Source organism: Pseudomonas sp. SC11 (genome assembly GCF_047039205.1).
GTDB lineage: Bacteria > Pseudomonadota > Gammaproteobacteria > Pseudomonadales > Pseudomonadaceae > Aquipseudomonas > Aquipseudomonas boreofloridensis.
On the sequence record NZ_CP178183.1, the window covers coordinates 5,410,203 to 5,466,628 of the forward strand.

General features: G+C 61.8%; 53 protein-coding genes (2 of these 53 cut by a window edge). 27 read left to right on the forward strand and 26 right to left on the reverse strand.

Features of this window, described 5'->3' with window-relative positions; all coding sequences use genetic code 11:
* The 3 genes from ACK2SD_RS24015 to ACK2SD_RS24025 all read left to right on the forward strand — a co-directional run.
* On the forward strand, window positions 1–605 hold the 3' portion of the coding sequence (locus ACK2SD_RS24015; protein ID WP_412461008.1) for an AraC family transcriptional regulator. The gene continues 388 nt to the left of window position 1, outside the view; 605 of the gene's 993 nt are visible here — the last part of the coding sequence; its start codon lies beyond the left edge, outside the window; it ends in the stop codon at window positions 603–605.
* Between the two features lie 155 nt (window positions 606–760).
* Entirely contained in the window at window positions 761–1,801 is a 1,041-nt protein-coding gene (locus ACK2SD_RS24020) for a histone deacetylase family protein (RefSeq protein WP_412461009.1), read from the forward strand.
* A gap of 2 nt (window positions 1,802–1,803) precedes the next feature.
* Complete coding sequence (locus ACK2SD_RS24025; protein ID WP_412461010.1) at window positions 1,804–2,907, forward strand: polyamine ABC transporter substrate-binding protein; 1,104 nt, start codon at window positions 1,804–1,806, stop codon at window positions 2,905–2,907.
* Window positions 2,908–2,926: 19 nt separating this feature from the next.
* On the opposite strand, the gene ACK2SD_RS24030 is transcribed toward ACK2SD_RS24025, so the two are convergent.
* The gene (locus ACK2SD_RS24030; RefSeq protein WP_412461011.1) at window positions 2,927–4,453 is read right to left on the reverse strand and encodes a PLP-dependent aminotransferase family protein; all 1,527 of its coding nucleotides are present in this window, start codon (window positions 4,451–4,453) and stop codon (window positions 2,927–2,929) included.
* A gap of 91 nt (window positions 4,454–4,544) precedes the next feature.
* Between ACK2SD_RS24030 and ACK2SD_RS24035 the strand changes: the two genes are divergently transcribed.
* Genes ACK2SD_RS24035 through ACK2SD_RS24045 form a run of 3 tightly spaced genes read left to right on the forward strand, consistent with a single transcriptional unit; the run spans window position 4,545 to window position 6,334 of the window.
* A complete protein-coding gene (locus tag ACK2SD_RS24035; protein WP_412461012.1) occupies window positions 4,545–5,174 on the forward strand; it encodes an FMN-binding negative transcriptional regulator in 630 nt (209 codons plus the stop codon).
* A gap of 12 nt (window positions 5,175–5,186) precedes the next feature.
* On the forward strand, window positions 5,187–5,633 hold the full coding sequence (locus ACK2SD_RS24040) for a GNAT family N-acetyltransferase (RefSeq protein WP_039582407.1): 447 nt from the start codon (window positions 5,187–5,189) through the stop codon (window positions 5,631–5,633).
* 5 nt (window positions 5,634–5,638) lie between these two features.
* Window positions 5,639–6,334 carry a GNAT family N-acetyltransferase gene (locus tag ACK2SD_RS24045; RefSeq protein ID WP_412461013.1) on the forward strand — a complete coding sequence of 232 codons (696 nt, stop codon included), beginning with the start codon at window positions 5,639–5,641 and terminating at the stop codon, window positions 6,332–6,334.
* Between the two features lie 132 nt (window positions 6,335–6,466).
* Here ACK2SD_RS24045 and oadA read toward each other — a convergent pair whose 3' ends face one another.
* Complete coding sequence (gene oadA, locus ACK2SD_RS24050) at window positions 6,467–8,275, reverse strand: sodium-extruding oxaloacetate decarboxylase subunit alpha (protein ID WP_412461014.1); 1,809 nt, start codon at window positions 8,273–8,275, stop codon at window positions 6,467–6,469.
* Between the two features lie 97 nt (window positions 8,276–8,372).
* Window positions 8,373–9,788 (reverse strand): acetyl-CoA carboxylase biotin carboxylase subunit, encoded by a 1,416-nt coding sequence (locus ACK2SD_RS24055; RefSeq protein WP_412461015.1) that lies wholly within the window; start codon window positions 9,786–9,788, stop codon window positions 8,373–8,375.
* Window positions 9,789–9,978: 190 nt separating this feature from the next.
* Here ACK2SD_RS24055 and ACK2SD_RS24060 point away from each other — a divergent pair, with 190 nt between their 5' ends.
* Window positions 9,979–10,941 carry a LysR family transcriptional regulator gene (locus ACK2SD_RS24060; protein ID WP_029612231.1) on the forward strand — a complete coding sequence of 321 codons (963 nt, stop codon included), beginning with the start codon at window positions 9,979–9,981 and terminating at the stop codon, window positions 10,939–10,941.
* On the opposite strand, the gene ACK2SD_RS24065 is transcribed toward ACK2SD_RS24060, so the two are convergent.
* Window positions 10,883–11,101, reverse strand: a complete 219-nt coding sequence (locus ACK2SD_RS24065; protein ID WP_029612230.1) for a PA3496 family putative envelope integrity protein — start codon at window positions 11,099–11,101, stop codon at window positions 10,883–10,885. The genes ACK2SD_RS24060 and ACK2SD_RS24065 overlap by 59 nt on opposite strands.
* 104 nt (window positions 11,102–11,205) lie before the next feature.
* Window positions 11,206–12,072, reverse strand: a complete 867-nt coding sequence (gene hexR / locus ACK2SD_RS24070; RefSeq protein ID WP_039582397.1) for a transcriptional regulator HexR — start codon at window positions 12,070–12,072, stop codon at window positions 11,206–11,208.
* A gap of 105 nt (window positions 12,073–12,177) precedes the next feature.
* On the opposite strand from hexR, the gene zwf reads away from it, so the two are divergent.
* Together zwf and ACK2SD_RS24080 are read left to right on the forward strand one after the other, a co-directional pair.
* A complete protein-coding gene (zwf, locus tag ACK2SD_RS24075; protein ID WP_342650059.1) occupies window positions 12,178–13,620 on the forward strand; it encodes a glucose-6-phosphate dehydrogenase in 1,443 nt (480 codons plus the stop codon).
* Window positions 13,621–13,711: 91 nt separating this feature from the next.
* Window positions 13,712–14,008, forward strand: coding sequence for a hypothetical protein (locus ACK2SD_RS24080; protein WP_295483254.1), 297 nt, complete (start codon window positions 13,712–13,714; stop codon window positions 14,006–14,008).
* A 36-nt stretch (window positions 14,009–14,044) separates the two neighbouring features.
* On the opposite strand, the gene ACK2SD_RS24085 is transcribed toward ACK2SD_RS24080, so the two are convergent.
* Complete coding sequence (locus ACK2SD_RS24085; RefSeq protein ID WP_412461016.1) at window positions 14,045–16,555, reverse strand: putative bifunctional diguanylate cyclase/phosphodiesterase; 2,511 nt, start codon at window positions 16,553–16,555, stop codon at window positions 14,045–14,047.
* A 204-nt stretch (window positions 16,556–16,759) separates the two neighbouring features.
* Here ACK2SD_RS24085 and uvrD point away from each other — a divergent pair, with 204 nt between their 5' ends.
* The 3 genes from uvrD (at window position 16,760) to ACK2SD_RS24100 (ending at window position 20,495) form a co-directional block, all read left to right on the forward strand.
* A complete protein-coding gene (gene uvrD, locus ACK2SD_RS24090) occupies window positions 16,760–18,943 on the forward strand; it encodes a DNA helicase II (RefSeq protein ID WP_412461017.1) in 2,184 nt (727 codons plus the stop codon).
* Between the two features lie 182 nt (window positions 18,944–19,125).
* Window positions 19,126–19,974: a Tim44 domain-containing protein gene (locus ACK2SD_RS24095; RefSeq protein ID WP_317871762.1), complete on the forward strand. Its 849-nt coding sequence runs from the start codon at window positions 19,126–19,128 to the stop codon at window positions 19,972–19,974.
* A gap of 113 nt (window positions 19,975–20,087) precedes the next feature.
* Window positions 20,088–20,495, forward strand: a complete 408-nt coding sequence (locus ACK2SD_RS24100) for an SMI1/KNR4 family protein (protein ID WP_039582386.1) — start codon at window positions 20,088–20,090, stop codon at window positions 20,493–20,495.
* A gap of 76 nt (window positions 20,496–20,571) precedes the next feature.
* Here the strand turns inward: ACK2SD_RS24100 and ACK2SD_RS24105 are convergent, their stop codons facing one another.
* Window positions 20,572–22,332, reverse strand: a complete 1,761-nt coding sequence (locus tag ACK2SD_RS24105) for a cation:proton antiporter (RefSeq protein WP_029612223.1) — start codon at window positions 22,330–22,332, stop codon at window positions 20,572–20,574.
* A gap of 340 nt (window positions 22,333–22,672) precedes the next feature.
* On the opposite strand from ACK2SD_RS24105, the gene ACK2SD_RS24110 reads away from it, so the two are divergent.
* The gene (locus ACK2SD_RS24110; protein ID WP_029612221.1) at window positions 22,673–23,152 is read left to right on the forward strand and encodes an acyl-CoA thioesterase; all 480 of its coding nucleotides are present in this window, start codon (window positions 22,673–22,675) and stop codon (window positions 23,150–23,152) included.
* Window position 23,153: 1 nt separating this feature from the next.
* Here ACK2SD_RS24110 and pdxY read toward each other — a convergent pair whose 3' ends face one another.
* Window positions 23,154–24,026, reverse strand: coding sequence for a pyridoxal kinase PdxY (pdxY, locus tag ACK2SD_RS24115; RefSeq protein ID WP_412461018.1), 873 nt, complete (start codon window positions 24,024–24,026; stop codon window positions 23,154–23,156).
* A gap of 120 nt (window positions 24,027–24,146) precedes the next feature.
* Between pdxY and ACK2SD_RS24120 the strand changes: the two genes are divergently transcribed.
* Window positions 24,147–24,539, forward strand: a complete 393-nt coding sequence (locus ACK2SD_RS24120; RefSeq protein ID WP_029612218.1) for a DUF3301 domain-containing protein — start codon at window positions 24,147–24,149, stop codon at window positions 24,537–24,539.
* Here ACK2SD_RS24120 and ACK2SD_RS24125 read toward each other — a convergent pair whose 3' ends face one another.
* From ACK2SD_RS24125 to zigA, 3 genes are all read right to left on the reverse strand, one after another.
* Window positions 24,540–25,514 carry a CobW family GTP-binding protein gene (locus ACK2SD_RS24125; RefSeq protein ID WP_412461019.1) on the reverse strand — a complete coding sequence of 325 codons (975 nt, stop codon included), beginning with the start codon at window positions 25,512–25,514 and terminating at the stop codon, window positions 24,540–24,542.
* Between the two features lie 68 nt (window positions 25,515–25,582).
* Window positions 25,583–26,212 carry a DUF1826 domain-containing protein gene (locus ACK2SD_RS24130; protein ID WP_412461020.1) on the reverse strand — a complete coding sequence of 210 codons (630 nt, stop codon included), beginning with the start codon at window positions 26,210–26,212 and terminating at the stop codon, window positions 25,583–25,585.
* Window positions 26,212–27,420, reverse strand: coding sequence for a zinc metallochaperone GTPase ZigA (gene zigA, locus ACK2SD_RS24135; protein ID WP_304483120.1), 1,209 nt, complete (start codon window positions 27,418–27,420; stop codon window positions 26,212–26,214). Before zigA ends, ACK2SD_RS24130 begins: the two co-directional genes overlap by 1 nt.
* Window positions 27,421–27,532: 112 nt before the next feature.
* Between zigA and ACK2SD_RS24140 the strand changes: the two genes are divergently transcribed.
* Together ACK2SD_RS24140 and folE2 are read left to right on the forward strand one after the other, a co-directional pair.
* A complete protein-coding gene (locus tag ACK2SD_RS24140; protein WP_029612214.1) occupies window positions 27,533–27,916 on the forward strand; it encodes a hypothetical protein in 384 nt (127 codons plus the stop codon).
* A gap of 25 nt (window positions 27,917–27,941) precedes the next feature.
* Window positions 27,942–28,829: a GTP cyclohydrolase FolE2 gene (gene folE2 / locus ACK2SD_RS24145; protein WP_412461021.1), complete on the forward strand. Its 888-nt coding sequence runs from the start codon at window positions 27,942–27,944 to the stop codon at window positions 28,827–28,829.
* 4 nt (window positions 28,830–28,833) lie between these two features.
* On the opposite strand, the gene ACK2SD_RS24150 is transcribed toward folE2, so the two are convergent.
* Window positions 28,834–29,364, reverse strand: a complete 531-nt coding sequence (locus ACK2SD_RS24150; protein ID WP_029612211.1) for a DUF3617 domain-containing protein — start codon at window positions 29,362–29,364, stop codon at window positions 28,834–28,836.
* A gap of 129 nt (window positions 29,365–29,493) precedes the next feature.
* Between ACK2SD_RS24150 and cls the strand changes: the two genes are divergently transcribed.
* Window positions 29,494–30,933 carry a cardiolipin synthase gene (gene cls, locus ACK2SD_RS24155; RefSeq protein ID WP_412462364.1) on the forward strand — a complete coding sequence of 480 codons (1,440 nt, stop codon included), beginning with the start codon at window positions 29,494–29,496 and terminating at the stop codon, window positions 30,931–30,933.
* Between the two features lie 43 nt (window positions 30,934–30,976).
* Here cls and cfaB read toward each other — a convergent pair whose 3' ends face one another.
* From cfaB to hcnA, 4 genes are all read right to left on the reverse strand, one after another.
* Entirely contained in the window at window positions 30,977–32,161 is a 1,185-nt protein-coding gene (gene cfaB, locus ACK2SD_RS24160) for a C17 cyclopropane fatty acid synthase CfaB (RefSeq protein WP_412461022.1), read from the reverse strand.
* A 147-nt stretch (window positions 32,162–32,308) separates the two neighbouring features.
* Window positions 32,309–33,559, reverse strand: coding sequence for a cyanide-forming glycine dehydrogenase subunit HcnC (hcnC, locus tag ACK2SD_RS24165; protein ID WP_412461023.1), 1,251 nt, complete (start codon window positions 33,557–33,559; stop codon window positions 32,309–32,311).
* Between the two features lie 2 nt (window positions 33,560–33,561).
* On the reverse strand, window positions 33,562–34,956 hold the full coding sequence (gene hcnB / locus ACK2SD_RS24170; protein WP_317871756.1) for a cyanide-forming glycine dehydrogenase subunit HcnB: 1,395 nt from the start codon (window positions 34,954–34,956) through the stop codon (window positions 33,562–33,564).
* Complete coding sequence (gene hcnA, locus ACK2SD_RS24175) at window positions 34,953–35,267, reverse strand: cyanide-forming glycine dehydrogenase subunit HcnA (RefSeq protein ID WP_029612206.1); 315 nt, start codon at window positions 35,265–35,267, stop codon at window positions 34,953–34,955. Before hcnA ends, hcnB begins: the two co-directional genes overlap by 4 nt.
* 379 nt (window positions 35,268–35,646) lie before the next feature.
* Between hcnA and ACK2SD_RS24180 the strand changes: the two genes are divergently transcribed.
* On the forward strand, window positions 35,647–37,023 hold the full coding sequence (locus ACK2SD_RS24180; RefSeq protein ID WP_412461024.1) for an amino acid permease: 1,377 nt from the start codon (window positions 35,647–35,649) through the stop codon (window positions 37,021–37,023).
* 39 nt (window positions 37,024–37,062) lie between these two features.
* Here ACK2SD_RS24180 and ACK2SD_RS24185 read toward each other — a convergent pair whose 3' ends face one another.
* The 3 genes from ACK2SD_RS24185 to ACK2SD_RS24195 form a co-directional block, all read right to left on the reverse strand.
* Window positions 37,063–38,097 carry a methionine synthase gene (locus ACK2SD_RS24185; protein ID WP_304483107.1) on the reverse strand — a complete coding sequence of 345 codons (1,035 nt, stop codon included), beginning with the start codon at window positions 38,095–38,097 and terminating at the stop codon, window positions 37,063–37,065.
* 26 nt (window positions 38,098–38,123) lie between these two features.
* Window positions 38,124–39,107, reverse strand: a complete 984-nt coding sequence (locus ACK2SD_RS24190; RefSeq protein ID WP_412461025.1) for a DUF1852 domain-containing protein — start codon at window positions 39,105–39,107, stop codon at window positions 38,124–38,126.
* A 202-nt stretch (window positions 39,108–39,309) separates the two neighbouring features.
* Window positions 39,310–40,806, reverse strand: a complete 1,497-nt coding sequence (locus tag ACK2SD_RS24195) for an MFS transporter (protein ID WP_412461026.1) — start codon at window positions 40,804–40,806, stop codon at window positions 39,310–39,312.
* A 442-nt stretch (window positions 40,807–41,248) separates the two neighbouring features.
* Here ACK2SD_RS24195 and ACK2SD_RS24200 point away from each other — a divergent pair, with 442 nt between their 5' ends.
* The 7 genes from ACK2SD_RS24200 to ACK2SD_RS24230 all read left to right on the forward strand — a co-directional run bounded on the left by ACK2SD_RS24200 (window position 41,249) and on the right by ACK2SD_RS24230 (window position 46,709).
* The gene (locus ACK2SD_RS24200) at window positions 41,249–41,410 is read left to right on the forward strand and encodes a hypothetical protein (RefSeq protein WP_412461027.1); all 162 of its coding nucleotides are present in this window, start codon (window positions 41,249–41,251) and stop codon (window positions 41,408–41,410) included.
* Between the two features lie 224 nt (window positions 41,411–41,634).
* Window positions 41,635–42,753 (forward strand): JmjC domain-containing protein, encoded by a 1,119-nt coding sequence (locus ACK2SD_RS24205; protein WP_412461028.1) that lies wholly within the window; start codon window positions 41,635–41,637, stop codon window positions 42,751–42,753.
* A gap of 21 nt (window positions 42,754–42,774) precedes the next feature.
* Window positions 42,775–43,626 (forward strand): DUF3865 domain-containing protein, encoded by an 852-nt coding sequence (locus tag ACK2SD_RS24210; protein WP_412461029.1) that lies wholly within the window; start codon window positions 42,775–42,777, stop codon window positions 43,624–43,626.
* A gap of 4 nt (window positions 43,627–43,630) precedes the next feature.
* Window positions 43,631–44,017, forward strand: coding sequence for a GFA family protein (locus ACK2SD_RS24215; RefSeq protein WP_412461030.1), 387 nt, complete (start codon window positions 43,631–43,633; stop codon window positions 44,015–44,017).
* Window positions 44,018–44,058: 41 nt separating this feature from the next.
* Window positions 44,059–44,952, forward strand: a complete 894-nt coding sequence (locus ACK2SD_RS24220; protein ID WP_412461031.1) for an amino acid--tRNA ligase-related protein — start codon at window positions 44,059–44,061, stop codon at window positions 44,950–44,952.
* Between the two features lie 22 nt (window positions 44,953–44,974).
* Window positions 44,975–45,631, forward strand: coding sequence for a LysE family translocator (locus ACK2SD_RS24225; RefSeq protein WP_412461032.1), 657 nt, complete (start codon window positions 44,975–44,977; stop codon window positions 45,629–45,631).
* A 19-nt stretch (window positions 45,632–45,650) separates the two neighbouring features.
* The gene (locus tag ACK2SD_RS24230) at window positions 45,651–46,709 is read left to right on the forward strand and encodes an extracellular solute-binding protein (protein ID WP_412461033.1); all 1,059 of its coding nucleotides are present in this window, start codon (window positions 45,651–45,653) and stop codon (window positions 46,707–46,709) included.
* Window positions 46,710–46,749: 40 nt separating this feature from the next.
* Here ACK2SD_RS24230 and ACK2SD_RS24235 read toward each other — a convergent pair whose 3' ends face one another.
* On the reverse strand, window positions 46,750–47,640 hold the full coding sequence (locus tag ACK2SD_RS24235) for an AraC family transcriptional regulator N-terminal domain-containing protein (RefSeq protein WP_412461034.1): 891 nt from the start codon (window positions 47,638–47,640) through the stop codon (window positions 46,750–46,752).
* A 143-nt stretch (window positions 47,641–47,783) separates the two neighbouring features.
* On the opposite strand from ACK2SD_RS24235, the gene ACK2SD_RS24240 reads away from it, so the two are divergent.
* Window positions 47,784–48,884 (forward strand): aldo/keto reductase, encoded by a 1,101-nt coding sequence (locus ACK2SD_RS24240; protein WP_412461035.1) that lies wholly within the window; start codon window positions 47,784–47,786, stop codon window positions 48,882–48,884.
* Window positions 48,881–49,405, forward strand: coding sequence for a nuclear transport factor 2 family protein (locus ACK2SD_RS24245; protein WP_412461036.1), 525 nt, complete (start codon window positions 48,881–48,883; stop codon window positions 49,403–49,405). Before ACK2SD_RS24240 ends, ACK2SD_RS24245 begins: the two co-directional genes overlap by 4 nt.
* A 158-nt stretch (window positions 49,406–49,563) precedes the next feature.
* Here ACK2SD_RS24245 and glmS read toward each other — a convergent pair whose 3' ends face one another.
* The 6 genes from glmS to atpG all read right to left on the reverse strand — a co-directional run.
* Entirely contained in the window at window positions 49,564–51,399 is a 1,836-nt protein-coding gene (gene glmS / locus ACK2SD_RS24250) for a glutamine--fructose-6-phosphate transaminase (isomerizing) (protein ID WP_412461037.1), read from the reverse strand.
* Window positions 51,400–51,401: 2 nt separating this feature from the next.
* Complete coding sequence (locus ACK2SD_RS24255; protein ID WP_412461038.1) at window positions 51,402–52,178, reverse strand: DeoR/GlpR family DNA-binding transcription regulator; 777 nt, start codon at window positions 52,176–52,178, stop codon at window positions 51,402–51,404.
* A 160-nt stretch (window positions 52,179–52,338) separates the two neighbouring features.
* Window positions 52,339–53,706 (reverse strand): bifunctional UDP-N-acetylglucosamine diphosphorylase/glucosamine-1-phosphate N-acetyltransferase GlmU, encoded by a 1,368-nt coding sequence (gene glmU / locus ACK2SD_RS24260; protein ID WP_412461039.1) that lies wholly within the window; start codon window positions 53,704–53,706, stop codon window positions 52,339–52,341.
* A 121-nt stretch (window positions 53,707–53,827) separates the two neighbouring features.
* Window positions 53,828–54,247 (reverse strand): F0F1 ATP synthase subunit epsilon, encoded by a 420-nt coding sequence (locus ACK2SD_RS24265; RefSeq protein ID WP_023532701.1) that lies wholly within the window; start codon window positions 54,245–54,247, stop codon window positions 53,828–53,830.
* A 44-nt stretch (window positions 54,248–54,291) separates the two neighbouring features.
* Complete coding sequence (atpD, locus tag ACK2SD_RS24270) at window positions 54,292–55,668, reverse strand: F0F1 ATP synthase subunit beta (protein WP_317872224.1); 1,377 nt, start codon at window positions 55,666–55,668, stop codon at window positions 54,292–54,294.
* 27 nt (window positions 55,669–55,695) lie between these two features.
* Window positions 55,696–56,426: the 3' portion of a F0F1 ATP synthase subunit gamma gene (gene atpG, locus ACK2SD_RS24275; protein ID WP_029612178.1), read on the reverse strand. Its footprint extends 130 nt past the window's final position; 731 of the gene's 861 nt are visible here — the last part of the coding sequence; the start codon falls outside the window, past its right edge; the stop codon is at window positions 55,696–55,698.

Consider the following 56,426-nt stretch of genomic DNA (forward strand, 5'->3'; position numbering starts at 1 on the left):
AGCCGCCAGCCTTGGCAGCGTTCAACGCCGAATTCTGCATGGTGTCGCTCAAGGTCATCTGCGATGACCTGCTCGGCCGGCCTCTGCCCCTGCTGGCCGCCCGCTTCGAACACGCGCGCCCGGCTTATCACTCGCTCTATGCCGGTGCATTCCAGTGCCCCCTGGAATTCCGCGCGCAAGACAACGCCGTCGCCTTCGAACGGCGCTGGCTCGACATGCCCTTGCCACTCGCCGACCCCATTACCCACAAGGCCATGGCCGAACGGTGCCGCCGCCTGAACCTGGAGTTCACCGGACGCCAGGCCTGGCTCGGGCGCATCCGCCAGTTGCTGCTCAAGCAACTCGACGCGGCGCCTGGGCTAGAGGGCCTGGCGCAGCAGATGAACTGCTCCTCGCGTACCCTGCGCCGCCACTTGCAGGCGCTGGGCAGCAGTTACCAGCAGTTGCTCGACGAACTGCGTTTCGAGCGCGCCAAACAGCTGTTGGCCGAGGATCACATGCCCATCTACCGCATCGCCGAGACCCTCGGTTTCAGCGAGACGGCCAGCTTCCGGCATGCCTTCCAGCGCTGGAGCGGCGTAGCGCCCAGTCATTTTCGCGGCTGATCCAAACCGCTGGACGCGGCCTGAATGATCCCCCACGGCCCCGATCCGGCCATCGACAGTGGCCACATCGATCCCCTTTTGGCCGTTTGCGACGTTCACCCCCTCTGGCTTGCCCACCACAATGAATTCACGCCAGTCCCTGCGGAGAACAACAAATGCTGACGATCTATTCCGACGATCACCGCCTGCACCACGGCCGCTGCGAGCTGATCGACGGCAAGCTGATGCCATGCTTCGAGATGCCATCACGCGCCGATCATGTACTCGACCGCGTCAAGCAGCGCGAATTGGGTCCGATCCAGGCGCCCACCGACTTCGGCCGTGAACCCCTGCTGCGCGTCCACAGCGCCGCCTACCTGGACTTCTTCGAAGGTGCCTGGGCCCGCTGGGCGACGATGAACCAGGAGGGCGACCTGCTGCCCTTCACCTGGCCGGCACGCACCTTGCGCCCCATCAAGCCACGCGGCCTGCATGGCGAACTGGGCTACTACAGCTTCGACGGCGGCGCGCCCATCACCGCCGGCACCTGGCAGGCCGCCTACAGCGCAGCCCAAGTGGCTCTGACGGCTCAGGCCGCCATCCACAACGGCGCTCACTCGGCCTTCGCCCTGTGCCGTCCGCCAGGGCACCATGCCGCCGCCGAGGTGATGGGCGGCTACTGCTACCTGAACAACGCCGCCATCGCTGCCCAGGCTTTCCTCGATCAGGGCAAGGGCAAGGTCGCCATCCTCGATGTGGACTACCACCATGGCAACGGCACCCAAGACATCTTCTATGCCCGCAACGACGTATTCTTCGCCTCGATCCACGGCGATCCGACCGATGAATTCCCGTTCTTCCTGGGCTATGCCGACGAAACCGGCGAAGGCGCCGGCGAGGGCTGCAACGTCAACTATCCCTTGCCAGCGGGCAGCGACTGGACGGCCTGGAGCGCGGCACTGGAAGACGCCTGCCAGCGCATCGCCGCTTTCGACGCCGAGGTCATCGTGGTGTCGCTGGGCGTGGACACCTTCAAGGACGACCCGATTTCCCAGTTCAAGCTGGACAGCCCGGACTACCTGGCCATGGGCGAGCGCATCGCTCGGCTCGGCAAGCCGACGCTGTTCGTGATGGAAGGTGGCTACGCCGTCGAGGAAATCGGTATCAACGCGGTCAACGTGCTGGAAGGTTTCCAGCGCGTCCAGACAGGAGCCTGATCATGCGTCCATTCAAGCGTCTGCTTGCCCCACTCATCGCTGTCGGCCTGCTGGCCGGCGGTGCTGCGGCCCATGCCGAACAGCGCACCCTGCGCGTGTACAACTGGTTCGACTACATCACGCCGCAGACTCTGGTGGACTTCCAGAAGGATGCCCAGGTCAAGCTGATCTACGACATTTTCGACACCAACGAAGCACTGGAAGCCAAGCTGCTGACCGGCAACTCCGGGTATGACGTGGTGGTGCCGTCCAATGTGTTCCTCGCCAAGCAGATCGAAGCCGGGGTGTTCCAGCCGCTGGACCGCAGCAAGCTGCCGAACTGGCACCACCTGGACCCGGCGCTGATGAAGCTGATCGAGGCCAACGATCCCGGCAACCGCTTCGCGGTCCCTTACATGTACGGCACCATCCTGATCGGCTTCAACCCAGCCAAGGTCAAGGCTGCGCTCGGCGACAACGCGCCTGTGGACAGCTGGGACCTGATCTTCAAGGAAGAAAATATCGCCAAGCTCAAGCAATGCGGCGTGGCGTTGCTCGATTCCCCCTCGGAGATCCTGCCGCTGGCGCTGCAGTACCTGGGCCTGCCGCCCAACAGCGATAATCCGGCCGATTACAAGAAGGCCGAGGCGCTGCTGCTGAAGATTCGTCCGTACGTCACCTACTTCCACTCGTCCAAGTACATGGCCGACATCGCCAATGGCGATATCTGCGTGGCCGTGGGTTACTCCGGCAGCTTCTCCCAGGCAGCCAACCGCGCTCGTGAAGCCAAGAACGGTGTGGTGGTGGACATGCGCCTGCCCAAGGAAGGCGCGCCAATCTGGTTCGACATGCTGGCGATTCCGAAAAACGCGGCAAACCCGGAAGATGCCCACACCTTCATCAACTACCTGCTGCGGCCTGAGGTGATCGCGCCGATCAGCGACTTCGTCGGTTACCCGAACCCGAACAAGGACGCTACCGACAAGGTCAGCCCGGACATTCGCAACAACCCGAACCTGTACCCAACGGCCGAGGCGATGACCAAGCTGTACACCCTCAAGCCGCTGAGCCGAGAGGCAGAGCGGGCACGCACCCGCGCCTGGACGCGGATCAAGTCGGGAACCTGAGTCGTACCTCTGCCGGTGGCTAGCGCCAGGCCTTGCGTAACCGCAGCAAGGCCTCGGCGATCTCCGGCTCGGGAACCGCGGCGAAACCCAGCACCAGACCCGCGCACTTATCCACAGGCGCTTCGCCGTTCTCAAGCCAGTACGGGCTAAGCGCCTGCACTTCCACCCCCACCGCCTCGGCCTGCGCCACCAGTTGCGTTTCCCGGGCAACGTTATCCACATCCACCTTCACATGCAGGCCTGCCGCCACTTCCGGCATGGTGCCCAACCCCGAAACATCCTTGGGCCAGCCCGCCTTGAGCACGTCGCGACGGGCCAGGGCCGCCCGGCGCATGCGTCGAATGTGACGCTGAAAGTGTCCCTGAGCCATGAATTGCGCCATCACACACTGAGTACCGACCTCGGAGTGTCGCACTGCCAGCGCGCGTGCCTGGCTGAACGGCTCGACCAGTCGCGGCGGCAGTACCAGGTAGCCCAAGCGCATGGCCGGAAAGGCGATCTTGCCGAAGGTGCCGACGTAGATCACCCGCTGCTGCCTGTCCAGCGCCGCCAGCGGGGCCAACGGCGCGCCACTGTAGCGGTACTCGCCGTCGTAGTCGTCCTCGACGATCCAGCCGTCGTGGCGCTCGGCCCAGGCCAGCAACGCCAGGCGCCGCGCCAGGCTCAGGGTGACGCCGGTCGGGTACTGGTGCGCGGGCGTCACATAGACCAATCGACAATCAGGCCAATCCGCCAGCCGCTCGCATTCCAGCCCCTGCTCGTCCACCGGCACGCCGCGCAGCGAAGCACCGGCCAGGGCGAACGCATGCCGAGCCGCACGATAGCCTGGGTTTTCCACAGCCACTTCATCGCCCGGCTGCAACAGCAGCTGTGCACAAAGGCTGATGGCCTGCTGCGCACCACTGGTGATCACAATTTGTTCAGCGGTGCACGACAGCCCGCGTGAGCGACGCATGTAGGCGGCGATCAGTTCACGCAGCAGTGGCTCGCCCGCCGGATCACCATAGCCGAGCACAGCGGGATCGGGATTTCGCCAGAAACCCGCCTGTAGCTTGGCCCAGACCTCGAACGGAAACAGATCGACTGCCGGCATGCCCAGTCGAAATGCCCGCGGTGCATCGGTTCGGGGCAGTGAAAGATGATGGCTGGCAAGGCGCTCGAGCGGCGCAGTGGAACGCGTCGAGCTGGATAAATGCTCAGTATCAGAAGACGAAAATGTGGATAAACCTGTTGATAACCCCAGGGATAACCTTGTTGATAACTGTGTGGACAGTTTTTCCAGCCGACTCACATACGTGCCATCGCCGACTCGGCTTTCAATGAAGCCTTCGGCATACAGTTGATCGTAGGCACGCACCACGCTGTTGCGCGACAGCGCCAGCATCGACGCCAGGTCACGGGTGGCCGGCAGGCGCGTACCACTGCTCAGGTGGCCGTCCAGCACCCTTGCGCGTAGCGCCTGATACAGCTGCTGGCTGAGCCCCCGGCGCCGGTCCAAAACGATTCCAGCTGGGTCGAAAGACGATACGAGTGCGCGCTCAGTCATGAAATTGGACCTATGAAAATAGACTTCAATGGCTCTTACACCAGACCAATAGCCTGCCTAGGATGGTCCCCATTGAACAAGGACTTTCATCATGCACATCGCCAAACCCTTCCAGGATCACGACCTTCAGCGTCTGCACCAGCACATGCAGAGCGCCCGCCTCGCCACCTTGATCAGCCACGGCGACCACGGCCTGCTGGCCACTCACCTGCCGGTACTGCTGGACACCGATGAGGGCGAGTTCGGCACGGTCTACGGCCACCTGGCGCGAGCCAATCGCCAGTGGCAGGACCTGCAGCGCGGCGGCGAGGCGCTGCTGGTGTTTGCAGGTGCGGATGCCTACGTCAGCCCCAGCTATTACCCGAGCAAGCACGACGATCCCAAGGTGGTGCCGACCTGGAACTACGTGGCGGTGCATGCCTACGGTGCGGTCGATGTCATGCACGACGCCGAGTCGCTGCTGCAGATCGTCAGCCGCCTGACCGACCTGCACGAGCAGGGCCGCAGCGAGCCCTGGGCAGTGGCCGATGCGCCAGCCGACTACATCGACGGCATGCTGCGCGCCATCGTCGGCATCCGCCTGCCGATCGCCCGCCTACAGGGCGCGCGCAAGCTCAGCCAGAACCGCAGCGCGGCGGACATCCAGGGCGTTCACGCTGGCCTGGCCGACAGCCGCGACCCACTCGACCAATCACTTGCCGCGCAGATGCGCTCGCTCTAAAGGAGAATGCCCATGTCCACCGTCACGCTGCGGCCTGTCCGCGCCGAAGATCACGCCGCCTGGCTGCCGCTGTGGCAGGCCTACCTGCGCTTCTACGAAACCACCCTGGCCGAGGAGGTCAGCGCCAACAGTTGGCAGCGGCTGCTCGACCCCAGCGAACCCACCCATTCGACACTGGCCTGGGTCGATGGCAAGGCGGTGGGCATGGTCAACTTCATCTACCATCGTTCCAACTGGAGCATCGAGAACGCCTGCTACTTGCAGGATCTGTACGTCGACCCACAACAGCGCGGCCTGGGCATCGGTCGTCAGTTGATCGAGCATGTCTGTGCCACGGCCAAGGCCGCCGGCTGCATCAAGGTGCACTGGCTGACCCACGAAACCAACGCCACAGCCATCGGCCTTTACCAACAGGTGGCCGAACGGCCAGGCTTCATCCAATTCCGCAAAGGGTTGTAAGCGCCATGACTGACGCACTGAACTGGACACCTGCCAGGACTCCCAATGCTGCGCCCCTGGAGGGGCGCTTCATCCGCCTGGAAAAACTCGACCCGGCGCGCCACGGCGACGACCTCTGGGAAGTCCTGCAAGGTCCGGACGCCGACCCCGCTCTGTGGGACTATCTGCCCTATGGCCCCTTCACCGAGCGCGCCGCCTTCGACCGCTGGCTGCAGGGCCATGCCGCCAGTGCAGATCCGCTGTTCTACAGCGTGATCGACAAAAACAGCGATCAGGCCCAAGGCCTGCTCAGCTACATGTCGATGGTGCCCGACCACGGTCGCTTCGAACTCGGCCACATCGCCTTCGGCGCCGCGATGCAGCGCACGCCCAAGGGCACCGAAGCGGTGTACCTGCTGGGCAAACTTGGATTCGAACTGGGCAATCGCCGGCTGGAATGGAAGTGCAACGACGCCAACGCCCGCTCCAAGCGCGCCGCGCAGCGCTTCGGTTTCGTCTTCGAGGGAGTGTTCCGGCAACACATGGTGGTGAAGGGCCGTAACCGCGATACGGCGTGGTATGCGATCACCGACGGGCAATGGCCGCAGGTGGCAGCCGGTTTCGAGCGCTGGTTGGCGGCCGAGAACCAGCGGCCGGAAGGTCAGGTGCGAACGCTGGAAGACTGCCGACGGGCAAGCGACGGCGCTGGCAGCGCTACCTGATCAGGCTTGCGCGCCTGACCAGACCCATCTGCAAATCACTTCCTACACCTCCATCTGCACTAAAACGCACCGCAAAAAAAGGGGAGCCTTCGCTCCCCATGAGGTAACCGCTTCACCCTCGAGCGCTGCGTATCAGCCCTCGATTTCGATCAGGATCTCACCCGGCGTGACCCGGTCGCCTTTGGCGACATGGATGGCCACGACCTTACCGGCGATGGCCGCCTGCACTTCGGTCTCCATCTTCATGGCCTCGGTGATCAGCACCGCCTGCCCGGCCTTGACCACATCGCCCTCCTTGACCAGCACATCGACGATGTTGCCCGGCATGGTGGTGCTGACATGGCCCGGCGCGCTGGCCTGCTTGCGCTTGCTGCTGCCGCCGCTGACGAAGTCGTTGAGTGGTTCGAACACCACTTCTTCCGGCATGCCATCGATCGACAGGTAGAAATGGCGCTTGCCTTCGGCCTTGACCCCGACACCGGTGATGTCCACGCGGTAGGTCTCGCCGTGCACGTCGATGACGAACTCGGTCGGCACCCCCTCACCGCCCACCGAGGCGGCGGCGCCGGCTTCGGGAATCGGCAGCAGCACTTCGGGCTTGAGCGTGCCGGCTTGGCGTTCCTCGAGGAACTTGCGACCGATGTCCGGGAACATGGCGAAGGTCAGCACGTCCTCTTCGCTGTGCGCCAGGCTGCCGATCTCGGCGCGCAGCTTGGCCATTTCCGGCTTGAGCAGGTCGGCCGGACGCACATCGATCACGTCTTCGCTGCCAATCGCCTGGCGCCGCAGTTGCTCATCGACCACACCTGGGGCCTTGCCGTAGCCGCCCTGCAGGTACAGTTTCACTTCGTTGGTGATGGTCTTGTAGCGCTCGCCGGCAAGCACGTTGAAGAACGCCTGAGTGCCAACGATCTGCGAGGTCGGCGTGACCAGTGGCGGGAAGCCGAGGTCTTCGCGCACCCGTGGGATTTCCGCCAGCACCTCGTTCATGCGGTTGAGCGCGCCCTGCTCCTTGAGCTGGTTGGCCAGGTTGGAAATCATCCCGCCCGGTACCTGGTTGACCTGCACGCGGGTGTCCACGGCGGTGAACTCGCTCTCGAACTGGTGGTACTTCTTGCGCACGGCATAGAAGTACAGGCCAATTTCCTGCAACAGTTCCAGATCCAGACCGGTGTCGAACTCGCTGCCCTTGAGCGCTGCGACCATCGATTCGGTGCCGGGATGGCTGGTGCCCCAGGCGAAGCTGGAGATGGCCGTGTCGATGTGATCCGCGCCATTTTCCACGGCCTTGAGCTGACACATGGCGGCCAGGCCGGCGGTGTCGTGGGAGTGGATGAACACCGGCAGCGACTGCTCGGCCTTCAGGGCCTTGACCAGTTCGCCGGTCGCGAACGGCGTCAGCAGGCCGGCCATGTCCTTGATCGCCACCGAGTCGCACCCCATGGCTTCCATCTGCTGGGCCTGCTTCACGAAGGCGTCGATGGTGTGCACCGGGCTGGTGGTGTAGGCGATGGTGCCTTGCGCGTGCTTGCCAGCCGCCTTCACCGCTTCGATGGCCACGCGCAGGTTACGCACGTCGTTCATGGCATCGAAAATACGGAAGACGTCGATGCCGTTGACTGCCGCCTTGGCCACGAACGCCTTGACCACGTCGTCGCTGTAGTGGCGGTAGCCCAGCAGGTTCTGCCCGCGCAGCAGCATCTGCAAGCGCGTGTTGGGCAGGGCTGCGCGCAACTGGCGCAGGCGCTCCCATGGGTCTTCCTTGAGGAAGCGCACACAGGCATCGAAGGTGGCGCCACCCCAGACTTCCAACGACCAGTAGCCCACTTTGTCGAGCTTGTCGCAGATCGGCAGCATGTCTTCGGTGCGCATGCGCGTGGCCAGCAGAGACTGGTGGGCATCACGCAGGATCGTGTCGGTTACATGGATTTTCTTGGACATTGTTATCTCCTTTTAGCGGCAAGCGTGTAGCGGTAAGCCGCAAGAAAAGCCGATCCGCTTCTACTTGCAGCTTGCCGCTCGCAGCTTGCCACTGCATTCAGATGCCGGCGTGGGCGGCGATGGCGGCGGCGATGGCCAGGGCCAATTCTTCGGGTTTGCGCTTGATCGAGTAGTTGGTCAGTTCAGGGTGGCTTTCGACGAAGCTGGTGTTGAACTGGCCGCTACGGAATTCCAGGTTGCGCAAGATTTCCTGGTAGTACGCGGCGGTGGTCTTGACGCCCTGCACGCGCATGTCGTCCAAAGCCCGCAACCCGCGATCCATGGCCTCTTCCCAGGTCAGCGCCCAGACCACCAGTTTCAGGCACATCGAGTCGTAGAACGGCGGAATGGTGTAGCCGGTATAGATCGCCGTGTCGGTACGCACGCCCGGGCCGCCGGGGGCGTAGTAACGGGTGATCTTGCCGAAGCTGGGCAGGAAGTTGTTCTTCGGGTCTTCGGCATTGATGCGGAACTGCAGCGCAAAGCCGCGGTGCACGATGTCTTCCTGCTTGACCGACAACGGCTCGCCCGAGGCAATGCGGATCTGCTCGCGGACAATGTCGATACCGGTGATTTCCTCGGTGATGGTGTGCTCCACCTGCACCCGCGTGTTCATCTCCATGAAGTACACCTCGCCCTCGGCGAGCAGAAACTCCACGGTGCCAGCGTTCTCGTAATTCACCGCCTTGGCGGCGCGCACCGCCAGGTCGCCGATGTAGGCGCGCTGCTCAGGGGTGAGCTGCGGGCTCGGGGCGATCTCGATGAGCTTCTGGTTGCGGCGCTGAATCGAGCAGTCGCGTTCGAACAGGTGCACCACGTTGCCGAAGCTGTCGCCGAGGATCTGCGCCTCGATGTGCTTGGGATTGACGATGCACTTTTCCAGGAACACCTCGGCCGAGCCGAAGGCCTTGGTGGCCTCGGAAATCACCCGTGGGAAGTTCTGTTCCAGTTCCTCGCGGCTGTTGCAGCGGCGGATACCGCGTCCGCCACCACCGGAAGTGGCCTTGAGCATCACCGGGTAACCGATGCGGTCGCCTTCGCGCAGGGCCTCGTGGATATCGGCCACGTTGCCTTCGGTGCCAGGCGTGACGGGCACCCCGGCCTGGATCATGGTGCGCCGTGCTTCGGTCTTGTCGCCCATGCGGCGGATGACCTCGGCGGCCGGACCGATGAACTTGATCCCACGCTCGGCGCAGATTTCCGCAAGTTCAGCGTTTTCCGACAGGAAACCGTAGCCCGGATGCAGGGCGTCGCAGCCGGTTTCCACAGCCAGGTTCACCAGCTTGCGCGGGTTCAGGTAACCGGCCAGCGGCTCGGCACCGATGCTGTAGGCCTCGTCGGCGCGCTTGACGTGCAAGGCATGCCGGTCGGCATCGGAAAAGATCGCGACGGAGCGGATGCCCATCTCGGCGCAAGCACGCACGATGCGGACTGCGATTTCACCCCGGTTGGCGATCAGGATTTTTTTTATCACTGGAGTCTTCCCAAAGCCGTTCGAACAGACGATCCGGATACACCGGTCGGCGCGTGACCAGACGCTGCTGGCCAGTCGCACGTTCAAAGCTAGCGCTGCAGATCGATAAACAAAAATCAATATTTGTTAGGGGCAGTATTAGCAAAAGCTTATAGTTCGGTAACAGGGTATTGCCGGGGTGTTCGGATAAATGCGTAAGTCATTGATGCGTATGACGTTGCGTCAACTGCAGATCTTCAATGAGGTGTGCGACCTGCGCTCCTACAGCCGAGCGGCCGAAGAAATGTCGCTCACGCAACCGGCCGTCAGCCTGCAAATCCGTCAGCTTGAGGAGCTGGTGGGTCAGCCGCTGTTCGAGTATGTGGGCAAAAAGTTGTACCTGACCGAAGCGGCCGAGGCACTGCAACGGGCCAGCCGGGACATCTTCGGCCGGCTGGAGAACTTCGACATGCAGCTGTCGGATATGCAGGGCTCACTGCAAGGGCAGTTGAAGCTGGCGATCGAATCCAGCGCCAAGCACTTCGTGCCTCATTTGTTCGCGGCGTTCAAGCGACGCCATCCTGAGGTCAACCTCACGCTGACCGTGGTCAATCGCGCCCAGGCGATTCGGCGGCTGTCGGACAACCGCGACGATCTGATCATCATGTCGATGGTGCCCCAGGACATGGGCCTGGAGTTCCTGCCCTTCCTCAACAACCCGATCATCGCCGTAGCGCCGCCGGATCATCCGCTGTCACAGCCCGAGCGCCTGCGCTTGCAAGATCTGGAACCTCACACGCTGCTGGTCCGCGAACAGGGTTCAGGCACGCGCAAGGCCTGCGAGGAATACTTCAAGGACAAGCGCGTGCACTTTACCCAGACCCTCGAAGTGGCGTCTGCCGAGGCTCAACGAGAGAGCGTGATCGCCGGTCTGGGCATCGCCCTGCTGACGCGACACGCGGTGAACATGGAGTTGGCCACCGGCCTGCTGCGCGAGCTGCCGGTGGAAGAACTGCCGCTGTTTCGCAGTTGGTGCGTGGTACAAGCCAAGGCCAAGCGACAGTCGCCGGTTGCCTTGGCCTTCCTGGCGTTCATTCGCAGCGAACGGGCGACGATCAGTGGGCTGGTGGAGCGATTTTCTGGGAAGCTGCCGGCACCACTTGCCACACCGTGATGTCTTGCAATTCGGGGTAATCGGCGATTTCACGAAGCAATTGACGCTGGTCGCAATAGCTTTCGATCGCACGGCGATATTCCATGCGACGCTGATCCTTTTCAGCCTGCTTGCGAGCCTTGGCGTTGGGTTGGTACGAACCGAAGTGATCGTTTGCCATTGCCTGTCTCCCAGATCGGATGCGGGAGCTTCAGGGTGGCGAGCGCGCTTTACCGATTGGTGACAGGCCGATGAATTTTGCGGGTCGCTAGCACGCAAGCGCGCTCAGTCGTCGGTCGCCTTGATCGACTTGGGCGACAGTCGCAGGCTGCGCAAGCTGCGCTTGACGCTCTTGAGGTGATTCACCAGGCTCGGGCCACGCGCCATGGCCACGCCCATCGCCAGCACGTCGATCACCACCAGGTGGGCGATGCGTGACGTCAGCGGAGTGTAGATTTCGGTGTCTTCGTGCACATCGATGGCCAGGTTGACGGTCGACAGTTCCGCCAATGGGGTTTGGCTGGGGCACAGGGTGATGAGGTTGGCGCCGCTTTCGCGCACCAGATTCGCGGTGATCAGCAGGTCCTTGGAGCGCCCCGACTGGGAGATGCACACCGCCACGTCGCCCGGCTTGAGCGTGACCGCGGACATGGCCTGCATGTGCGGGTCCGAATAGGCCGCCGCACTGAGCAACAAGCGGAAGAACTTGTGCTGAGCGTCGGCGGCCACTGCGCCTGAGGCACCGAAACCGTAGAACTCCACGCGCTGGGCTTGGGCCATGGCGCTGACCGCCTGCTGCAGGGCCTGCGGGTCGAGGTGCTCGCGCACCTCCATCAGCGTGTGCAGCGTAGTGTCGAAGATCTTCAGGCTGTAGTCGGCCACCGAGTCGTCTTCATGGATGGCGAACTGTCCGAAGCTGGCGCCCGCCGCCAGGCTCTGCGCCAGCTTGAGCTTGAGATCCTGGAACCCGGAGCAGCCGATGGCCCGGCAGAAACGCACGATGGTCGGCTCGCTGATGCCGACGTTATGCGCCAGATCGGCCATTGAGCTGTGCATGACGGCAGCCGGATCGAGCAGCACATGGTCGGCCACTTTGAGTTCCGATTTGCGCAGCAGATGGCGCGATTGGGCGATGTGTTGCAACAGATTCACAGGCTTGACTCGGTTATGATCGGCTGGCCGGGGATGTAGCTATCTTGTAGTTATACTACATGACCGGCGGACCGCCCAGCTAAACGAACGTGGGAGCGTGGTGGCTTGAGTATTCCCTGCGACATCTTGGTTTTCGGCGGTACTGGCGATCTGGCCCTGCGCAAGCTGCTGCCGGCGCTCTATCAGTTGTATCGCCAAAACCGCCTGCACAATGCCGTACGCATCATCGCCCTGGCTCGCCAGCCACTGTCGCGTCGCGACTACCTCAAGCGCGTCGAGCGTCATGGCCGGGCGCAGATCGCCCCTGCTGACTTCGACGACGAACTGTGGCGACGCTTCTGCGCGCGCCTGGACTACTTCGCCATGGACGCCGCCCAAGGCGCCGACTTCGTCCGCCTGGCCCGCTATCTTGGCGAACCGGGTGGCCTCACGCGAATCTTCTACCTGGCCACCGCGCCCAGTCTGTTTGCCTCGATCGCCGGCCACCTGCGCCTGGCAGGCCTGGCCGACCCGGAAGCGCGCATCGTGCTGGAAAAGCCCATCGGCCATTCGCTGGCGTCGGCCCAAGCGATCAATCAGGCCATCGGTGCTGTATTCGAGGAATCCCAGGTGTTTCGCATCGATCACTACTTGGGCAAGGAAACCGTGCAGAACCTCATGGCCCTGCGTTTCGCCAACGCCCTGCTGGAGCCGGTGTGGCGCAACGCGCAGGTCGATCATGTACAGATCAGCGTGTGCGAAACCCTCGGCGTGGAGAATCGCGGTGCCTACTACGATCGCGCCGGCGCCACCCGCGACATGCTGCAGAACCACCTGTTGCAGTTGCTGTGCCTGGTGGCCATGGAGCCTCCGGCGCAGTTCGAGGCCGAGGCCGTGCGCGACGAGAAGGTGAAGATCCTGCGCGCCCTGCGTCCACTCGGCGACCAGGACGTGCAGGACCAGACCGTACGCGGGCAGTACAGCGCCGGTCGAATCGGCGGTCAGGAGGTGCCGGCCTACTACTTCGAAAAAGACGTGGACCACGACAGCGACACCGAAACCTTCGTCGCCGTCCAGGCGCACATCGAGAACTGGCGCTGGGCCGGGGTGCCGTTCTACCTGCGTACCGGCAAGCGCATGGCGCGGCGTTCATCGCAGATCGTCATCCAGTTCAAGCCGGTGCCCCACGCGCTGTTCGCCGGTGAACAGGTCAACCAGTTGCTGATCCGGCTGCAACCCGAAGAGCGCATCAGCCTGCGCATGATGACCAAGCGGCCTGGCAAGGGCATGCACCTGGCCCCGGTCGACCTGGACCTGAACCTGGCCCAGGCGTTCGGCCACACCCGCCGCTGGGACGCCTATGAGCGCCTGCTGCTGGATATCCTGGAAGGCGATTCCACCCTGTTCATGCGCCGCGACGAGGTGGAAGCGGCCTGGGCCTGGATCGACCCGATCCTCAAGGGCTGGGAAGCGCACTTCCAGGCGCCCCGCCCTTACCCGGCCGGCAGTAACGGGCCGGAACAGGCCAACAGCCTGCTGGCGAACCAGGGAAGGCAGTGGCATGACTGAAATCTTTCGTCCTGCAATCGCGACCTGCCAAGGCGCATCGTTGCGCTGAAGCGACGCATGCCGCGTAACGCCTATTGCAGGAAAAACCCTCATGACCGAATCGAAGCATTGGACTGCAACGCAGACCGACAGATTGCTGCGCGTTGAAGCCACAGTCACCGTGGCCAACCCCGGGGTCACCCCGCTGCTGGTGCCATCGCGCATTCAGGACAGGTCATCCAACTTGAATCTGGATCTGGTCCTGGAGCAGGAGGACGGGATTCACCTCGCGGTGATGACTGACAAACCGGTGGTGTTCGAAAAAGACTTCGGCTACCCGGTACGCCTGGTCGTCGTCATCCACGACGGTAAGGCAATCGAAACCTTGCGCGTGAACGCGCAGCACTGACGCGGCCGACCCATTGCGGGAACGACTCGCCGACGGTCATTGCTGCAGCAGTTTCTCGAAAGCCTCGGCCTCCAATGGACGACTGATCAGGTAACCCTGGACCTCGTCGCATCCCTGCTCACGCAGGAACGACAATTGCTCTGGGGTTTCCACGCCCTCGGCCACCACTTCGAGCCCCAGACTCTTGGCCATGCCGATGATCGCCCGGATGATCGCGGCATCCTGGTTGCCCTCATGCAGGCCACGGATGAATGCCTGGTCGATCTTCACGTAATCCACCGGGAAGCGCTTCAGGTAGCTCAGCGACGAATAGCCCGTGCCGAAGTCATCGATCGCCAGCTTCACCCCTAGCGCATGCAATTGTTCGAACGTGGCAATGATGTGCTCGACGTTGTCGAGCAACTGGCTTTCGGTGAGTTCCAGTTCCAGTAGATGCGGCGCCAACCCGGTCTCTTCCAGTACCTGACGGACCAGACTGACCACCTTGCCCTGGCGCAACTGGTACACCGACAGGTTCACCGAGACCCGGATGTCTCGGCCCTGGCGCAACCATTCGCACGCTTGCCAGCACGCCTGGCGCAGGACGAATTCGCCCATCGGCGCGATCAGCCCGGTTTCTTCCGCCAGCCCGATGAATTCGCTGGGCGGCACCATGCCCCACTGCGGATGCTGCCAACGTACCAGGGCTTCGGCCGCATTCAGACGGCCACTGCGCAGGCACATCTTGGGTTGGTAGAACACCCGCAATTGGTTCTCGACCAAGGCCTTGCGCAAGTGGTTCTCCAGTTGCAGGCGCTCCAGCGTGCTGGCGCGCAGGCTCTCGGTGTAGAACTGGAAACAGTCACCGCCCAAGTGCTTGGCGTGCTGCTTGGCCATGTCAGCCTGGTTGAGCAGCGCCTCAAGGTCGCAGGAAGGATCCGTCAGCAGGCTGATCCCCACCGAGGCACTGACCACCACTTCGTGGTCACCCAACTGCTGCGGGACACGCAGCTTGTCGAGCAGGCGCGTGGTGACCCGAACCAGGCTCGACAAATGGCTGTAGCCATCGAACAGCACCACGAATTCGTCACCCGATATACGCGCCACCGTATCGGCCTCGGGTACTGCGTTGGCCAGACGTCGCGCCATCTGCCTGAGCAATTGGTCGGCCAGCGCCTGACCTAGGCTTTCATTGAGCAGCTTGAAGCGGTCCAGGTCCACGTGCAGCAGGGCCAAGGTGCGGCCGTTGAGCCGAACCCGCTGGCGTGCCTGATCCAGGCGCAGACGGAACAGCATGCGGTTGGCCAGGCCAGTGAGTTCATCGTAATGAGCCAGATGACGCAAACGCTCCTCCGACTGACGGCGCGTCGACAGGTCGGTGCAGAACGCAACGATGTTGCTGAGCCTGCCGTTGCCGTCGTGCACCCCGTTGAGCTGCAACCACTGCGGGTACAACTCACCAGTGCTGCGTGCCTCGACCAGTTCACCCTGCCAACGGCCTTGCTGTTGCAACGCTTCGCGGATCGACTCGCTGTGACGCTGCGCATCGCGGCTGCTCGGCAGTTGCAACAGGTTGCGCGACAGCAACTCTTCGCGAGAGTGGCCGGTGAGTGTGCAATAGGGCTGGTTCACCGCCAGCACCTGGAAGTGTGCGTCGAGGATGGCGATGCCCTCGCTGGCGGCCTCGAACACCGTGGCGGCCAGGCGTTGCTGCTCTTCATGCACAGCCAGGCGTTGCGCGCTGGCGCCCAGTGCCTGATGCGCGAGGTCCAGCTCACGGCCACGTTCGCTCACCCGCTGCTCCAAGCAGTGCTGGGCATGACGTAGCTGCGTTTCGACCTGACGGCGCTGCTTGACCTCCTCACTCAGCGCCAGGTTCAACCGCTCGCCCTGGCGCTGTGCCTGCTGCAGATGTTCGATCAACGCCTGGTTCTGGAAGCGTCGCAACAGACCGTTCTCGATCAGGCGGTTGATCTGCCAAGCCACCACGAACAGCGCGCCCAAGAGAATCAGACCCAGCCAACCCCAGCCGCGCTGCGCGCCATCCTCGTAGATGAAGAGAAAGCCGATCGGCGGCAGCAGCCCCGGCAGCACGAAACTGAGAAAGGCGGGCAGACTCACCGCATAGGCGACGCTGGCCGACAGCGCCGCAGCGCCCAGCAAGCCGAACACCCAGGCCTGCTGGACGAAGCTATCCACCGGCACCAAGGCGAGCGCTGCACAGGCCAGGGTCAGCCCACTGAAGGCAGACCCCCCGAGAAACAGTCGCCACCAATTCGGTTGCGCCTGCCGTGGCGCAGGCGCAACCTCGAAGGCCGCCACCTGAATCACGCGCAGACCCACCAACGCCAGGAGCCAGAGCGTCCATACGCACACCAGCAGGTAGCGGGCCGGACTCCATAGCAGCCAGGCACACAGCAGGCCGTTGAGCAACATGAGCAGAGTGGGTAGCAAGGAGCCTTGATACAGCAGGCGGGTGCGCTCGATGGAGAGCTCGGTTGCGAATTGCCTGCGAACGCGCTTCGTCGTGTCGGGTAATGCGTCGATCACCATGCAATTCTGGGTCATATGGCAGTGTTCTTGTAATGGTCAGCCGCTAACGGTCACGGAGAATACACAACACCGCCCGCTGGCCAAACTGCTGTACGTCATGTTTTCACAACAGCCCTGTCCTTTGTCCGCTGCCCCTTGCCGATGAACGGCCCGCCGCAATGCCCGAGATTTATCAGCAACGCGTTTGCCCCCGCCCCCGCGCGCCCCTAGAATGGCCGGATGCACACTGATGACCTCTCCCTCCTGCTCAATTCCCTCAACGATGCCCAGCGCCAGGCCGTAGCCGCTGCGCGTGGCCGTCAACTGGTGCTGGCTGGCGCCGGCTCCGGCAAGACCCGCGTGCTGGTGCACCGCATCGCCTGGCTGATCCAGGTCGAGCAGGCCTCGCCGCACTCCATCCTGTCGGTGACGTTCACCAACAAGGCGGCGGCCGAGATGCGCCATCGCATCGAGCAGTTGCTGGGCATCAACCCGGCCGGTATGTGGGTCGGCACCTTCCACGGCCTGGCGCACCGCCTGCTGCGTGCCCATTGGCAGGAAGCGCGGCTGACGCAGAACTTCCAGATTCTCGACAGCGACGACCAGCAGCGCCTGGTCAAACGCGTGATCCGCGAAATGGGTCTGGACGAGCAACGCTGGCCCGCTCGCCAGGCCCAGTGGTTCATCAACGGGCAAAAGGACGAAGGCCTGCGCCCGCAGCACATCCAGCCAGGCGGCGACCTGTTCCTGGCCACCATGCGTGGCATCTACGAAGCTTACGAACAGGCCTGCGAACGCGCCGGTGTCATCGATTTCTCCGAGCTGCTGCTGCGCGCCCTGGACCTGTGGCGCGACCACCCTGGCCTGCTGGAGCACTATCAGCGCCGCTTCCGCCACGTGCTGGTGGACGAGTTCCAGGACACCAACGCCGTGCAGTACGCCTGGTTGCGCCTGTTGGCCGCAGGCGGCGACAGCCTGATGGCGGTGGGCGACGACGACCAGTCCATCTATGGCTGGCGCGGGGCCAAGATCGAGAACATCCATCAGTACACCGCCGACTTCCCCGATGCCGAGCTGATCCGCCTGGAGCAGAACTACCGCTCCACGGGCGGCATTCTCAAAGCAGCCAACGCCTTGATCGCCAATAACAGTGGGCGTCTGGGCAAGGAACTGTGGACCGACCTGGGCGAAGGCGAACCCATCACGCTGTATGCGGCCTACAACGAGCACGACGAAGCACGCTACGTGGTCGAGAGCATCGAGCGCGTGATCAAGGACGGCCACTCACGCAATGACATTGCCATCCTCTATCGCTCCAACGCCCAGTCGCGGGTGCTCGAAGAGGCCCTGCTGCGCGAGCGTATTCCCTACCGCATCTATGGCGGCCAGCGCTTCTTCGAACGCGCCGAGATCAAGAACGCCATGGCCTACCTGCGCCTGCTCGAAGGGCGCGGCAACGACGCAGCCCTGGAGCGGGTCATCAACGTGCCGCCACGCGGTATCGGCGAAAAAACCGTCGAGGCCATCCGCGAGCACGCTCGCCACAGCCAGTCGTCGATGTGGGATGCCATGTGCCAGTTGCTCGCCGCCAAAGCCCTCAAGGGTCGCGCGGCAAGCGCGCTGGGCGGCTTCATCGAATTGATGGAGAACCTCGCGGCCAAGGTCAGCGAGATGCCGCTGCACACGATGACCCAGACCGTGATCGAGCAATCCGGGCTGATCATTTATCACCAGGAAGAGAAAGGCGAGAAGGGCCAGGCGCGGGTGGAAAACCTTGAGGAACTGGTCAGCGCCGCGCGCAACTTCGAGACCAGCGAAGACGACGGCGACCTGTCGCCGCTGTCCGCCTTCCTCGGCCACGCTTCGCTCGAAGCAGGCGATGCCCAGGCCGATGAGCACGAAGACAGCGTGCAATTGATGACCCTGCACAGTGCCAAAGGCCTTGAGTTCCCCTATGTGTTCCTGGTCGGCCTGGAAGAAGGGCTGTTCCCGCACAAGATGAGCCTGGAAGAGCCGGGACGTCTGGAAGAAGAGCGCAGGCTGGCGTATGTCGGTATCACGCGGGCCATGCGCCAGTTGATCATGTCCTACGCCGAAACGCGCCGTCTGTATGGCAGTGAGACGTACAACAAGGTGTCACGCTTCGTTCGGGAAATTCCTGCCGGGCTGGTTCAGGAGGTGCGCCTGTCCAACTCGGTCAGTCGCCCCTTCGGCGGCGCTCAGACCCAGGCCAGCAGCCTCTTCGCCAATGCCGCGATCCCGCAGACCGCCTTCAGCCTCGGGCAGCGGGTTCAGCACTCGGTATTCGGCGAGGGCGTGATCCTCAACTTCGAAGGGTCCGGCGCCCAAGCGCGGGTGCAGGTGAATTTCGACGAAGGCAGCAAATGGTTGATGCTGGGGTACGCCAAGCTAGAAGCGATCTGAGGGCAAAGGGATCTCAGTGAGGTTCCTTTTTCAGACAACCTTTCCAGGCTCTACCTACAGACTCTTCCAGACATCGCCCTGCCCGCCAGGCAAAAGCTCGAAACATTCTTACGCTGGCCTTGTCTGTCAGATCATGTGCACCATGACGCGCGTGCAATCCACAAAACGGGAAATCCCATCTTATGCAACGTTTTCTTAGCATCGCACTGGCGCTCTGCGTCGGCCTGACGCTGAGCCTCGACGCCAATGCCAAGCGCTTCGGCGGTGGCAAGAGCTCGGGCGCAGCGCCCATGCACCAGACTCGCCAGGCCTCCCCCACTACGCCTGCCGCCACGCCAACCGCTCCGGGCCGCGCCCCGGCCGCTGCCAGCGGTGCTTCGCGCTGGCTGGGTCCATTGGCCGGTATCGCTGCTGGTGGCCTGCTGGCCTCCATGTTCATGGGCGATGGCTTCCAGGGCATGCAGATCTTCGACTTCCTGATCATGGGCCTGATCGCCTTCCTGGTCTTCCGCTTCATCGCCGCACGTCGCCGTCAGCAGCAGCCACAGGCTGCGGGTCACGCGCCGTACCAGCGTGAAGTACAGCCACAAGCGCAGCAGCCTGCCCAGTCGATCTTCGGCGGTTCGGCCGCACCGGTCGCCGCGCCGGTGATCAACGCGCCGGCCTGGTTCAACGAGCAGAACTTCCTGGCTGCCGCACGCAACCACTTCCAGACCCTGCAGCAGCACTGGGACGCGAACGAGATGGACAAGATCGCCGAGTTCGTCACCCCGCAGATGCTTGAGTTCCTCAAGCGCGAGCGCGCCGAACAAGGTGATGGCTTCCAGTCCACCTACATCGACGACCTCGACGTGCAACTGGACGGCGTCGAAGACCGTGCCGACAAGACCGTCGCGACCTTGACCTTCCGTGGCGTGTCGAAGAACTCTCGCTTCGATCAAGGCGAAGCCTTCAGCGAAAGCTGGCACATGGAGCGTGCACAGGGCGAGAACCAGCCCTGGATGCTGGCCGGTATCCGCCAGAACGGCTGATTCCGACCTGCAGCACAAAAACCCCGGACCTGTTCCGGGGTTTTTGCTTTTGCCATAGCGGACTACTAGGGTATAAACCGCAGCGTTGTCATCAAGGCCAGAGGAAATGAAACGTGGAAGAAGTGATCGAACAACTCCGTGAAGCCAACGAGCCGGTACCGGTCCCCCTCGAGCTTCCCGATGAAGACCAACTGGTCGAGATCGAGGAAGAGCTGTTCATCAACATCCCCTTCGTCTTCAAAGAGTTCCTGCTCACGGTCAGTGACGTGGTCTACGGGTCTCTCGAACCGGTCACCGTCACTGACCCGCAATCGCACACCTACCTGCCCGACGTCGCCGCCAACGCCTGGGACGCCGGTGTACCGCGTGACCTGATTCCGTTGTGCCAGGACGGCGACAATTACTACTGCGTCGAAGAAGACGGCACCGTGGTGCTGTGGGACGGCGACGAAGAGATCGTTGGGGAAGACAGCTGGGAATCGGTGTGGCACTGGGCGCGGGACGTCTGGCTGGAAAGCTAAGCCTGCTGAGCGACCCGCTTCTGACACGGCGAAGGCCTTACCCTCGCCGAGTCGGAACAAGCGACACCGCAACCAATCAGTGCGAGTGGTCGCGGCTGTTCTCCAGGGTTTCCAACAATGCCACCTGCATGCGTGTATGCATGCGCACGAACCAGCGCCAGAGCAGCGCCACCACCACCGCAGCCACCACCGCGATGATCAGCAGCAGTTCGCTGGTCGGCAGAATGCTGGCCGACAAGGCCGACAGCAGTAGGAAGATGACCAGCAGCGACAGCAATGGAATCACCTCGGCGATGACCCGCCGCACTCGCTGGGTGTGGCGCCCGGCCATTTCCGGCTTGACGCCCATCTCCGCCAGCAACATCGACAGCGCCTTGAGCTTGCGGTAGGCCGCGATCAGGAAGGGCAGCGACAGCAGCAGCGCGGCGCCCCAGATCAGCGCTTTCTGTTGCCCCACATCGCCGATCCATTCGCTGAGCCACGCGCCGATGCGCACGGCGAAGTAACCGCCACTGAAGAAAATCGCGATCACCAGCGCCAGGTTCACCCCAACCTGCAACAGAATGCGCCGGATCATCGCCGCCAGCATGGCGCCCTCACCTTGCGGCTGAATGCTGCGCAGCCACTCGCCGTACAACGACAGCACCCTGGACAGGCGCTGCGGGACGACCTTGCCCAGACGAATGGACAGCGGATCGGCCGCGCGGATCAGGTAAGGCGTCAGTAAGGTGGTGATGGCCGAGACGGCGACCGCCACCGGGTAGAGGAAGTCGCTGGTGACCTGCAATGTCATGCCCAGCGCCGCGATGATGAAGGAAAATTCGCCGATCTGTGACAGCCCCATGCCCACCCGCAACGAGGTACGCCCGTCGTTACCGGCAATGAAGGCGCCCATGCCGCACGAAAGCATCTTGCCCAGCACCACGGCCAGGGTTATCACCACGATCGGCCAGGCGTACTCGACCAGCACCTGCGGGTCGATCATCAGACCGATGGCGACGAAGAAGATGGCGCTGAACAGGTCACGAACCGGCTCGATGAGGCGCTCGATCTTCAGCAACTGGCGCGATTCGGCCATGATCGCGCCGATCAGGAAGGCGCCCAGCACCATGCTGTACTCGAGCTTGACCACCAGCAGGCAGAAGCCGAAACACAGGCCGAGTACGGTGATCAGCAACATCTCGTTGCTTTCGAACTTGGCCACGTAGGCCAATAGCCGTGGCACCAGCAGAATGCCGATGACCAGGGCGACGATCATGAACAGCGACAGCTTGCCGACGGTCGAGAACACCTCCCCGGAGCTCACCGAACCGCTGACTGCAATGCCCGACAGCAGTGCGATGATGCCGATGCCGAGGATGTCCTCGACGATGAGCACACCGAAGATCAGTTGCGCGAAGCGCTCGTTCTTCATCTTCAGGTCATTGAGCGCCTTGACGATGATGGTGGTCGAGGAAATCGCCAGGATGGCGCCGAGGAACAGCGAATCCATGGTGTTCCAGCCGAACCAGCGGCCGATTTCGAAGCCGATCCAGATCATCAGCACGATCTCGAGGAAGGCGGCGATGAAGGCCGTGGCACCGACCTTGAACAGCTTGCGCAGGCTGAACTCCAGGCCCAGGCAGAACATCAGGAAGATCACCCCGAGCTCGGCCAGGGTCTTGATGGTGTCTTCGTCGTGGATAAGGCCGAACGGCGGGGTATGGGGGCCGATGATGAAGCCGGCAACGATGTAGCCCAGTACGACCGGCTGACGCAGCCGGTGGAAAAGAATGGTTACCACCCCTGCGACCAGCATGATCACGGCCAGATCCTGGATGAAGCTTATGGCATGCATGGCGTGGCACTCCTTTTATCAACGCACGGTTGTATCGACGCATGAGGCAAATCGCCGCTCGGCCAGGCGACACCTGAGCGAACGGCAAGTACAGATTGTGTTGATCAGCGGTACGCCCATGTTGCATGGGCGTACTCAGGGTAACATTGCGTCCGTCGATCGAACGGCGATGCAATATGCAGAAACAGATCGGCCAGACCACGCCCAGTAATGGCATGATCGGCGTGACGGCGGACCGCTCGCAGACGTCCGTAACCACGATAGAAAACTTCATCGAAGGGGTTTAGAAGTGTCTGGAGATACCCACCCCGTTTCAGCGCAACCACACCGTGAGCACTCTATGGAACCCGGCAACGCCCAGCTGACCATGACCGTCCTGATGACGCCGGACATGGCCAACTTTTCTGGCAACGTACATGGCGGCACACTGCTGAAATACCTGGACGAAGTGGCGTATGCCTGCGCCAGCCGTTATGCCGGCACCTATGTGGTGACCCTGTCGGTGGACCAGGTGATTTTCCGCGAACCGGTGCACGTCGGCGAGCTGGTGACCTTCCTCGCCTCGGTCAACTACACCGGCAACACCTCCATGGAGGTGGGCATCAAGGTGGTGACCGAGAACATCCGCGAGCGCTCGGTGCGTCACTCAAATAGCTGTTTCTTCACCATGGTGGCCGTGGACGACAATCGCCGTCCGGTGCAAGTCCCCGCACGCCAGCCGCAAAGCAGCGAAGAAAAGCGCCGGTTCCTGCAGGGTCAGCAGCGCCGGCAGATCCGCCAAGAGCTGGAGAAGCGCTATCAGGATTTGAAGACCGAGTGACCTACCGCTCGAGTGCCTGCGCCTCGAAGCGTACCCGTGGGTGCGCAATGCGGTCCTGAGCGCGCACCAGTTGCAGCTCGTAGCTGGCGCAGGCCTGGGTCTCCAGCAACACCTCGTGCACAGCCGCTGCGGTGAACTCGAACGCCTGTACCCAGGTGTCGCCGAGCAGCACGCGCGCCAGGAACAGCCCTGAAGTGAGATCGCCGACCCCAACCGGCTGACGCGGGAATGCCAGCAATGGCCGACGCAGGTGCCAGCTCTGCTCACGCGTCACCAGCAGCATTTCAAAGGCATCGTCGGCACGCCCTGGGTAGGCCAGGTGCTTGACCAGCACCACTTGTGGCCCACGCGCCAGCAGGCTACGCGCCATGGCCACGCAGTCTTCCAGCGACTGCGCGCGGCGCCCGCAGAAACTGTCCAGCTCCAGTTGGTTCGGGCACAGGATGTCGGCCGCCGCCGCCGCTTGGTCGAGCAGGAAGTCGCTGACCTCCTGCGGCACGATACAGCCCTTTTCAGGGTGCCCCATGACCGGGTCGCACAGATACAGCGCGCGCGGATTCACCGCCTTGATCCGCTGCACCCCAGCAAGGATGGCCCGGCCCTGCTCGGCGCTCCCCAGGTAACCGGAGAGCACCGCATCGCAATTGCCCAGCTCACCGATGTTGCAAATGCCTTCCACCAACGCGGGAATTTGCGCAGGCGCGAGCACTTCTCCTGCCCACTGACCATACTGAGTGTGGTTGGAGAATTGCACGGTATTGAGCGGCCAGACATTCACGCCAATGCGCTGCATGGGGAACACCGCAGCGCTGTTTCCGGCATGTCCAAAAACCACATGGGACTGGATGGCGAGCAAGTGCGGCGTACGTTTCATGCAGGAGATTTCCGAAGCTGTGTGGATAAGTGAAGACCGAGCAGTATGAACCTGAAAGCCACCTGTACGACAGGCCAGCGACGCAGTTAAGCTGCGCCCACCTGTCTGGAGCCTATTGAAATGTTGACCCTGGAGAACCTGTTCGTCCTGATGCTGTTGGCGACGGCTGGCGCCTGGCTGTGGCATAACCACGGCTTGCGCGAGAAGGCACTCGAGCGGGTCAAGCAGCATTGCGCCAAGCTCGACCTGGAACTGCTCGACGACGCCGTGGCGCTCAAACGCATCGGCTTCGTGCGTGACGCCAAGGGCCGCAAGCGTCTGGCACGTATCTATGCCTTCGAGTTCACGGTCACCGGAGAGCAACGGCATCCTGGTAGCGTGACCCAGTTCGGTGCCCATACGATGCAGATCGAACTGGCGCCTTATCCGTTCGAGATCAACACGGCGCCGCGCGGCGACAACGTCATCGAAATGCAGCAGTGGCGCCAGGAACACAACCGCTGGCGCAACTGATCACGCGCTCAGTTGGCAGCGCGCCATGGCAGCTTGCAGCGCCTCCAAGGCCTGCGGGTGATCGAAGATCAGTTCGAGGCGGGAATCCTTGCGCCACTCGCTCGAACGCCAGTCCTGCAGTTCGCCGTTCAATCCATTGAACGAACGCCATCCTTGGCCGCTGTGGATAACCCCTTTGGCCCGCTTCCAAGGCCAGTGCCGGAGCGCGTCGCTCAACAGCGCTTCATCCAAACGTTGAGTAGGGTGCCAACGCCAACCCACGCTCCAGCCGCCCTCGCCTTGCTGGGCAATGCAAATGGGGCGTTCAGGATCTGTCCACAGGGCTGGCAACGCCGGCGCTGAACTGTCCACAGGCAAAGGGCTGGGCGCCGCAAGGCACGATGGATTCGCGAATGAAGTCGGAAGATCGCTGAGATCGAGCTTGCCCTGATCGGTCCAGATACCGCGCTGGTCGGCAAACCGAGAACTTATCAACAGGCGAGAGGCGTCATCCACAGATGCCGATTTATTGAAGATCAACACGCCCGCCTTCAGCTGCGCTTGCAGTTGGGCTTGTGCAAGCAACTCGCCGCGGGCCAGCGCCTGGGCATCCATCACCATGACCAGAGGCCGGACATCCAGCACACCTGTCCAGGGAGCCTGAGTGAGCTGTTCCAGCAGTTGCAGTGGGTGGCCTAAGCCAGAGGGCTCGATGAATAGCCGGTCTGGCTTGGCACTGCGCAACAGGCGACTCAATCCGACCTGGAAGAGCACGCCATTGACGCAACACAGACACCCCCCCGCCACCTCACCGATGGCCACGCCCGTCTCGTCGCGGCTAAGCAGTGCGGCATCCAGACCAATCTGGCCAAACTCGTTGACCAGCACTGCCCAGCGCTCGTGCGCCGGACGCTGGCTCATCAGATGACGGATCAACGTGGTTTTGCCAGCGCCCAGCGGGCCGGCGATCACATGGGTCGGAATATGCTGCAACATGGTGCGGTGTCGAACCGAATAAAAGAACAGTCTAGCGCGGCGGCGAACCGATGGCTCGCACCCGCCTGTCAGCCCAGCCAGTCCAGACTCAACAACAATCGTTTCTCGCCTCTGGGCGTGGCCGGCGAGCGGTGAATCAAACCCGCCCCTTCGTTGCCCACCCATTTCTCGCCCTTGAGCAGCGCCACCTCACCCGTCGCCAAGCGCTGGATGTTATCCACAGGCGGCTGCGCCATCTGCAAACGGCTGCGGTCGATGTGCCCTTCCGCCAGCCATTCACTGCCCATCCCCGCATAGGTGGTGAGCAAGCGCAGCGGCACGTGATCGACATGAAAACGCGGGCACATCGCACCGTCGAGCACTCGCAGCCTGAGCCCTACACGGCGGGCGCCAAGCAGGCAGGTGAAGGCCTCCACCAGCCAGGTCACATCGGCGACGAACCCTTCATACCCCTCTAGATCCGCCGCTTCGCGCAGCAGCCCGGTCAGCCTCGGCGGTTGCTGTTCACTCACCTCGATCACCCGCTCATCGGACATGGGCTGATCCAGATGGATAACCAACTCGGCGAAGTCCTCGACCTGTACCGGTAAACGGCGCTGCCAGACCGCGAGATTGACGTCATCGCGAAGGATCTCGGTCATGACCTGAGGAGACTCGCCCTGCCTCTGGCAGATATCCACAGCCTTGAGCGCCAACATCAGGCAGCCGCCTCTTCGTACCATGGGCCGAAGGGATCGGGCAGGCGCAGCCAGGCCATCGGCCCCTGTTCCATCTCATCATCCGTCAACAGGCACGCCTCGAGTTCTGTGGATAACCGGGCGAAGTCGATGTTCTGTCCGATGAAGACCAGCTCTTGGCGGCAGTCACCGGTCTCCACGGTCCACTGCTTGAGGATCGCCTGGCGATTGTCTTCGTCCTGAGGCCATTGCTCGCTTGGCACGAAGCGCCACCAACGACCGGCCAAGCCATGGCGCATCATGCCGCCGGCCTGCGACCAACTGCCGGCTTCTTGGTACTTGCTGGCCAGCCAGAAGAATCCTTTGGAGCGCAGCAGCCGCCCATTGCTCCACGTGTTGTGGATAAAGTCGAAGAAGCGCTGTGGATGAAACGGTTTGCGCGCTTGCCAGGTGGTCGCGGCGATACCGTATTCCTCGGTCTCGGGCACGTGCTCCCCGCGCAGCTCCTGAAGCCACCCCGGTGCCTGTGCGGCTTGGTCGAAGTCGAACAGCCCGGTGTCGAGGATGCGCGACAGCGGCACCTCTCCCATGACCATCGGTACGATCTGCGCCCGGGCATTGAGGCTGCGCAGAATCGCGGTGAGCTCGTCACGGTCGGCCTGACTGATCAAGTCGATCTTGCTCAGCAGCAGCACATCGGCGAACTCGATCTGCTCGATCAACAAGTCGCTGATCGAACGTTCGTCTTCCTCGCCCAGGGTTTCGCCCCGGCTGGCCAGGCTGTCGGCAGCCTGATAGTCGCGCAGGAAGTTCAGACCATCGACCACCGTGACCATGGTGTCCAGCCGGGCCATATCGGACAGGCTGCGACCTTGCTCGTCGCGGAAGGTGAAGGTCTCGGCCACCGGCAACGGCTCGGAGATGCCGGTGGACTCGATCAGCAGGTAATCGAAACGCCCTTCGTCGGCCAAGCGGGCGACTTCCTCCAGCAGGTCTTCGCGCAGGGTGCAACAGATGCAACCATTGCTCATCTCGACGAGTTTTTCCTCGGCGCGATTGAGGCTGACGTTACGCTGGACCTCGCTGGCATCGATGTTGATCTCGCTCATGTCGTTGACGATGACCGCGACCCGCAGGTTGTCGCGATTGCGCAGGACATGATTGAGCAGCGTGCTCTTGCCGGCCCCCAGGAAGCCGGACAGCACGGTGACGGGAAGACGGTCGGACATGATGAACCTCATCGGCGGTGCGCATTCGAAACGATGCATTGCACAACGTTATAATATAACAATACAATTTCGCCAAGCCGCGCCTGTCGAACGGCTGTCTTTGAGGATGATCATGAACCGCTCGAAGCTCGCCGTATGGGTACTGACATTCGCGGTATCTACCCCGCTGCACGCCGCGATTGCGCACAGCGGTCTGGCCGTATGCACTCGCAGCGCCACACTTCTGGCATGCGAAGACAGCAAGGGCAGTTACTACAGCGTGCGCACCGACGGCAGCGATTTTCATCTGCGCGGTTACGACAGCGTCACTCGTCGACTCTGGGCCCAGACCAACAGTCGTTATGGGCAGATGACCTTCTTCACCGGTCTGGCCAGCGACGGCGAAGCCTGGGTGGGCTACAGCCGTCGCGTTGGCTGGACCACCCTGAACCGTGTTTCCAGCTCCAGCGGACAACGCTTCAACCTGCACTGCAGCTTGATCGGCGGCTGCCGCTAAGCCTCTTTTTTCATGGGATATTTCGATGACCAGCCTGACGCTTCCCGACATCGCCGCACAAACCAGCCCGACGCTGCAGCCCTTGGACTGGGTCGGTATGCGCGGCATCGCTTTGCCGGTGCAACTGGGCGGCCGCACCTTGAGCGCCTGGGCCGATGCCGGTGTAAGCCTGGACGATGGGAAGTCACGCGGCATTCACATGTCGCGCCTGTACCTGGCCTTGGAGGCACTGGAGCACACTGAACTGACGCCACTGGCTTTGCGCCAATTGCTGGCCCATTTTCTCGACACCCATGACGGCCTATCATCGTCGGCCTATGTGCGTCTGAAGTTCGACTGCATGCTCAAGCGCCCTGCGCTGATCAGTCCACTGGAGGGATGGAAGCGCTACCCCGTCATCCTCGACGCGAGGATCGAAAACGAGATGTTCCACGTGGAACAATACGTTGAGATCCCTTATTCCTCGACCTGCCCCTGCTCGGCAGCCCTGGCTCGACAGTTGATTCAGCAGCAATTCCTCAACGACTTCGCCAATCAGCCAGCAGATATCCAAGCGGTCCTGCAATGGCTGGGAAGCACTGCGGGAATCGTCGCGACACCGCATAGCCAGCGCAGCCAGGCAGCCGTGAGGGTGCGCATGCAGGACACACTACAAACCCTGCCGGTCGAAGCGCTGATCGATGCTGTAGAAAGCGCCCTGGGCACGGCTGTACAAACGGCGGTGAAACGCGCCGACGAACAAGCCTTCGCGTTGGCAAACGGGCAAAACCTGATGTTCTGCGAAGACGCGGCGCGACGTATTCATCACGCGCTACGCGGATTGGCATGGTGCAGCGGCTTCGACCTGCGCGTGGAACATGCAGAAAGTCTGCACGCCCACGATGCAGTAGCTGAAAGCCGCTGGCAGTGGTGAACCTTCAGCTACGCGGACGCACGTTGCCGCAGTCTTTTCCCTGCCAGACCGCACGGGTGTTCATGCTGCCCTGCTGCTGAACACCGGACGCGTTGAAGGTACCGCTGACCTTGGTGGTGAACTCGCGGTCACTGAGGAACGTGGCCTGGCCTGAACCCTGCGCCTTGGGACAGGTGAACTGGAACTTCCAGACGTTGCCCTGCCGGTCGGTGATCTTCTGCGTGCAACCCGATTGCGGGTCTTGCAAAGGGATGTCGTTGGTCGCCACCTGCTCAGGTGTCAAACAGGCACGCACACCCTTGCCGCCTACGCTGATGCCCTGCTTGGCCAGGGCGCCCTCCATCATCGCGCGCTGCTCAGGTGGCAGATTCTTCAATTGGCCCAACATGAACTGCATGTCCGGTAGCTGTTTGCCATCGACCTGCATGTCGCTGGTGGTCAGCTCCCACAGACCGGGTTGCAGCATCTGCGCGTGCGCCAGCAGCGGGCTGCCCAGGCCAAAAGCCAGGGCGATCAGTGGCAGACGAATCTTCATGGATCAGTACTCCTCGAGATACCGGCCCCAGGCCGGACAGAGGCTTAGACGCGTTTTACCCCTGCGGGTTGCACCTACACTGATGAACATGGTCTGTTAGCAACAGTGCTCTTGGAATGCAGGATGCGTATGGACTACCACAGCCCTTATTTCTTCGGTTACCTGCTCGGCCTGATCCACCTGCTCGGCATCGGTGCCGCACTGCATGCGGTGTTCACCGTGCGCACGGCGCAAGGCGCCATCGCCTGGGCCATGTCGCTGCTGTTCATCCCCTACCTGACCCTCATCCCCTACCTGGTGTTTGGCGCGCGCTCCTTCTATGCCTATATCCAGGCGCGTCGCCAAGCCAACCAGGAGATGCACGTGGCGATGGCCAACCTCAACTGGCGGCCTTGGGTCGAAGAAGCCCTGGCCGCGCGCGAGTCGGTGAGCTATGTGGCGTTGCGAGCGATGCCCAAGCTGGGCCGCATGCCGTGCCTGGCCAATAACGAGGTGAAACTGCTGATCAATGGCACGACCACCTTCGAGGCGATCTTTGCCGCCATCGAACGGGCCAGCGATACGGTGCTGGTGCAGTTCTTCATCATCCACGACGACGCCCTCGGTCAGCGCTTGCAACAACTGCTGCTGCGCAAGGCTGCCGAAGGCGTGAAGATCTATGTGCTGTTCGATCAGGTGGGCAGCCATGCCCTGCCCTCGCGTTACAGCCAAGTGCTACGAGAAGGTGGGGTACAGATCCAGGCCTTCTCTTCGAAGCGCGGCTGGTTCAACCGCTTCCAGGTCAACTTCCGCAATCACCGCAAGATCGTGGTGGTGGATGGGTTGGTCGGATTTCTGGGTGGGCACAACGTCGGCGACGAGTACGTGGGTGCACACCCGCGTCTGTCGCCCTGGCGAGACACCCATGTCCAGGTCAGCGGACCGGTGCTGGCGTGCCTGCAGGAGTCGTTCGCCGAGGACTGGTACTGGGCCACCCGTGAGTTGCCGCCACTGATCCTGCCCGATGCCTATCCCGAAGACGGCGTGCTGTGTCAGGTACTCGCCACCGGACCCGCCGACCCACAGGAGACCTGCCAACTGTTCTTCGTCGAGGCCATTCAGTCAGCCACTCGACGCATCTGGATCACCAGCCCCTACTTCGTGCCCGACGAGGCCGTGGTGGCTGCGCTGCGCCTGGCGGTACTGCGCGGTGTGGATGTGCGCATCCTGATTCCCAGCCGACCAGACCATCGCATCGTCTACGCGGCCTCCAGCCTGTTCGCCTTCGAGGCAGTGCGTGCCGGGGTGAGGATATTCCGCTATCAACCCGGTTTCGTGCACCAGAAAGTGATTCTGGTGGATGACGACGTCAGCGCCGTCGGCAGCGCCAACATGGACAACCGCTCGTTCAGGCTGAATTTCGAGATCACCTTGCTGACCATCGACCGTGCATTCGCCGATCAGGTGGAGGCCATGCTGCTGCGTGATTTCGAGCAGTCGCGGGAGGTCACCGCCGAGGACATCCGCGATACCCACCGCCTACAGCAATTGGGCATGCGCATCGCCCGACTGATCTCACCGATCCTGTAACGCGAACCTGACGGGCCGCCCCGCCGCGGCGGCCCGCTCGGGCTCAACGATAGAGGTCTTCGCGCGTCCACGGCAGGTCATGGTGACCGTCCGCGTAGGGCTTGACCGCGAGAATCTGATGCAGGTTGATCCATCCCTTGGTGAAGGCGTAAGCACATCCGGCCAGGTACAGGCGCCAGATCCGCAGCGTCTTCTCCGGCACCAGCGCTGCCGCGCGGTGCAGTTGATTCTCCAGGTTCTCGCTCCAGTGATTGAGGGTCTTGGCGTAGTGCAGGCGCAGGCTCTCCACATCCACGACTTCAAGTCCCGCTTCGCAGATACGCGCCGTAATCATCGAAATGTGGGGCAGTTCGCCATGGGGGAAAACGTAGCGATCGATGAACTCCCCTGCCCCGCGTCCGACCGGGCGGCCGTCCACATGCTTGGCCGTGATGCCGTGGTTCATCACCAGGCCACCCTCGCGCACGGCCCCGAACAGCCGCTGACAGTACAGCTCGAGATTGGCATGACCCACGTGCTCGAACATGCCGACACTCACCGCCTTGTCGAAGCGACCATCCTGGGGCAGATCGCGGTAGTCGAGGATCTGCAAATCGACCTTGTCGGCCAGCCCCTCGTCTTCGACCCGCTGACGTCCCAAGGCGAGCTGCTCTTTGCTGAGCGTGATACCGAACACCTTGGCCCCATACTCACGGGCGGCGAAGCGCGCCAGCCCGCCCCAGCCGCACCCCACATCCAGCAGGTAGTCGCCAGCCTGCAATCGCAGCTTGCGGCACAGATGGTCGAACTTGTCCTGCTGCGCCTGGGCCAGGGTGTTGTCCGGTGCCTTGAAGTAGGCGCAGGAGTACACCATGTCCGGGTCGAGCCACAGCTGATAGAACGCGTTGGACAGGTCGTAGTGGTAGGAAATGGCTTCGGCGTCGGTGTCCTTGTCGTGCGCGGTGCGCACGGGGTTGACGTCTGTTTCGTCGTGGAGCAAGGCCTCGCTGAGCTCGTCGCACACGCGGATGACTTCGCCGATGTCGCCTTCGAGCTCCAGCTTGCCCTCGACGAACGCAGTGCCCAGTTCGTCCATGCTCGGATGGGTGAGCTGCGAGATCAACTGCGGCTCCTTGACCAGGATGGTGACTTGGGGACTGGGCCCCAGGTCGAACTCATTGCCGTCCCAGAGCTTAAGACGCAGAGGCAAGCGCAGGCTCTGCAAGGCTGGCGGAAGTTGCGCAAGCATGAAAGACCCCCTTCACGTTAGAACGCCATACACAGATTCGAACCCCATCGAATCAGGGTAGCTCATCCGTAGGAACTTTCCTCGCGCAGCTGTGGGAAGGGTCGATCCGCGAAGGTGTCAGGCGCCATCGCGGATCAATCGTCGGATCTATACCACCGCCCAGTCCTTATCCACAGCCGTGCCGAAGCGCGAAGCGAGGAAGGGGGTGAGGTCCAGCGGCGTTTCTTCGTCGTTGATGACCTTGTCCAGCAGTACCCCGGTGATCGCCGACGTCAGGATGCCGGTGCGGAAATGTCCACAGGCATTGAAGTAGCCCGGCATATCCTCCACGGGTCCGAGAATCGGCAGCTCGTCTGGCGACCCCGGGCGCAGTCCCGCCCAGGTGCGCTTGAGACTCACCTGCGCCAGCTCCGGCACGCAGCGCACTGCGCCTTGCACCAGCCCGGCGATTTCCGGGAAGGTAGTGCGCACATCGAAGCCCTTGTCCTCGGTGGTGCTGCCGATCAACACCTCACCGTTGTCTTTCTGCGCCATGTAGCAGTCGCTGGTGGTCAGGCAACCATCTAGCAGCTTGGGCAGGCGTTCGGTCAGGACGATCTGACCTTTCACCGGTTTCACCGGAATCGAGGTGCCGGTGGCCCACTCGCTCAGTTCTCCGGCCCAGGAGCCCGCTGCATTGAGCAGGGTATGGCAATGGAAGACGCCGGCCTCAGCCGTGCGCACGCCCTTGATCCGCGCCTGCTCATGCAGCACGCCGGTGACATTGGTGTTCAGGTACAGGTCGACACCGTTCTGCCGGGCCGCCTCCAGGAACGCATCACCCAGCCGGAACGGGCTGACCTGGTGATCGCAGAGAAACTCCAGCGCCCCACTGGCCGCGTGACTCACCGCCGGCTCACGCTCGCGCAAGGCCGCGCGATCCAGCCAGCGGACTTGATCGGCCAGGTGCGGAATGTGCGACACGATGTGCTCGGCATACAACTGGTCTTCATCGTCCTGAATGATGTACTTAAGGCCCGTGCGTTCGAACTTGAAGTCCATGCCGTGGCGCTCGATCAACTCCTGGTGCAGCTGTGGATACAGCGCGTTCGATTGCAGCGCCAGGTCGAAAAAGCACTGCGGCAGGATGTGAGGTGTGCTCGAATCCACCGCCACCGCCGCGCCGTGGGCCTCGCGCTTGTTGCGCGAGGACATCATGCGAAAGAAGATCACCCCGCAGCCCAGGCCCACGGATTCGCCGATGGCCCACAGCCCGCCCGCCGAGGCGCGGGTCGCATTGCCGGGGCGCTTGCTGTCGATCAGGGCGATCTTTAAGCCCTTGCGCTTGGACAACTGGTAGGCGCAGGAGGCGCCGATCACGCCGCCACCGGCAATCACGATGTCATAGGTCTTGTTCATGTTTAGGCCTCCGTGCCCAGGTGCAGGAATGCGGAAAACGGAATCGGGTCTACCGGGAAACGTGGCCGCAACCACCCCACGTCGGCGCGCCCGGTGTCGGCGCGCAGGCGATCGCTGCAATAACCCACGCACATACGGCCCTGGCAGTCGCCCATGCTCACCCGGGTGCGCATCTTCAGGCTGGCCATGTCCTGCACGCCCTGCTCCAGCGCCAAGTCGATGTCGCTGCGGGTGACGTGCTCGCAGCGGCAGATCACCGTATCCGGTGCAGCCAGCTCGATCTGCGCCGCGCCCCTACGGGTGTAGCGCTCGACGCCATAGCGGAAGCGCTTGATCGCCGCCAGCTTGCCCAGGTAGCGCTCACGCCGCTCGATGGCCTGTGCGGCATCCAGCACGCCGCGTTGCTGCAGGATCGAGACCGCTGCAATACGCCCGGTCAGCATCGCGGCTTCTCCGCCACGAATACCGGCCATGTCACCCGCCAGGTGGATGTGCGCCTCGCTGCTCTGCTGCCAGACGTTGCACTCGGCGCGCAGATAGCCGTCTTCGCTGAAGCCGTGCGCCAGCCCCAGTTGCTGGCTGAGTTGGGTGCGCGGGATGAAGCCGTAGCCCACGGCGAGGGTCTGTACCGACTCGCGCTGCACACGGCTCAAGTCAGGTTTCCAGTCCTGGCCATAGGGCGCCACGCTGACCTCGCTCAGTTCAGCGTCACCGCGAGCACCGACCACACCCCAGCCGTAATGCATGGGGATACCGTTGAGCTTCATGTAGGCCAGCATGCTCAGGCCGTCGAGGAACAACTGGGGCTTGTTCATCAGCGCCAGACTTTCCTTGGCAATGCGATTGAAGGCACAGGCCTCGTAGACGCCGGCGACCTTGGCCCCAGCGGCGTGCAACTGACAGGCCACCAGCGGTAGCAGCGGTCCGGTGCCGGCGATCAAGGTGCTGCCCAAGGGTTTGACCACGTTGCTCTTGATCTGCAACTGCAACCCGCCGAGCAGCATGACGCCGGGCAGGGTCCAGCCGGGAAACGGCACGTTGCGCTCGTGACAACCGGCCGCCAGCAGCAACTGGGCGTAGTCGATTTCATGCAGTTGCTCGTCGGCATCGAGCACCATCAGCCGCTCGCTGTCGCCACCGACCACGCGGCTGTTCAAGCGCACGTCGATGTGCCGGGCGTTGGCCGCGAATTGCTCGTGCAGTCGCTGCAGGGCCTTGCCATAGCGTGCGCCGAGATAACCCAGGTCGACACCGGCCCGCAGCGGACCGCGATAGACCACCCCACCGGGGCGCGAGGCTTCATCGAACAGCAGACAATCCACACCCTGCTCGGCCAGTTCGATGGCCGCCGCCATCCCCGCCGAACCGCCGCCGACGATCACCGGACGCAGGCTCATGGTTGCACCTGCGCGGCAATGGCATTGACCTCGGTCTCGACGCGCATGCCTTCGCGCACCACGGTCTGACACGCGCGACGCTTGGCGCGGCCATCAATGGCGACCAGACAGCAATGGCACACCCCCATGCCGCAGAAGGCGCCGCTGCGCTGACCATGGTCATTGAGCGCCACTGGGCGCAGCCCCACCGCGTTGAGCACGCTGAGCACGGTTTCACCGGCTGCTGCCTGCACCGGCTGACCGTTGAGCTGCAGGGTGATATCGGCCTGGGTGATGGGTTGTATGTCGAGTATCCGTTCCATCGCTTGCATGAGCGTCGTCCTTGTTTTGAAAAGCACAGGACGTTACGTCACTCATAGGGAACGACACATTGATCTGCGCCGTAGGAATTGAAGGAAATTTCCTAGGAAGCTGCGCGCCGACGAGCGGGATACTGGCACTTTGTATGCCTGTTACGCCGTCAGTTTGAGCCCCTCGCATCGGGCCTCAGGAAAAAACCGCAGGATGTTGTGCGCAGAATTCGTTTGAGCCCTGGCGTCGTTTTGCCCAAGGTTACAGATCGGGAAGTCCTTGGCAGGCGCAGCGCCAGACCCAGGTCCCGCTCGATGGCCCCGCCCTGTGCAGGCGGACCACAGCGCCTTGCGCGCTGTACCAGTGCCCGTTCCTTCCAATAATAAGAGACACCTGGACATGCAAGACAGCGGATTGAAGCAAAGCCTCAAGCAGCGGCACATCACCATGATCGCGCTGGGCGGCGTCATCGGCGCGGGCCTGTTCGTCGGCTCTGGCAGCCTGATCGCCTTGGCAGGCCCGGCCGCGATCCTCTCCTACGTCATCGGTGGCCTCATCGTCACCCTGGTGATGTTCATGCTCGGCGAAATGGCCTCACGCAATCCCGATGCCGGCTCTTTTTCCACCTACGCCAACACCTACCTAGGCGACTGGGCGGGCTTCACGGTCGGCTGGCTGTACTGGCTCAAGTCGATGGTCACCATCACCTTGGAGGCGGTCCTGCTGGGCGCGATCCTCAACGACTTCATGCCCTGGCTGCCGATCTGGGTCGGTGCCTTCATCATGCTGGTGACACTCATCGCCAGCAACGCCTACTCGGTACGCTCATTCGCTGAAGTGGAATACTGGCTGGCCGCGCTGAAGGTCATCACCATTCTCATTTTCATGCTGCTCGGCGCCTCGATTCTGCTGGGCTGGCAGGAAAACATCCCGGCTCCGGGCCTGGTCAATCTCACCGAGCACGGCGGCTTCATGCCCAATGGCCTGTCGCCGGTGATGGCCGGGGTGCTCGTGGCGATCTTTTCCTTGGGCGGCAGCGAAATCGCCGCCGTGGCCGCTGGCGAGTCGGAGAACCCGCGGCGTAACGTGATCCGTGCGATCAAGAGCGTGATCGTGCGGGTGATGCTGTTCTATGTCGGTTCGGTGTCGATTCTGGTGCTGTGCCTGCCCTGGGTCGACAAGGCCAACCTCGCCTCGCCCTACGTGGCCCTGTTCACCCTCGCCGGCTTCAAAGGCGCGGCCGTGGCGATGAAGCTGGTGCTGTTCGTCTCGTTCATGTCGGTGATGAACTCGTTCATGTTCTCCAACTCGCGCATGCTGTTCTCCCTCAGCCAGCGCGGCCACGCCCCGGCACTGTTCGCGCGGACCAACGCCAAGGGCGTGCCGATCAATGCCCTGGCACTGGCCTTCAGCGTGTGCGTGAGCATCCTGACGGTGCATTTCCTCAGCGGCGGCGACCTTTTCCTGACCCTGGCCAGGAGCACCGGCGCGTTCATCATCTTCGTCTGGATCTTCATCATCTTCGCCCACCTGGCGATGCGCTGGCAGACCCGCCACGAGGTGGTGGATGCGTCGTACTTCAGGGCCTGGGGCTTCCCGGTGAGCAACGCCGTGGCCTTCCTGGCGCTGGTCGCGGTGCTGACGACCCAAGCACTGGAGCCGGCCACGCGCTTGCAGTCGTGGCTGGTGCTGGCCACCTTGGTGGTGATCGTGGCGGCGTACTTCCTGGTGCGCAGGCGGCGGGGCGAAGAGGTGCGCGGGATGGTCCGCGAATAACCGAGAAAGGGGCCGTGATGCGGCCCCTTCCAGGTGAGCTCAGCGCACGTTCATGAGCTCTTGGCGAACGATTTCAGCACCGGCCGTCAACGCCTGCAGCTTGCCGCTGGCCACGCGCCGTGGCAAAGGCGCCATGCCGCAGTTGGTGCACGGGTAGAGCTTGTCAGCATCCACGAACTGCAGCGCCTTGCGCAGGGTATCGGCCACCGCCTCGGGCGTTTCGATCGCATGATTGGCGACGTCGATGGCACCGACCATGACCTTCTTGCCACGGATGAGCTCGATCAGTTCCATCGGCACGTGTGAGTTGTGGCACTCCAGCGAGACGATATCGATACTGGACTTCTGCAGCTTGGGGAAGGCCTCTTCATACTGCCGCCATTCCGAGCCCAGGGTCTTTTTCCAATCCGTGTTGGCCTTGATGCCGTAGCCATAGCAGATGTGCACGGCCGTTTCGCACTTGAGGCCTTCGATGGCGCGCTCCAAGGTGGCGACGCCCCATTCGTTCACCTCGTCGAAGAAGACATTGAAGGCGGGCTCGTCGAACTGAATGATGTCCACGCCGGCTGCTTCGAGTTCTCGGGCCTCCTCGTTGAGGATCTTGGCGAATTCCCAAGCCAGTTTTTCGCGGCTTTTGTAGTGCGCGTCGTAGAGCGTGTCGATCATCGTCATCGGACCCGGCAACGCCCATTTGATCGGTTGCCGGGTTTGCTGACGCAAGAACTTGGCGTCTTCGACGAACACCGGCTTTTGCCGGGCCACGGCGCCCACCACGGTCGGCACGCTGGCGTCATAGCGATCGCGAATCCTCACCGTCTCGCGCTTTTCGAAATCGACGCCACTGAGGTGCTCGATGAAGGTCGTGACGAAGTGCTGACGCGTCTGCTCGCCGTCGCTGACGATGTCGATGCCGGCGCGTTGTTGCTCGTGCAATGCCACCCGCAAGGCGTCCTGCTTACCCTCGATCAGCGCCTCGCCCTCCAGTTTCCAGGGCGACCACAGTGTCTCGGGTTGTGCGAGCCAAGACGGCTTGGGCAGACTGCCAGCAGTCGAAGTAGGCAACAGCTTGTTCATGGTAAAAACCTTGTCCTTGAGATTGATCAACGTGCGTAGCGAGCAGACCACCGCTCGAGCACGGCGCGGTAGGGCTTGATGAAGTGCTTTTCAACGAAATGCCCCTGCTCCACCGCCAAGCGGCTGCGCTCTTCTCGGTCGTAGACGATCCGCGTCAGTGAATAATCCTGGTGCTGCAAACTCGGCTGATAGGCTTTTCCCGCCGCAGAGTTGGCGTTATAGATTTCAGGCCGGTAGATCTTCTGGAACGTGTCCATGGTGCTGATGGTGCTGATCAATTCGAGCGCCGTGTAATCACCGAGCAGATCACCGGAAAAATAGAATGCCAACGGCGCGACACTATTGGGCGGCATGAAATAGCGAACTTTCAGGCCCATCTTGGCGAAATAGTCATCGGTCAGCGAGTACTCATCTTGAAGGTACTCGACACCCAATACAGGATGATGATTTTCCGTGCGCTGGTACGTTCGGCTGCTGGACACACTCAGGCAGATGACGGGCGCCTTCTTGAAGTGCTCTTTATAAATAGGCGAACTGACGAAGGCTTTGAATAATTGTCCATGCAGCACACCGAAATCTGCCGGAATAGTGAAGCGAGGCTGATTATTGTTGTGCCCTGGCAATACGACGCTGAAGTCATAGTCCCGGACATAGGACGAGAAATTGTTTCCGACCATGCCATCGTGGCGTTCATTGGTTTTTCGATCCACCACGGTGGTCTTCAACAGTTCGATCAAAGGCAATGCCGCCGCAGCCTGCGCGTCATCGACCGCCATTTCCACGGAAACGATCTCGAGCTCGACGGTGTAACGATCGCCTTTAGGGTTGTCCCAATGAGCCAGCGCATTGAAACGATTGTCGATCATCTTCAATGTATTACGCAGGTTTTCCTGGCGGCTCTCCCCCCTGGCCAAGTTGGCGAAGTTGGTGGTGATGCGTGTGCTGTCCGACGGTTGATAGTGTTCGTCGAAGCGCTGGCGTTTAATGGCAAATGCAAACGTGTCGTTCATTTCAGTTTGGCACCTTGGACACTTACAGATTTCGGTGCCGCTGACACTGTCTGGCTAATCGCTCATCAGCGTTGCACCCTCCCGAATTGATGAGCATGGTAGGAGACTCCAGCAGTGGGTGACTAATGAATAGAATTCAGAAAGACGTTAGTTCCTCTCATGGGCGGGCGCACTGGCACGCAAACGAGCCATTCGCTCGCTGTCACTGCTTGTATCCTTTGAGCAGGACCGACACGAAAATCCCAAGCGTCAGCATGATGGCCGAGCAGGTCATCAGTAACAGCGCGTGCGTTTTCGCAAACGCGGCATGGGCAGCTTCTATCAGTGTCGTGCGCAGGGGTTCTGCCAGCCCTTGGGCGACGACATGACTATCGCCGATGGATTGCAGTGCGCGGTCCGCCAGAGGCTGCGCGAGCTCAGCAGGCAGCTCGAGCCTATGGCCGAAGGCGGTGGACATGAACATACCGAAAAAGGCGATTCCCAGCGCGGTGCCCAATTCATAGGCCGTCGCCTCCAAAGATCCCGCCTCTGCGCCTTTGTCGGCTCCGACCGAACCCATGATCGCGATGGAAGCCGTTGTCAGCCCTACACTCAGAGCAAGACCCAACACCGCCAGGATCGCGGGAACCCAAAGGCCAGGTCGGTCCAGATCGGCCAAGGCCAGCAACACCAAGGCAGCGGCACATAGCCACAACGAAGCACTGGCCACCCACCGAAGGCAGCAAAAGCTGTTGAGATACCCGGCTAGCGGTCCGCCAACGGCGGCTGCGGCCATGATAGGGATCATGAACGTCGCGGCCTGCAGGGGCGTCTTGCCCAGCATGTATTGCAGTTCCTGGGCGAGCGTGAGCTCCACGCCAGCGAGCGCCCCGCACGTCACCATCGCCATGACGGTTCCGGCCAGTATCGCAGGCCGCGTGAACAGCGAAAGGTCGAGCATGGGCGATGTCGAATGCAATTGCAGCCTCACGAAAAGACTCAGAAGCCCTAACCCCAGAAGGGCGATCGCCATCGCCACGGTTAGAGGCGCAGTGGCCCCAAGTGCAGCCTTGATCCCGTAGATCAGCGCCAGCATGGCCACGATCAGGAGCAGTGACTGACCTAGCGCCCAAGCGCCGCGAGTCGTTTCCTGATCGGGTGTAAGCAACAGCACGACCATCGGCGCCACCACGAGCATGATCGGAACATTGACCAGGAAGGCTGATCCCCACCAAAAGTGCTCCAGCAGCGCCCCTCCCATCAATGGACCAAGCGCTGCGCCAGCCGCAGCGACCATACCCCACAAACCCAGTGCCATGGCACGCTCGTGCTCATCCTCGAAAGTGCGACGAATGATGCCCAGTACACACGGCATGATCATGGCGCCACCACAGGCCAGCAGCACGCGGGCGGCAAACAGCAAGATGGCGGTCGGGGCCAGGGCCGCCAACAGCGATGCCATGCCGAATACCATCAAGCCGATCAGCAGCAAGCGACGGTTGCCGAGCCGATCGGCCAGCGTTCCCATGGGCACCAGGAGCCCCGCCATCAGCAATGGGTAGATATCCATGATCCAAAGGACTTCGGTCGACGAAGCGCCCAGTGCCAACGTCAGTGTGGGCACGGCGATGGTCAGTATGGTCATGTCCAGGACCACGGGCAGGAAGGCAAGCATGATCGCAAGCAGTGCCAACCAGCGGCGAGGAATGGCTATAACCATGACGACTCTCCTTTCCACAGTGTGAACTCGCTCCATCAACTTCATTTGATAGCAGAACGTTTGGCGTGATCTTGGTTATATCCAACCGCGCATGATGACTGTAGTAAATGGCCTGATCAGCGATCATTTCAATCGGCTGCCTCCCCGGATCAACCCTGTCCGATGCTCGGCGTTTTCTCTCATTTTTCAGCTTGTTTTTTATGCTCGATCAAGACCTTGGAACACCTAAAACAAGTCGAAACATTTTCTGAATTGGAAAATTCCTACGGCAAAGGTAATTATTTTCGAGCGCCAAAGAGCAGTGTTCCAAGGCGTGCTTGAACCCATCGTCTGCACGGACGGGTGCAAGAATACATAAAGGGCCACCCTCTGGCTCCGCGGTACTATCGTGCCTGTGCGTGCGGGCAAATTTAGTTTGCCAATCATCGTAGAAGGAACATGCATGATGAACTTCGAAATGGACATGATGAAAGCCGGTGTACGCCCGGATGCCCTGAAAGCGGGTGTTCGCCCGGATGCGCTCAAGGCCGGGGTTCGCCCGGACGCATTGAAGGCCGGTATGCGGCCGGACGCGATGAAAGCAGGAATGCGACCTGACGCCTGAGTGCTGCAAGCGCCGGCCACTGAAGTTTCAAGTGGCCGGTCATCGCAACGACGTCGTTGTTTTCAATTAGCACAAAGGAATGGCTTAACATGTTTGAAACAACGTTGTGGAACGGCTTTGACGAAAAGACCGGCGGTGGTCGTGCGCCCTACTTGTTCGAATCCCTTTTGCCCTTACATGAAAGTTTTGCAGGTCCCGATGCAGTCGAGCAGGCTTTTTATACATTGACCGAACACGCTGTCCGGGAAACTACGGACTGCCGTATTCGTATCTACGATGGCGAGCAGCGCCGGGATGAACTTATTGATCCGGCCTATAGCCAAGAGCGCCGCGAGGGTGAAACGCTGGTCACTTTCATGCAGCGCCTCACTGGAAAAACGCGTTTCAGTCTGGTCATCAACAACCTCGAACAGATCAGCCCCCGCCTGGCGGCAGACTTCGGTCGTTTCATTCGTTCATTCTTCGCCTTTCGCGGCATGCCAGTGGGGGGTGTGGAGCAAGCGGCGTTCTGCGGCAATTACGCCGGCACGGCCTTCGGTATCCACGAAGGCTTCGAACACGCGTTCCTTTGTCATCTGGGCCCCGGTGTGAAGGATTTCTACTGCTGGACTCGCGATGAATACATCGCCCTGGCCGGAGGCCGAGCGCCCACCTTCGCCGATGCCAACGCCTACGACGCCTTGCTCAAGACGGGCAAACTTTTCGTGCTCAAGCCTGGCGATGTGCTCTATCTGCCCGCGTCGGTCTATCACATCGGCCGTCAAGACGAATATTCGGTTTCGGTGGCACTGCCGTTCTATACCTATCCACTGACCCGCTTCCTCTCCCGCCGAGTGATACCGGACCTCAGTGAACAGAGCCTGCCATTCGATCAGGAAGGCATCTCCGACCTGCTGCCTTTCGGCACCCGCAATCCGCTGCTCGCGCCGCTTGGGCAATTGCTGGACGACACCTTGCGCCGCTGGAGCGACGGGGCATTACCTGAGTACCTGGGCTACCACTGGCATCGACTGGTCAGCAACGGTGGATGGGAACTGCCACGTCGCATCTCGGAGAAGGTGCGCGAGGAAGGTCCTCTGCAGGATCCTCTACCCATCGAGATCGGCCAGAGTATCCGTCTGCGCGAACCTTTGCGCATCAGCCACCAAGCAGCGCTGGGATGCTCTTCGGGTCAGCGTCGTGTGTTCGCCGGAGCACGCAGTGTGGTGCTGGATGACCCGGATGCAGGTCAGGTCGCCTGGCTGGAGCAACTCAATACCTACGATCCTGTGCAGGTGCACACCGAGCAACAGCGTGTCGCTAGCCGGGCGCTCTCGCGGACCGGCAGCCTCGACGTGGCATGAACAGGACAAGGAGTGTCGAGCATGTTTAGAAATTACCCCAGCCTCGTGGATGAGGCCCTGATTCAGACGCCGAGTACCCAACAGGTCTTCGAACAAGCCATTGGCCATGGTCATGCGGTCGTTTCAGGCCACGATCTCATCACCCAACACTTCGATCCTCTCATCGAGCGTCTTTACCAACAGATTTGGCAGCGCGTCGAGCCAGACACTTTGAGCGCTGAAGAGGCGCGCCTGTACATCGGCGAGTTGTCGGTATTCGCCCGCTACAACTCGACGCTGTTGTTGCGCGCAGCAGATACGGTACGTGGCTTCTGCCCCGAGCTGGCCCAGGAGCTGACCCGCAATTATCTTGAGGAAGGCGGTGAGCGCGGCAAGTTACCCGCCCACTATGTGGTGTTCAGCGGTGCGCTGATCGCCGATCTGGGTTTTCGCGTCAACGGCTGGATGCCCAGGGCGACCTCTACCCAGAGCCTGGTGTCGCTGATCGACGTATTGGCCTGGTCCCACTGCCCTTCCACCATCCTCGGCATGTACTACGCCACAGAGGCGGTGGCGATTGCCGAGACCCGACTGCTGCAAGCGATCACAGACCGACTCGGGCAGGTGCTTGGTCGCGGCCAGGGGGCGGATCTACCCAGGCTGAACGACTACTACCGCATGCATCTAGACGAAGAGCATGATGCTGCCACTGACAAGGTGGCGGTCGAGCAGGGACATCAGGACGGTATCGCTCATTTCATTCGCCAGGCCCAGTTGTTCGGTTTCCTGCAACCACAAGTGATCGACGGCTTCCTGCAGATGCTCAACCCGTTTGTCGATCAATGGGTGGAACTCAGTGCGATGGTCGACACCGCCCGTAACGGCCAGGACTAGCCCTATGAAAAAAACCGTCTATACCGGTGGCTGCTTGTGCGGTCGCATTCGTTTCAGCGCCAAGGGCGAGCCGCGGTTCCCGCATACCTGTTCCTGCAGCATGTGCCAACGGCACTCAGGCAGTCTGACGCTGTGCTGGGTGGAGTTCGACAAGGCCGATGTGGACTGGATAGGCGAAGGTGGAGAGCCAGCACTGTACCGCTCCTCGGCTGAATCCAGCCGTGCCTTCTGCCCCACCTGCGGCAGCAGCCTTGGCGCCATCGACGATGCGCCTACCGTCGGACTCCTTCTGGGCTGCTTCGATGCCAAAGGCGACAAGGCACTGCGCCCGGCCTCCCACTCGTTCACCTCGTCGCGTCCCCGCTGGTGGAAGATCAATCCACAACCGTGAGCCGATAGCGAGCTGTCAGAAGCTTGCCACAAGGAGCGTGCATGACCCCCGATACTCACCCCGTGATCTACAAGGCTCGGTTGCTTCAGCGTATCCGCCAGTTGCTCGACAGCGAGGGCTACCTGGAGATCATGACGCCGATTCTACGCCGCTATCCCGGCGATGCCGATCGTCCCCGCCTGCAACTGAGCGATGGTCGGTGGCTTCGCGAGTCATCGGCCTTCGCCCTGCGTTGCAATCTGCAACATGCACCGGCGATCTACGAGCTGGCGGCCTGCTTCAGGCCCGACGCGCTGGACAGCACTCATTTGCCTGAATTCACCATGCTCGATCTCTACCGCCAAGACGCGAGCTTGGGTGAAATGCTCGAATTAGCCTGTAGGCTGGTCGAAGCGTCCTACTCGGGACCGATGGAGACGTTGTCCTTTGCCAGTCATCTGCGCGATGACTTGGGCATCGATCTGTTCACTGACCCAGAGGCTGGCGATGCCCTGGTGCGCCGCTTTCGCCAGATGTACAGCGAGCCGGACATCTCGCCCTTGTGGCTGATCGATCGCTACATCACCGAGCGCATCGAGCCATTGTCACGTGGGCGCTGCCTGGTGGTAACCGACTTCCCCCTACTGCCGGAAGTGCGGGCCAGACGCCGAGAGGGCCAAGGTGCCATCGTCGAGCGCTTCGAGATTCTCATCGATTGCGTGGAAGTGGTGCACGGCTACACCGACGAAGACGATCCAGACCGTTTCGAAGCTCAAGCTCGCCATCTCGCCAGCTTCGGCCCTGAGGACGCGATCATGTGTGCTTTGTTGCGTGACGGCAGTGTTCCGCCATGCAGCGCTGGTTTCGGTATCGGCATCGAGCGTCTGTGCCGCATGGGATTGGGACTGGACAGCGTCGAGCCGTTGCGCACATCACTGCCGTTCACGGCGCCCTGAATTACCCTTGCGAGGATTTCCCATGCCGACGCTCGATCAACTGCTGCCCATGGCGCTGCTTGCGGCGCTGATCCTGGTGGTGCCTGGGCCCACCAATACCTTGCTGTTTTCGGCGGGTGTGCAGCGTGGCCTGCGTAAAGCCTTGCCGTTGGTCGGGGCAGAAGCGGCAGGTTACGCCCTCTCGATCCTGGCCTGGGGCAGCTTGCTGCTCGCCTACGCCGCCAACCGACCCTGGCTGCTGGTCAGCATGAAATGGCTCTGTGCCGGTTATCTGCTGTGGCTTGCCATCCGCTTGTGGCGCAGCGGAGCACCACGCTTGGCTTCGACGCGACAAGGCGCCGGAGGCCTGGAGGTGTTTCTGGCAACCCTGCTCAATCCCAAGGCATTTCTTTTCGCAAGCACTGCATTTCCGTTATCGGCATTCCAGTCACCCCAGCACTTCGCCTGGTTCATGGGTGTGTTCCTGCTGGTACTGATTCCGATCGGTAGCCTCTGGACCTGCTTAGGCCACCTCTTGACCTTGCGCAGTGCCTGGTCGATGCACACCGGCACGTTTCTGCGCAGCGCCTCGGTGTTGCTCATGCTGTTTTCAGCGTCGATCGCCTATTCCGCTCTGGAAGGGCAAGACCCTCATGCCGAGCAGGTGGCGTTGGGACGCATCCTGCTGCCAATGGCCTGATCAAGTGAGGAAGCATCTGATGATCAAAACGCTGGCGACGCGTTTGCTGGTCGGCCTGCACGGCTGTCTACTCACCACTGCGGTCAACGCTGCGGGCACCCTGACGCTTTACAACTGGGAGAGTTACACGAGTCCGGAACTGCTGACCCAGTTCGAGCGCACTTATGACGTCAAAGTCAAACTGATCGAGTACCGCACCAGCGAAGCGGCCTTGGCCGACATCAGCGAGGGTAAGGTCCAGGCCGATATCGCGGTGGTCGCCAGCAACTTTTTGCCTGCCTGGCGCCAGGCAGACCTGCTACACCCGAGCGGCGCCACCGACCTGGTCAATTACCGTCATGTGCAGAACGCGTGGCGCAATCCACCTTTCGATCCCGGGCGGCGGTATTCGCTGCCCTGGGCGTGGGGCGTCGTGGGCGTGACAGTGCACGCCGACCGTTATGCAGGCGATATCGACACCTGGTCGGTGGTCCTGGATCCACCCGAGGCGCTGAAGGGCACCATAAACATTGGTGCCGACCTCAATGAGGTGATCTATGCAGCAGTGCGCCTGCATGGTGGACGGATGTGCAGTGCAGATCCTGCGTTGATGGAAAAGGTACGACAGACCTTGCTGAGGGCTCGCCCTGCGTGGAAGGCGCTGGACTACGGCAGTGTGGAAATGATGGCCAGCGGACATTTTCAGGCAAGTATCGATTGGAATGGCGCGGCTTTGCGCCAGCGCTTGGCCAACCCACATGTTCACTTCGGCCTGCCGCGCGAAGGCACGCAAGTGTTCAGCGACAGCCTGGTGCTGCTGACCCAGGCTCGCAATGTGGAGAATGCGCGGCTGTTCATGAATTTCATACTGGCCCCACGCAATGCTGCGCTCAACTCAAGTTTTCACGGCTACGCCACAGGGATCGAAGGCGCTGACACATTCCTGACAGAACACCTCAAAAACGCACCCGAGTTGAACATTCCCAAAGCCGTGCTGGAAAACGCCGAATACACCGTGGCGTGCCCACCCGAGGTGCAGGACCTGTATGCCAGCGTATGGGATGAGCTACAGCGATGGCCTGCTAACGCAGCGCAGTGAGCGCGGGTCACTGGGGTATCGAACCGTGATCGGATAATCCCTAGATAGCGCCGCTGCGCAATCGCACAGCATCTCGGGCAGGCGGAAGGCCGAAAATGCGTGCGTAGTCACGGCTGAATTGAGACGGACTCTCGTAGCCGACCCGGTAACCGGCACCGGCCGCGTCCAGCGCCTCGGCCACCATCAAGCGCCGGGCCTCCTGCAGTCTGAGCAGGCAGCGGAATTCCAGCGGACTCATTGACGTCACCGCCTTGAAATGGGCATGAAAGGTGGAGCGGCTCATGCCTGCGACGCCCGCCACATCATCGATGCGCACCGGCTCCTGATAGTGGGCACGAAGCCAGGTGATCGCTTTGGCGATCTGACGAAGACGACTGTCGGCCGTGGCCATCTGCAGCAGCATCTGATTGCCAGGTCGGGTGAGCAGGCGATAGAGCACTTCACGTATCACCAGCGGCGCCAGTTCTGCAGCGTCTTGGGGCGTGTCGAGCAAGCGAGCCAGCCTGCTGACGGCGTCCAAAAGCTCCGGGGTGCTGCCGTTGAGTTCGATACCGCTTGGCGTCGAGGTAGATGATTCGTGGCGAGTGGTTGGATGGCGCAGGGCTAGCTCGCTGAGCACCGCCCTGTCCAAGTCAAGCACCAGGCACAGATAGGGTTCTGCCTCGCTCGCTTCGATAATCGAGCCCATCACCGGCATATCGACTGAGGCGACCAGGTAATTGGCCGCGTCGTACACGTAGGTCGTGGCGCCAATCGAGACCTGCTTACGTCCTTGAACGATGTAGCAGAGGGTTGGCTGATACACCACGGGCATGGGCACGGTGGGCGTATCTGAACGCACCAATGTCACGCCTGCTAGGGGCGTTGAGTGGAAACCATTGGAAGGCGCATGACGACGGATGATGTCGATCAGGGTGTGCCGCTGATTCATGGCGTGTCCCAAACGTTCTGGCGTGGAACTCCCAGTACCTCGGAGGATGATGCAAGAATGCAAGACGATCCCTGTACGCGCAAGCCGCCCTCTCGACGCACAGTCTCCCTACCGCCATCGACAGAGTTCGGTAAGGAGTTCCAATGTCTAATTCTGCAGCACTCGATCAGTACCGCCTGCTTGGCCGCTCCGGCATTCGCGTTTCCCCACTTGCATTGGGGACGATGACCTTCGGCTCCGACTGGGGGTGGGGAACGGACGAAGCCGAAGCCCGGCAAATTTTCGACGCCTATGTCGCAGCGGGCGGCAACTTCATAGACACCGCGGTCAACTACACCAATGGCGCGTCCGAGCGCATGCTTGGCCAGTTGATGAAGGGTCGGCGCGAGCGCTTGGTTGTTTCAACCAAGTACACCATGGCCCGTGATCCCGGTGACCCCAACTCAGGCGGCAATCATCGCCTCAACATGATCCGTTCGGTCGAAACCAGCCTCCGACAACTGGACACCGACCGTATTGACCTGCTGTACCTGCACGCGTGGGACTTCACCACGAGCGCGGAAGAAGTCATGCGCGGCTTGGATGATCTGGTTCGCAGCGGCAAGGTGCTGTATCTGGGCATCTGCAACACGCCCGCGTGGAAGGTCGTGCAGTTGCAAGCGCTCTCAGAGCTGCGCGGCTGGTCGCCCTTGGTCGCGCTACAAATCGAGTACAGCCTGGTGGAGCGCACCGTGGAGCATGAGTTACTGCCCATGGCGCGGGAAATGGGGCTCGGCGTGATGCCGTGGTCACCGCTGGGCGGCGGTATTCTGACCGGCAAGTATGGACGTGAAGACCTGAGCGATAACCAAGAAGCCGGCGTAGCGACAGACCGCAAGGGCGTGATCAGTGCCACGGGGCACATGAACGAGCGCTCGCTGCTCATCGCCAGCGTGGTGGTCGATATCGCCCGGGAAATAGGCGCCACAGCCTCCCAGGTTGCGCTGGCGTGGGCCTTGCGCAACCCGGTGGTGGTGGCGCCCATCATCGGGGCGCGAACACTGGCTCAAGCCGAAGACAACCTGAAAGCACTCAGCATCGAGTTGGACCAATCGCATCTCGAACGCCTGGATCGAGCGAGCACGCCTGAACCTATCTTTCCGGGTCGGTTTGTTGCCAGACCGATGGTCCAGCAATTGATATTCGGCGGCACCACGGTGCAGAAACGCGTGGGACAAGAAACGCCAAGGGAGGACATATCGTGACCAGCCTGCGTTCAACCCATCACATGTTCAGCCTCGTTCTCTGCGCGTCGCTTGCCTGCTGTGCAACGTCTGCCTCGGCGATTGTCGAGCCAAGCCAGCCTGCAGTGGTCGCCGACAATAAAGCCGTTGTCGCTGCCGCATTCGATCGGTGGGCAGCGGGTGGCTCTGACTTCTTCAACGAGGTTGTGGCACCCGATGTCGTCTGGACCATTGAAGGGTCAGGGCCCTACGCAGGTACTTATCACGGGCGCGATGATTTGATGAAGAGGGCGGTTCGCCCCCTCACCGTGCGGCTCAAAACACCCATTCGGCCGGTGTCGAGGCACGTCTGGGCCGATGGCGGATACGTCATCGTCCACTGGACAGGCGAGGCCGTCGCGGGCGACGGTAAGCCCTATCTCAACCGCTATGCCTGGATATTACGGATGGAAAACGCACGTGCGATCGAGGTAACGGCGTTCCTCGATCTGCGTGCCTATGAGGACGTGCTGCAGCGTGTTCCCCAACCAGAGAAGACATGACGGCGACCCTTTCAGGGCGCGATTGTCCATCAATGAAGGAGGCTTTGTGCCTCCTTCATCGCTGCGTGATTGATCAGTCGAATGCACACCCGTTGAGAACTGCTGCGCAGCGCTTGGGAGCGAGGGTAATCATCACCCTACATCCGACCCAGCAACCCTCACTCCACCGTCACCGACTTGGCCAGGTTACGCGGCTGGTCGACATCGGTCCCTTTCAGCACGGCCACGTAGTACGACAGCAACTGCAGCGGGATGGTGTAGAGGATCGGTGCCAGGGCGTCGATGATGTGCGGCACCTTGATCACGTGGGTGCCTTCGCCGTTGCTCATGCCGGCGTTCTCGTCGGCGAACACCACCAGCTCGCCGCCACGGGCGCGGACTTCCTGCAGGTTCGACTTCAGCTTTTCCAGCAGCTCATTGTTCGGCGCAACCGTGACCACTGGCATGTCGGCATCGACCAGCGCCAGCGGGCCGTGCTTGAGTTCACCGGCCGGGTACGACTCGGCGTGGATATAGGAAATTTCCTTGAGCTTGAGCGCGCCTTCCATCGCCACCGGGTACTGCGCACCGCGGCCGAGGAACAGGGTGTGGTGCTTGTCGGCGAACAGCTCGGCAGTCTTCTCGACCACAGTGTCCATGGCCAGGGCTTCGCCCAGGCGCGCCGGCAGGCGACGCAGTTCTTCGACCAGTTCGGCTTCGACGCCCGCTTCCAGCGTGCCGCGCACTTGGCCCAGGGCCAGGGTCAGCAGCATCAACGACACCAGCTGGGTGGTGAACGCCTTGGTGGAGGCGACGCCAATTTCCGGGCCAGCCAGGGTGAGCAGGGTCAGATCCGACTCGCGCACCAGCGAGCTGATGCCGACGTTGCAGATCGCCAGGCTGCCGAGGAAGCCCAGTTCCTTGGCGTTGCGCAGCGCCGCCAGCGTATCGGCGGTTTCGCCGGACTGGGAGATCGACACGAACAGGGTGTCCGGCTGGACGACCACCTTGCGGTAGCGGAATTCGCTGGCGACTTCGACCTGGCACGGGATGCCGGCCAGGCTTTCCAGCCAGTAGCGGGCGACCATGCCGGCGTGGTAGCTGGTGCCACAGGCGACGATCTGCACGTTGCGCACCTTGGCAAACAGCTCGGCGGCCTGTGGGCCGAACGCCTGGACCATGACATGGTCCTTGCCCAGGCGCCCTTCCAGGGTGCGCTGAACCACCGACGGCTGCTCATGGATTTCCTTGAGCATGAAGTGGCGGTAGTGGCCTTTGTCCGCCGCCTCGGCGCCTTCGTGGTACTGCACGGCCTCGCGCTGCACCGCAGCACCGGATTGGTCCCAGATGCTCACGTGATCGCGGCGGATCTCGGCGATGTCGCCTTCTTCCAGGTACATGAAACGGTCAGTGACCTGGCGCAGGGCCAGTTGGTCGGACGCGAGGAAGTTCTCGCCGTGGCCCAGGCCAATCACCAGCGGGCTGCCGCTGCGCGCGGCGACCAGACGGTCCGGCTGTTTGGCACTGATCACCGACAGGCCATAGGCGCCATGCAAGCGCTTGACCACGGCCTTGAACGCCTCGGTGAGGTCGGGGATCTGCTTGAGGGTATGGTGGATCAGGTGGACGATCACTTCGGTGTCAGTCTGCGACGCGAACACGTAGCCCAGACCTTTGAGCTCTTCACGCAGCTCTTCGTGGTTCTCGATGATGCCGTTGTGAACAACGGCCACTTCCTGACCGGAGAAGTGCGGGTGGGCATTGTGCTCCGTCGGCGCACCGTGGGTGGCCCAGCGAGTATGCGCGATGCCCAGGTGACCATTGAGCGGTTCGGCGCTCACGGCGACTTCCAGCTCGGCCACTTTGCCGATGCGGCGACGGCGGTCCAACTGGCCTTCGGCGGTGATTACCGCCAGGCCGGCACTGTCATAGCCGCGGTACTCGAGACGCTTGAGGCCTTCGATGAGGATGGAGGTGATGTTGCGCTCGGCGACTGCACCGACGATTCCACACATGGTCATTGCTCCTGGCTGATCGCGGCGCAGATCAGGTTGATGCCGCGGGCTTGAATCTGGTCGCGTGCCGAACTCGGCAGGCGCTCGTCTGTAATAAGGGTGGTAACGCTGCCCCAAGGCAGCTCGAGGTTGGGAATCTTGCGCCCGACCTTGTCCGACTCCACCATCACGATCACTTCACGGGCCACCTCGGCCATCACCCGGCTCAGGCCAAGCAGCTCGTTGAAGGTGGTGGTGCCGCGGTTCAGGTCGATGCCATCGGCACCGATGAAGAGCTGATCGAAATCGTAGGAACGCAGCACTTGCTCAGCGACCTGGCCCTGGAACGACTCCGAATGCGGATCCCAGGTGCCGCCGGTCATCAGCAACACAGGCTCATGCTCCAGTTCGCTGATGGCACGGGCCACGTTGAGCGAATTGGTCATCACCACCAGGCCGGGCTGGCGGCCCAGTTCAGGGATCATCGCGGCCGTGGTGCTGCCGCTGTCGATGATGATGCGCGCATGCTCGCGAATACCGGCTACGGCAGCGCGGGCGATGGCTTTCTTGTAGCTGGAAATGGGCTGGGCGACCCCGCCGAACATTTCTTGCGGTACCGGCACGGCGCCGCCGTAGCGGCGTAACAGCAGCCCGTTGGTTTCGAGCGCAGCGAGGTCCTTGCGAATGGTCACTTCAGACGTTTCGAAATGCTTGGCCAATGCGTCGACGCTCACCTCGCCCTGTTCTGCGAGCAAGGCGAGGATGTTATGGCGGCGCTGGGGGGTGTTTCGTTTCGACATCTGCTTTTAAGTTTCGATTCGAAAGATAATGGATGCAATCAAAACCTAAGATCGGCATTTCGTCAAGCCGCCCATTAACCGCTGTCACCCAGAAACCCGCGCAAACAAAAGCCGACTTATTCACATAAGTCGGCTTGTGGATAACAGAGCTGTTGATAACTCAGTCTTTCTTGATCTTCACCGGTCTCTTCCAGCCGTCGATGTTGCGCTGACGTGCGCGGGCGACCGCCAACTGAGCAGGTTCGACCGCCTGATTGATGGTCGAGCCAGCCGCAGTGGTGGCGCCATCCTTGATTTCCACAGGCGCTACCAACGAGTTGTTCGAGCCGATGAAGACGTCCTCGCCCAGCACGGTCATGAACTTGTTGGCGCCGTCGTAGTTGCAGGTGATGGTTCCGGCACCGATATTGGTGCGGGCACCGATCTGCGCATCGCCCAGGTACGTCAAGTGGCCGGCTTTAGCGCCTTCGCCCAGATGAGCGTTCTTCAGTTCGACGAAGTTACCCACATGGGCCTTGGCCTCCAGCACGCTCCCTGGACGCAGCCGGGCGAACGGACCGGCGTCGCTGCCCTCACCCATCACCGCGCCTTCGATATGGCTGTTGGCCTTGACCACCACACCCTTGCGCAGTGTGCTGTTCTTGATCACGCAGTTCGGGCCGATCTGAACATCGTCCTCAATGACCACCTGACCTTCGAGAATGACGTTGATATCGATCAGCACGTCGCGCCCAACCGTCACCTCACCGCGCACATCGAAACGCGCCGGATCACGCAGGGTCACGCCCAGGGCCATGAGACGACGGCCTTCACGCAACTGATAGTGTCGCTCGAGTTCAGCCAGCTGGCGGCGGTCATTGGCGCCCTGCACTTCCATCGGATCGTGCGGCTGCTCGGTGGCCACCACCAGGCCGTCGGACACAGCCATGGCGATCACGTCGGTGAGGTAGTACTCGCCTTGGGCATTGTTGTTGGACAAGCGGCCCATCCAGTCGGCCAGGCGCGCGGCGGGCATCGCGAGAATGCCGGTGTTGCCTTCCTTGATCGCCTTCTGCGCATCGCTGGCGTCCTTGTGTTCGACGATGGCTGTCACCTGGCCCTGCTCGTCGCGCACGATACGGCCGTAGCCGGTCGGATCCTCGAGGTTCACGGTCAGCAGGCCTAGTTGGCGGTCGTCGACCTTCGCCAGCAGACGCTGCAGCGTTTGCACCTCGATCAGCGGCACGTCGCCGTAGAGCACCAGCACGGTGTCGGCCGTGATCGCCGGCAACGCCTGGGCGACCGCATGACCCGTACCCAGTTGCTTGTCCTGCATGACGAAATTCAGGTCGTCGGCCGCCAGGGATTCGCGCACGCGTTCGGCGCCATGGCCGATGACCACATGAATGCCATTGGGCTGCAGTTGACGGGCGCTGTGGATAACGTGGCCAAGCATGGAATTGCCAGCGACCGGGTGCAGCACCTTGGGCAGCGCCGAGCGCATGCGAGTGCCTTGGCCTGCGGCGAGAATAACGATATCGAGTGACATTGACTGGCTACCAATCCTGGGCGGTCAGGGATGTGACCGAGGGGGAAATTCGGGAAAAGAAAAAGGGTAGCCGAGGCTACCCTTTAACTCAATCGCAACGCAGATCACCGGCAGGACCGGATCACTTGCCTCTGCGCATTTGCTGGACAGTGCGCAGCTGAGCCGCAGCCTCGGCCAGACGTGCGGCGGCAGCGCCGTAGTCGAAGTCCGAACCTTTGGTGTTCAGCGCGTTCTCGGCAGCCTTGAGGGCTTCCTGAGCTTGAGCTTCGTCCAGGTCGGCAGCGCGTTGCACGGTGTCGGCGAGAACCTTGACCATGTTCGGCTGCACTTCGAGGAAGCCACCGGAGATGTAGTACACCTCTTGAGTGCCACCCTGCTTGGTCAGCGTGATCGGACCCGGCTTGAGATTAGTGATCAGCGGCGCATGGCCTGGCGCGATACCCAGATCGCCCAAGTTACCGTGCGCTACTACCATCTCGACCAGACCGGAGAAGATCTCCCCTTCCGCGCTGACGATATCGCAATGGACTGTCATAGCCATCTGCTTGCCTCAACCTGATTAGCGCCCCTTGCGGGGCGCCGGGATTACAGTTTCTTGGCTTTCTCGATCGCTTCGTCGATGCTGCCGACCATGTAGAACGCTTGTTCTGGCAGGTGGTCGTAGTCACCTTTGAGGATACCGCTGAAGCCAGCGATGGTGTCCTTGAGCGAAACGTACTTGCCTGGCGCGCCGGTGAAGACTTCGGCCACGAAGAATGGCTGCGACAGGAAGCGCTGGATCTTACGAGCGCGAGCAACCAGTTGCTTGTCGGTCTCGGACAGTTCGTCCATGCCCAGGATCGCGATGATGTCCTTCAGCTCTTTGTAACGCTGCAGAACGTACTGGACCTGACGGGCAGTTTCGTAGTGCTCGTTGCCGATCACGTTCGGGTCCAGCTGACGCGAAGTCGAGTCCAGTGGGTCGACGGCCGGGTAGATACCCAGCGAGGCGATGTCACGGGACAGAACGACGGTGGCGTCCAAGTGGGCGAAGGTGGTCGCTGGCGACGGGTCGGTCAAGTCGTCCGCAGGCACGTAGACGGCCTGGATCGAGGTGATCGAACCTTCCTTGGTCGAAGTGATGCGCTCTTGCAGAACGCCCATTTCTTCGGCCAGGGTCGGCTGGTAGCCTACTGCGGAAGGCATACGGCCCAGCAGCGCGGATACTTCGGTACCGGCCAGGGTGTAACGATAGATGTTGTCGACGAACAGCAGAACGTCGTTACCTTCGTCACGGAACTTCTCGGCCATGGTCAGGCCGGTCAGCGCGACGCGCAGACGGTTTCCTGGTGGCTCGTTCATCTGACCGTAGACCAGCGCTACTTTGTCGAGAACGTTGGAGTCCTTCATCTCGTGGTAGAAGTCGTTACCCTCACGAGTACGCTCACCCACACCGGCGAACACGGAATAACCGCTGTGCTCGATGGCGATGTTACGGATCAGTTCCATCATGTTGACGGTCTTGCCGACACCGGCACCACCGAACAGACCGACCTTACCACCCTTGGCGAACGGGCAAACCAGGTCGATAACCTTGATGCCGGTTTCCAGCAGGTCGTTGCCGCCTGCCTGGTCAGCGAACGAAGGCGCTGGCTGGTGGATACCGCGACGCTCTTCTTCGCCGATCGGACCGGCTTCGTCGATCGGGTTGCCGAGAACGTCCATGATACGGCCCAGCGTGGCCTTACCCACCGGAACGGAAATGGCCGCGCCAGTATCGACGACGTCCAGACCGCGCTTCAGACCTTCGGTCGAGCCCATCGCGATGGTACGAACCACGCCGTCGCCCAGCTGCTGCTGAACTTCCAGGGTGGTCTGCGCGCCTTGAACTTTCAGCGCGTTGTAAACACTCGGCACGACGTCACGTGGGAATTCCACGTCGATGACGGCGCCGATGATTTGAACGATACGTCCGCTACTCATAGCTGGATCCTCTGAATATGTGAACCGTTAAACCGCGGCAGCGCCGCCGACGATTTCCGAGATCTCCTGGGTGATCGCAGCCTGACGCGCCTTGTTGTAGATCAGCTGGAGTTCGCTGATCAGGTCACCGGCGTTGTCTGTGGCGTTCTTCATGGCGATCATCCGGGCCGCTTGTTCAGCAGCGTTGTTCTCGACCACCGCCTGGTACACCTGCGACTCCACGTAACGCACCATCAAGCCGTCCAGCAGCTCTTTTGCGTCGGGTTCATACAGGTAGTCCCAGTGGTGCTTGAGTTCCTGATCCGGGGTTGCCACCAACGGTACCAACTGCTCGACCGTCGGTTTTTGGGTCATGGTGTTGATGAACTTGTTCGAAACCACCGAGAGGCGATCGATACGGCCGTCGAGGTAGGCGTCCAGCATCACTTTGACGGAGCCGATCAGATCGTTGATCGATGGCTCTTCGCCCAAGTGGCTGATCGCGGCTACGACGTTGCCGCCAAAGATGCGGAAGAAAGTCGCACCTTTGCTGCCGATCACGCACAGGTCGATTTCCACGCCCTGTTCGCGGTTTTCGTTCATGTCCTTGACCAGGGCCTTGAACAGGTTGGTGTTCAAGCCACCGCACAGACCACGGTCACTGCTCACCACGATATAACCGACGCGCTTTACAGGGCGCTCGATCATGAACGGGTGACGGTATTCCGGGTTGGCGTTGGCCAGATGACCGATCACCTGGCGGATACGCTCCGCGTAAG

Excerpts from the sequence above, each read along its gene's own strand:
- ACK2SD_RS24020 (WP_412461009.1), top strand. The coding sequence starts at position 761 with ATGCTGACGATCTATTCCGACGATCACCGCCTGCACCACGGCCGCTGC.
- ACK2SD_RS24025 (WP_412461010.1), top strand. The coding sequence starts at position 1,804 with ATGCGTCCATTCAAGCGTCTGCTTGCCCCACTCATCGCTGTCGGCCTG.
- ACK2SD_RS24030 (WP_412461011.1), bottom strand. The coding sequence starts at position 4,453 with ATGACTGAGCGCGCACTCGTATCGTCTTTCGACCCAGCTGGAATCGTT.
- ACK2SD_RS24035 (WP_412461012.1), top strand. The coding sequence starts at position 4,545 with ATGCACATCGCCAAACCCTTCCAGGATCACGACCTTCAGCGTCTGCAC.
- ACK2SD_RS24040 (WP_039582407.1), top strand. The coding sequence starts at position 5,187 with ATGTCCACCGTCACGCTGCGGCCTGTCCGCGCCGAAGATCACGCCGCC.
- ACK2SD_RS24045 (WP_412461013.1), top strand. The coding sequence starts at position 5,639 with ATGACTGACGCACTGAACTGGACACCTGCCAGGACTCCCAATGCTGCG.
- oadA (WP_412461014.1), bottom strand. The coding sequence starts at position 8,275 with ATGTCCAAGAAAATCCATGTAACCGACACGATCCTGCGTGATGCCCAC.
- ACK2SD_RS24060 (WP_029612231.1), top strand. The coding sequence starts at position 9,979 with ATGCGTAAGTCATTGATGCGTATGACGTTGCGTCAACTGCAGATCTTC.
- ACK2SD_RS24065 (WP_029612230.1), bottom strand. The coding sequence starts at position 11,101 with ATGGCAAACGATCACTTCGGTTCGTACCAACCCAACGCCAAGGCTCGC.
- ACK2SD_RS24080 (WP_295483254.1), top strand. The coding sequence starts at position 13,712 with ATGACCGAATCGAAGCATTGGACTGCAACGCAGACCGACAGATTGCTG.
- ACK2SD_RS24085 (WP_412461016.1), bottom strand. The coding sequence starts at position 16,555 with ATGACCCAGAATTGCATGGTGATCGACGCATTACCCGACACGACGAAG.
- uvrD (WP_412461017.1), top strand. The coding sequence starts at position 16,760 with ATGCACACTGATGACCTCTCCCTCCTGCTCAATTCCCTCAACGATGCC.
- ACK2SD_RS24095 (WP_317871762.1), top strand. The coding sequence starts at position 19,126 with ATGCAACGTTTTCTTAGCATCGCACTGGCGCTCTGCGTCGGCCTGACG.
- ACK2SD_RS24105 (WP_029612223.1), bottom strand. The coding sequence starts at position 22,332 with ATGCATGCCATAAGCTTCATCCAGGATCTGGCCGTGATCATGCTGGTC.
- ACK2SD_RS24110 (WP_029612221.1), top strand. The coding sequence starts at position 22,673 with ATGGAACCCGGCAACGCCCAGCTGACCATGACCGTCCTGATGACGCCG.
- pdxY (WP_412461018.1), bottom strand. The coding sequence starts at position 24,026 with ATGAAACGTACGCCGCACTTGCTCGCCATCCAGTCCCATGTGGTTTTT.
- ACK2SD_RS24120 (WP_029612218.1), top strand. The coding sequence starts at position 24,147 with ATGTTGACCCTGGAGAACCTGTTCGTCCTGATGCTGTTGGCGACGGCT.
- ACK2SD_RS24125 (WP_412461019.1), bottom strand. The coding sequence starts at position 25,514 with ATGTTGCAGCATATTCCGACCCATGTGATCGCCGGCCCGCTGGGCGCT.
- ACK2SD_RS24130 (WP_412461020.1), bottom strand. The coding sequence starts at position 26,212 with ATGTTGGCGCTCAAGGCTGTGGATATCTGCCAGAGGCAGGGCGAGTCT.
- zigA (WP_304483120.1), bottom strand. The coding sequence starts at position 27,420 with ATGTCCGACCGTCTTCCCGTCACCGTGCTGTCCGGCTTCCTGGGGGCC.
- ACK2SD_RS24140 (WP_029612214.1), top strand. The coding sequence starts at position 27,533 with ATGAACCGCTCGAAGCTCGCCGTATGGGTACTGACATTCGCGGTATCT.
- folE2 (WP_412461021.1), top strand. The coding sequence starts at position 27,942 with ATGACCAGCCTGACGCTTCCCGACATCGCCGCACAAACCAGCCCGACG.
- ACK2SD_RS24150 (WP_029612211.1), bottom strand. The coding sequence starts at position 29,364 with ATGAAGATTCGTCTGCCACTGATCGCCCTGGCTTTTGGCCTGGGCAGC.
- cls (WP_412462364.1), top strand. The coding sequence starts at position 29,494 with ATGGACTACCACAGCCCTTATTTCTTCGGTTACCTGCTCGGCCTGATC.
- cfaB (WP_412461022.1), bottom strand. The coding sequence starts at position 32,161 with ATGCTTGCGCAACTTCCGCCAGCCTTGCAGAGCCTGCGCTTGCCTCTG.
- hcnC (WP_412461023.1), bottom strand. The coding sequence starts at position 33,559 with ATGAACAAGACCTATGACATCGTGATTGCCGGTGGCGGCGTGATCGGC.
- hcnB (WP_317871756.1), bottom strand. The coding sequence starts at position 34,956 with ATGAGCCTGCGTCCGGTGATCGTCGGCGGCGGTTCGGCGGGGATGGCG.
- hcnA (WP_029612206.1), bottom strand. The coding sequence starts at position 35,267 with ATGCAAGCGATGGAACGGATACTCGACATACAACCCATCACCCAGGCC.
- ACK2SD_RS24180 (WP_412461024.1), top strand. The coding sequence starts at position 35,647 with ATGCAAGACAGCGGATTGAAGCAAAGCCTCAAGCAGCGGCACATCACC.
- ACK2SD_RS24185 (WP_304483107.1), bottom strand. The coding sequence starts at position 38,097 with ATGAACAAGCTGTTGCCTACTTCGACTGCTGGCAGTCTGCCCAAGCCG.
- ACK2SD_RS24190 (WP_412461025.1), bottom strand. The coding sequence starts at position 39,107 with ATGAACGACACGTTTGCATTTGCCATTAAACGCCAGCGCTTCGACGAA.
- ACK2SD_RS24195 (WP_412461026.1), bottom strand. The coding sequence starts at position 40,806 with ATGGTTATAGCCATTCCTCGCCGCTGGTTGGCACTGCTTGCGATCATG.
- ACK2SD_RS24200 (WP_412461027.1), top strand. The coding sequence starts at position 41,249 with ATGATGAACTTCGAAATGGACATGATGAAAGCCGGTGTACGCCCGGAT.
- ACK2SD_RS24210 (WP_412461029.1), top strand. The coding sequence starts at position 42,775 with ATGTTTAGAAATTACCCCAGCCTCGTGGATGAGGCCCTGATTCAGACG.
- ACK2SD_RS24215 (WP_412461030.1), top strand. The coding sequence starts at position 43,631 with ATGAAAAAAACCGTCTATACCGGTGGCTGCTTGTGCGGTCGCATTCGT.
- ACK2SD_RS24220 (WP_412461031.1), top strand. The coding sequence starts at position 44,059 with ATGACCCCCGATACTCACCCCGTGATCTACAAGGCTCGGTTGCTTCAG.
- ACK2SD_RS24225 (WP_412461032.1), top strand. The coding sequence starts at position 44,975 with ATGCCGACGCTCGATCAACTGCTGCCCATGGCGCTGCTTGCGGCGCTG.
- ACK2SD_RS24230 (WP_412461033.1), top strand. The coding sequence starts at position 45,651 with ATGATCAAAACGCTGGCGACGCGTTTGCTGGTCGGCCTGCACGGCTGT.
- ACK2SD_RS24235 (WP_412461034.1), bottom strand. The coding sequence starts at position 47,640 with ATGAATCAGCGGCACACCCTGATCGACATCATCCGTCGTCATGCGCCT.
- ACK2SD_RS24240 (WP_412461035.1), top strand. The coding sequence starts at position 47,784 with ATGTCTAATTCTGCAGCACTCGATCAGTACCGCCTGCTTGGCCGCTCC.
- glmS (WP_412461037.1), bottom strand. The coding sequence starts at position 51,399 with ATGTGTGGAATCGTCGGTGCAGTCGCCGAGCGCAACATCACCTCCATC.
- ACK2SD_RS24255 (WP_412461038.1), bottom strand. The coding sequence starts at position 52,178 with ATGTCGAAACGAAACACCCCCCAGCGCCGCCATAACATCCTCGCCTTG.
- glmU (WP_412461039.1), bottom strand. The coding sequence starts at position 53,706 with ATGTCACTCGATATCGTTATTCTCGCCGCAGGCCAAGGCACTCGCATG.
- ACK2SD_RS24265 (WP_023532701.1), bottom strand. The coding sequence starts at position 54,247 with ATGGCTATGACAGTCCATTGCGATATCGTCAGCGCGGAAGGGGAGATC.
- atpD (WP_317872224.1), bottom strand. The coding sequence starts at position 55,668 with ATGAGTAGCGGACGTATCGTTCAAATCATCGGCGCCGTCATCGACGTG.